57 protein-coding genes, 3 riboswitches and 1 other annotated feature (2 of these 61 cut by a window edge) are annotated in these 57,671 nt (G+C 29.9%); of the genes, 39 read left to right on the top strand and 18 right to left on the bottom strand.

Annotation, left to right across the window (positions count from 1 at the left end):
• Positions 1–379, bottom strand: partial view of an energy-coupled thiamine transporter ThiT gene (gene thiT, locus KPL54_RS04895; RefSeq protein WP_216105333.1) — the 5' portion only. Its footprint begins 266 nt before the window's first position; only the first 379 of its 645 coding nucleotides appear in the window; it begins with the start codon at positions 377–379; the stop codon falls past the left edge of the window.
• 87 nt (positions 380–466) lie between these two features.
• Positions 467–570: riboswitch (TPP riboswitch) on the bottom strand.
• A 372-nt stretch (positions 571–942) separates the two neighbouring features.
• Between thiT and KPL54_RS04890 the strand changes: the two genes are divergently transcribed.
• The 3 genes from KPL54_RS04890 (at position 943) to KPL54_RS04880 (ending at position 3,449) form a co-directional block, all read left to right on the top strand.
• Positions 943–1,194, top strand: coding sequence for a TM1266 family iron-only hydrogenase system putative regulator (locus KPL54_RS04890; RefSeq protein ID WP_216105323.1), 252 nt, complete (start codon positions 943–945; stop codon positions 1,192–1,194).
• 44 nt (positions 1,195–1,238) lie between these two features.
• Positions 1,239–2,657 (top strand): [FeFe] hydrogenase H-cluster radical SAM maturase HydG, encoded by a 1,419-nt coding sequence (gene hydG / locus KPL54_RS04885; protein ID WP_216105321.1) that lies wholly within the window; start codon positions 1,239–1,241, stop codon positions 2,655–2,657.
• A 177-nt stretch (positions 2,658–2,834) separates the two neighbouring features.
• Positions 2,835–3,449, top strand: a complete 615-nt coding sequence (locus KPL54_RS04880; RefSeq protein WP_216105320.1) for a nitroreductase family protein — start codon at positions 2,835–2,837, stop codon at positions 3,447–3,449.
• A 72-nt stretch (positions 3,450–3,521) separates the two neighbouring features.
• On the opposite strand, the gene metA is transcribed toward KPL54_RS04880, so the two are convergent.
• The 3 genes from metA to KPL54_RS04865 all read right to left on the bottom strand — a co-directional run bounded on the left by metA (position 3,522) and on the right by KPL54_RS04865 (position 6,594).
• Positions 3,522–4,439, bottom strand: coding sequence for a homoserine O-acetyltransferase MetA (gene metA / locus KPL54_RS04875; protein ID WP_216105318.1), 918 nt, complete (start codon positions 4,437–4,439; stop codon positions 3,522–3,524).
• Positions 4,440–4,507: 68 nt separating this feature from the next.
• On the bottom strand, positions 4,508–5,794 hold the full coding sequence (locus KPL54_RS04870; protein ID WP_216105316.1) for an O-acetylhomoserine aminocarboxypropyltransferase/cysteine synthase family protein: 1,287 nt from the start codon (positions 5,792–5,794) through the stop codon (positions 4,508–4,510).
• A 158-nt stretch (positions 5,795–5,952) separates the two neighbouring features.
• A riboswitch (SAM riboswitch) is annotated at positions 5,953–6,063 on the bottom strand.
• A gap of 72 nt (positions 6,064–6,135) precedes the next feature.
• Positions 6,136–6,594, bottom strand: coding sequence for a YbaK/EbsC family protein (locus KPL54_RS04865; RefSeq protein WP_216105314.1), 459 nt, complete (start codon positions 6,592–6,594; stop codon positions 6,136–6,138).
• A gap of 114 nt (positions 6,595–6,708) precedes the next feature.
• Positions 6,709–6,812, bottom strand: a riboswitch (SAM riboswitch).
• A 221-nt stretch (positions 6,813–7,033) separates the two neighbouring features.
• On the opposite strand from KPL54_RS04865, the gene KPL54_RS04860 reads away from it, so the two are divergent.
• The gene (locus KPL54_RS04860; protein ID WP_216105312.1) at positions 7,034–7,624 is read left to right on the top strand and encodes a hypothetical protein; all 591 of its coding nucleotides are present in this window, start codon (positions 7,034–7,036) and stop codon (positions 7,622–7,624) included.
• Positions 7,625–7,844: 220 nt separating this feature from the next.
• Positions 7,845–8,315, top strand: coding sequence for a Cys-tRNA(Pro) deacylase (ybaK, locus tag KPL54_RS04855; RefSeq protein WP_216105309.1), 471 nt, complete (start codon positions 7,845–7,847; stop codon positions 8,313–8,315).
• A gap of 57 nt (positions 8,316–8,372) precedes the next feature.
• Here the strand turns inward: ybaK and yjeM are convergent, their stop codons facing one another.
• Positions 8,373–9,881, bottom strand: a complete 1,509-nt coding sequence (gene yjeM / locus KPL54_RS04850) for a glutamate/gamma-aminobutyrate family transporter YjeM (RefSeq protein ID WP_216105307.1) — start codon at positions 9,879–9,881, stop codon at positions 8,373–8,375.
• Between the two features lie 316 nt (positions 9,882–10,197).
• On the opposite strand from yjeM, the gene KPL54_RS04845 reads away from it, so the two are divergent.
• Positions 10,198–11,550 (top strand): pyridoxal-phosphate dependent enzyme, encoded by a 1,353-nt coding sequence (locus KPL54_RS04845; protein ID WP_216105305.1) that lies wholly within the window; start codon positions 10,198–10,200, stop codon positions 11,548–11,550.
• Between the two features lie 204 nt (positions 11,551–11,754).
• Here the strand turns inward: KPL54_RS04845 and KPL54_RS04840 are convergent, their stop codons facing one another.
• Together KPL54_RS04840 and KPL54_RS04835 are read right to left on the bottom strand one after the other, a co-directional pair.
• On the bottom strand, positions 11,755–12,309 hold the full coding sequence (locus tag KPL54_RS04840; RefSeq protein ID WP_216105303.1) for a sugar O-acetyltransferase: 555 nt from the start codon (positions 12,307–12,309) through the stop codon (positions 11,755–11,757).
• 24 nt (positions 12,310–12,333) lie between these two features.
• The gene (locus tag KPL54_RS04835) at positions 12,334–12,843 is read right to left on the bottom strand and encodes a DUF2179 domain-containing protein (RefSeq protein WP_216105301.1); all 510 of its coding nucleotides are present in this window, start codon (positions 12,841–12,843) and stop codon (positions 12,334–12,336) included.
• Between the two features lie 267 nt (positions 12,844–13,110).
• Here KPL54_RS04835 and KPL54_RS04830 point away from each other — a divergent pair, with 267 nt between their 5' ends.
• From KPL54_RS04830 to KPL54_RS04760, 15 genes are all read left to right on the top strand, one after another.
• Positions 13,111–13,551, top strand: coding sequence for a MarR family winged helix-turn-helix transcriptional regulator (locus KPL54_RS04830; protein WP_253203351.1), 441 nt, complete (start codon positions 13,111–13,113; stop codon positions 13,549–13,551).
• A gap of 13 nt (positions 13,552–13,564) precedes the next feature.
• Positions 13,565–15,004 carry an MFS transporter gene (locus KPL54_RS04825; RefSeq protein WP_216105299.1) on the top strand — a complete coding sequence of 480 codons (1,440 nt, stop codon included), beginning with the start codon at positions 13,565–13,567 and terminating at the stop codon, positions 15,002–15,004.
• Positions 15,005–15,051: 47 nt separating this feature from the next.
• On the top strand, positions 15,052–15,198 hold the full coding sequence (locus tag KPL54_RS04820; RefSeq protein WP_216105297.1) for a hypothetical protein: 147 nt from the start codon (positions 15,052–15,054) through the stop codon (positions 15,196–15,198).
• 233 nt (positions 15,199–15,431) lie between these two features.
• Positions 15,432–17,324, top strand: coding sequence for a ribosomal protection-like ABC-F family protein (abc-f, locus tag KPL54_RS04815; protein WP_216105295.1), 1,893 nt, complete (start codon positions 15,432–15,434; stop codon positions 17,322–17,324).
• 209 nt (positions 17,325–17,533) lie between these two features.
• Positions 17,534–18,763, top strand: coding sequence for an aminopeptidase (locus KPL54_RS04810; protein WP_216105293.1), 1,230 nt, complete (start codon positions 17,534–17,536; stop codon positions 18,761–18,763).
• Between the two features lie 334 nt (positions 18,764–19,097).
• The gene (locus KPL54_RS04805; protein ID WP_071611770.1) at positions 19,098–19,265 is read left to right on the top strand and encodes a zinc-ribbon domain-containing protein; all 168 of its coding nucleotides are present in this window, start codon (positions 19,098–19,100) and stop codon (positions 19,263–19,265) included.
• Positions 19,266–19,603: 338 nt separating this feature from the next.
• Positions 19,604–21,085 carry a spore germination protein gene (locus tag KPL54_RS04800; RefSeq protein ID WP_216105666.1) on the top strand — a complete coding sequence of 494 codons (1,482 nt, stop codon included), beginning with the start codon at positions 19,604–19,606 and terminating at the stop codon, positions 21,083–21,085.
• Positions 21,086–21,093: 8 nt separating this feature from the next.
• Positions 21,094–22,185, top strand: a complete 1,092-nt coding sequence (locus tag KPL54_RS04795; protein WP_216105291.1) for a GerAB/ArcD/ProY family transporter — start codon at positions 21,094–21,096, stop codon at positions 22,183–22,185.
• Positions 22,182–23,294, top strand: coding sequence for a Ger(x)C family spore germination protein (locus KPL54_RS04790; protein WP_216105289.1), 1,113 nt, complete (start codon positions 22,182–22,184; stop codon positions 23,292–23,294). The genes KPL54_RS04795 and KPL54_RS04790 overlap by 4 nt, the downstream gene beginning before the upstream one ends.
• A 2-nt stretch (positions 23,295–23,296) precedes the next feature.
• Entirely contained in the window at positions 23,297–24,385 is a 1,089-nt protein-coding gene (locus KPL54_RS04785; protein WP_216105287.1) for a GerAB/ArcD/ProY family transporter, read from the top strand.
• Positions 24,382–25,503 (top strand): Ger(x)C family spore germination protein, encoded by a 1,122-nt coding sequence (locus tag KPL54_RS04780; RefSeq protein WP_216105285.1) that lies wholly within the window; start codon positions 24,382–24,384, stop codon positions 25,501–25,503. Before KPL54_RS04785 ends, KPL54_RS04780 begins: the two co-directional genes overlap by 4 nt.
• Positions 25,504–25,538: 35 nt before the next feature.
• Positions 25,539–26,696 (top strand): Ger(x)C family spore germination C-terminal domain-containing protein, encoded by a 1,158-nt coding sequence (locus tag KPL54_RS04775; protein WP_216105283.1) that lies wholly within the window; start codon positions 25,539–25,541, stop codon positions 26,694–26,696.
• 21 nt (positions 26,697–26,717) lie between these two features.
• A complete protein-coding gene (locus tag KPL54_RS04770; protein WP_216105281.1) occupies positions 26,718–27,803 on the top strand; it encodes a GerAB/ArcD/ProY family transporter in 1,086 nt (361 codons plus the stop codon).
• 201 nt (positions 27,804–28,004) lie between these two features.
• A complete protein-coding gene (locus KPL54_RS04765; protein WP_152750881.1) occupies positions 28,005–28,730 on the top strand; it encodes a hypothetical protein in 726 nt (241 codons plus the stop codon).
• A gap of 26 nt (positions 28,731–28,756) precedes the next feature.
• Positions 28,757–29,176 carry an acyl-CoA thioesterase gene (locus KPL54_RS04760; protein ID WP_216105278.1) on the top strand — a complete coding sequence of 140 codons (420 nt, stop codon included), beginning with the start codon at positions 28,757–28,759 and terminating at the stop codon, positions 29,174–29,176.
• A gap of 32 nt (positions 29,177–29,208) precedes the next feature.
• On the opposite strand, the gene KPL54_RS04755 is transcribed toward KPL54_RS04760, so the two are convergent.
• The 4 genes from KPL54_RS04755 to KPL54_RS04740 form a co-directional block, all read right to left on the bottom strand.
• A complete protein-coding gene (locus KPL54_RS04755; protein ID WP_171297514.1) occupies positions 29,209–29,817 on the bottom strand; it encodes a 3'-5' exonuclease in 609 nt (202 codons plus the stop codon).
• Positions 29,818–30,035: 218 nt separating this feature from the next.
• Positions 30,036–30,215, bottom strand: coding sequence for an asparagine synthase (locus KPL54_RS04750; protein WP_216105276.1), 180 nt, complete (start codon positions 30,213–30,215; stop codon positions 30,036–30,038).
• Positions 30,216–30,329: 114 nt separating this feature from the next.
• Positions 30,330–31,268: an anti-sigma-I factor RsgI family protein gene (locus KPL54_RS04745; RefSeq protein WP_216105274.1), complete on the bottom strand. Its 939-nt coding sequence runs from the start codon at positions 31,266–31,268 to the stop codon at positions 30,330–30,332.
• A complete protein-coding gene (locus KPL54_RS04740) occupies positions 31,261–32,010 on the bottom strand; it encodes a sigma factor (RefSeq protein ID WP_216105272.1) in 750 nt (249 codons plus the stop codon). Before KPL54_RS04740 ends, KPL54_RS04745 begins: the two co-directional genes overlap by 8 nt.
• Positions 32,011–32,206: 196 nt before the next feature.
• Between KPL54_RS04740 and KPL54_RS04735 the strand changes: the two genes are divergently transcribed.
• Both KPL54_RS04735 and KPL54_RS04730 read left to right on the top strand, forming a co-directional pair.
• Positions 32,207–32,758 carry a DUF5667 domain-containing protein gene (locus KPL54_RS04735; RefSeq protein WP_216105270.1) on the top strand — a complete coding sequence of 184 codons (552 nt, stop codon included), beginning with the start codon at positions 32,207–32,209 and terminating at the stop codon, positions 32,756–32,758.
• Positions 32,759–32,838: 80 nt separating this feature from the next.
• The gene (locus tag KPL54_RS04730) at positions 32,839–33,000 is read left to right on the top strand and encodes a hypothetical protein (RefSeq protein WP_169829567.1); all 162 of its coding nucleotides are present in this window, start codon (positions 32,839–32,841) and stop codon (positions 32,998–33,000) included.
• A gap of 242 nt (positions 33,001–33,242) precedes the next feature.
• Here KPL54_RS04730 and KPL54_RS04725 read toward each other — a convergent pair whose 3' ends face one another.
• Both KPL54_RS04725 and KPL54_RS04720 read right to left on the bottom strand, forming a co-directional pair.
• Positions 33,243–33,656 carry a hypothetical protein gene (locus tag KPL54_RS04725; RefSeq protein WP_171297518.1) on the bottom strand — a complete coding sequence of 138 codons (414 nt, stop codon included), beginning with the start codon at positions 33,654–33,656 and terminating at the stop codon, positions 33,243–33,245.
• A gap of 168 nt (positions 33,657–33,824) precedes the next feature.
• Positions 33,825–34,379 carry a hemerythrin domain-containing protein gene (locus KPL54_RS04720; RefSeq protein WP_216105268.1) on the bottom strand — a complete coding sequence of 185 codons (555 nt, stop codon included), beginning with the start codon at positions 34,377–34,379 and terminating at the stop codon, positions 33,825–33,827.
• Between the two features lie 262 nt (positions 34,380–34,641).
• Between KPL54_RS04720 and proB the strand changes: the two genes are divergently transcribed.
• The 6 genes from proB to clpA all read left to right on the top strand — a co-directional run bounded on the left by proB (position 34,642) and on the right by clpA (position 41,339).
• Entirely contained in the window at positions 34,642–35,460 is an 819-nt protein-coding gene (proB, locus tag KPL54_RS04715; protein ID WP_216105266.1) for a glutamate 5-kinase, read from the top strand.
• A gap of 64 nt (positions 35,461–35,524) precedes the next feature.
• Positions 35,525–36,781 (top strand): glutamate-5-semialdehyde dehydrogenase, encoded by a 1,257-nt coding sequence (locus KPL54_RS04710; RefSeq protein WP_216105257.1) that lies wholly within the window; start codon positions 35,525–35,527, stop codon positions 36,779–36,781.
• A 94-nt stretch (positions 36,782–36,875) separates the two neighbouring features.
• On the top strand, positions 36,876–37,664 hold the full coding sequence (locus KPL54_RS04705; protein ID WP_216105248.1) for a YdcF family protein: 789 nt from the start codon (positions 36,876–36,878) through the stop codon (positions 37,662–37,664).
• Between the two features lie 266 nt (positions 37,665–37,930).
• Entirely contained in the window at positions 37,931–38,311 is a 381-nt protein-coding gene (locus tag KPL54_RS04700; protein ID WP_216105246.1) for a hypothetical protein, read from the top strand.
• Positions 38,312–38,661: 350 nt separating this feature from the next.
• Positions 38,662–38,997, top strand: a complete 336-nt coding sequence (locus KPL54_RS04695; protein WP_216105244.1) for an ATP-dependent Clp protease adaptor ClpS — start codon at positions 38,662–38,664, stop codon at positions 38,995–38,997.
• A 2-nt stretch (positions 38,998–38,999) separates the two neighbouring features.
• Positions 39,000–41,339, top strand: coding sequence for an ATP-dependent Clp protease ATP-binding subunit ClpA (gene clpA, locus KPL54_RS04690; protein WP_216105242.1), 2,340 nt, complete (start codon positions 39,000–39,002; stop codon positions 41,337–41,339).
• A gap of 39 nt (positions 41,340–41,378) precedes the next feature.
• Here clpA and KPL54_RS04685 read toward each other — a convergent pair whose 3' ends face one another.
• The 3 genes from KPL54_RS04685 to KPL54_RS04675 all read right to left on the bottom strand — a co-directional run bounded on the left by KPL54_RS04685 (position 41,379) and on the right by KPL54_RS04675 (position 43,553).
• The gene (locus KPL54_RS04685; protein ID WP_216105240.1) at positions 41,379–42,146 is read right to left on the bottom strand and encodes an OmpA/MotB family protein; all 768 of its coding nucleotides are present in this window, start codon (positions 42,144–42,146) and stop codon (positions 41,379–41,381) included.
• Positions 42,146–42,946, bottom strand: coding sequence for a flagellar motor protein (locus KPL54_RS04680; RefSeq protein WP_216105239.1), 801 nt, complete (start codon positions 42,944–42,946; stop codon positions 42,146–42,148). Before KPL54_RS04680 ends, KPL54_RS04685 begins: the two co-directional genes overlap by 1 nt.
• A 238-nt stretch (positions 42,947–43,184) precedes the next feature.
• Positions 43,185–43,553, bottom strand: coding sequence for a VOC family protein (locus KPL54_RS04675; protein WP_216105237.1), 369 nt, complete (start codon positions 43,551–43,553; stop codon positions 43,185–43,187).
• A gap of 257 nt (positions 43,554–43,810) precedes the next feature.
• On the opposite strand from KPL54_RS04675, the gene KPL54_RS04670 reads away from it, so the two are divergent.
• From KPL54_RS04670 to KPL54_RS04650, 5 genes are all read left to right on the top strand, one after another.
• Positions 43,811–44,530 carry an MBL fold metallo-hydrolase gene (locus KPL54_RS04670; protein ID WP_216105235.1) on the top strand — a complete coding sequence of 240 codons (720 nt, stop codon included), beginning with the start codon at positions 43,811–43,813 and terminating at the stop codon, positions 44,528–44,530.
• A gap of 51 nt (positions 44,531–44,581) precedes the next feature.
• Positions 44,582–45,445 (top strand): YitT family protein, encoded by an 864-nt coding sequence (locus tag KPL54_RS04665; protein ID WP_216105233.1) that lies wholly within the window; start codon positions 44,582–44,584, stop codon positions 45,443–45,445.
• A 129-nt stretch (positions 45,446–45,574) separates the two neighbouring features.
• Positions 45,575–45,829 (top strand): hypothetical protein, encoded by a 255-nt coding sequence (locus KPL54_RS04660; RefSeq protein ID WP_216105231.1) that lies wholly within the window; start codon positions 45,575–45,577, stop codon positions 45,827–45,829.
• A gap of 167 nt (positions 45,830–45,996) precedes the next feature.
• Positions 45,997–46,268 (top strand) — a binding site (T-box leader).
• Between the two features lie 66 nt (positions 46,269–46,334).
• Complete coding sequence (gene asnS, locus KPL54_RS04655) at positions 46,335–47,726, top strand: asparagine--tRNA ligase (protein WP_216105229.1); 1,392 nt, start codon at positions 46,335–46,337, stop codon at positions 47,724–47,726.
• Between the two features lie 165 nt (positions 47,727–47,891).
• Positions 47,892–48,743: a YitT family protein gene (locus tag KPL54_RS04650; protein ID WP_071611799.1), complete on the top strand. Its 852-nt coding sequence runs from the start codon at positions 47,892–47,894 to the stop codon at positions 48,741–48,743.
• A gap of 60 nt (positions 48,744–48,803) precedes the next feature.
• Here KPL54_RS04650 and KPL54_RS04645 read toward each other — a convergent pair whose 3' ends face one another.
• Both KPL54_RS04645 and KPL54_RS04640 read right to left on the bottom strand, forming a co-directional pair.
• Positions 48,804–48,974: a DUF362 domain-containing protein gene (locus KPL54_RS04645; protein WP_071611800.1), complete on the bottom strand. Its 171-nt coding sequence runs from the start codon at positions 48,972–48,974 to the stop codon at positions 48,804–48,806.
• Between the two features lie 533 nt (positions 48,975–49,507).
• The gene (locus tag KPL54_RS04640; protein WP_216105227.1) at positions 49,508–50,359 is read right to left on the bottom strand and encodes an AraC family transcriptional regulator; all 852 of its coding nucleotides are present in this window, start codon (positions 50,357–50,359) and stop codon (positions 49,508–49,510) included.
• A gap of 163 nt (positions 50,360–50,522) precedes the next feature.
• On the opposite strand from KPL54_RS04640, the gene KPL54_RS04635 reads away from it, so the two are divergent.
• From KPL54_RS04635 to KPL54_RS04615, 5 genes are all read left to right on the top strand, one after another.
• Positions 50,523–51,914: a family 4 glycosyl hydrolase gene (locus KPL54_RS04635; RefSeq protein ID WP_216105225.1), complete on the top strand. Its 1,392-nt coding sequence runs from the start codon at positions 50,523–50,525 to the stop codon at positions 51,912–51,914.
• A gap of 282 nt (positions 51,915–52,196) precedes the next feature.
• Entirely contained in the window at positions 52,197–53,966 is a 1,770-nt protein-coding gene (locus KPL54_RS26710; protein WP_216105223.1) for a cache domain-containing sensor histidine kinase, read from the top strand.
• Between the two features lie 4 nt (positions 53,967–53,970).
• Entirely contained in the window at positions 53,971–55,515 is a 1,545-nt protein-coding gene (locus tag KPL54_RS04625; RefSeq protein WP_216105221.1) for a response regulator transcription factor, read from the top strand.
• Between the two features lie 127 nt (positions 55,516–55,642).
• Positions 55,643–56,953 (top strand): ABC transporter substrate-binding protein, encoded by a 1,311-nt coding sequence (locus tag KPL54_RS04620; RefSeq protein ID WP_216105219.1) that lies wholly within the window; start codon positions 55,643–55,645, stop codon positions 56,951–56,953.
• Positions 56,954–57,036: 83 nt separating this feature from the next.
• Positions 57,037–57,671: the 5' portion of a carbohydrate ABC transporter permease gene (locus tag KPL54_RS04615; protein WP_216105217.1), read on the top strand. It continues 271 nt past the right edge of the window; the window shows 635 of its 906 coding nt (coding positions 1–635); the start codon lies at positions 57,037–57,039; its stop codon lies off the right edge, out of view.

Raw genomic sequence — 57,671 nt, 5'->3', positions numbered from 1 at the left:
TTCCAATGGCCATAAAAGGAAGAGGATAATCAAATAATACTTGGACTGGGTGGACTGCAAAAGGAGATAATATAAAATTTATTATTCCAAATAAAAATCCTGTTAGAAACCCAACTTCAGGACCATAAAATAATGCTATTAGTACTATTGGGACCATACTTCCAGCAGTTACGCTACCACCTTGTGGTAATTTCATAATAGTAATAAATTGTAATGAAGTAGCTAATGCAATAGATACACCAACTAAAGTTATCATTTGCGTAGTAAATTTAATTTTTCTAACTTTAAAAACAACATAAATTAATATTAAAACTCCGAGTAGTGCAAAAAGAGCAGTAGGGCTTTTGGTAATTTCAGCGATTCTTTCATTTAAAGACATTTATATAACCTCCATGTATTGTGCTACAGAAGTATTATGGTAAAAACAAAAAAACTATATTCACAAAAGGAATATAGTTAATGTATTTATACATCATTACCGCTTTCCTCCGCTGGTATTATCCAGATCAGGTATAAGGGTCAATGAATTAATATTCATATCTCAGCCATAAGGCACCCCTAGCACATATATTATTATTATTTAATTATAGAACAGTATATTACAATTTACAAGTAAATTTAAGTATTTAGTATAAGGGCCGCCTATGTAAGTAAACAAAAGGTAAGTTTGCAATTTAAAACACAGAGTGTTATTGTATAGGTGTTCTAGGTAAATTTTAAAATTAGGATAGGTTTTGTCTTGTTAAAAATTAAACAATGAATTATAATTACAAAGATATCGTTCTGAAGGTATGAGGGTTCGTCCCGAATGAGAAGGCGAGAGAATAGTTGTAATATTGTTAAGAACATACTTTTAATGGTGTGTCTTTAATTATAAGAAACTATCCCTATGCCTTTAGAGGTATAGGGATAGTTTAATTTATTAAGGAGATGATTTAATTAATGGAAACAAGAATTGCATTAATTGGAATTATAGTTGAAAATACAGATTCAGCTCCAAAACTTAACTCTATACTTCATGAATATGGTGAGTATATTGTAGGTAGAATGGGGGTTCCATATCATAAACGTGATATCTCAGTAATAAGTGTTGTTATTGACGCACCAAATGATGTTATCAGTGCTCTATCAGGTAAGCTAGGAATGATACCCGGTGTAAACACTAAAACAATTTATTCCAAGGTTACACCGTAAGCAGAGTAAATAAAAATTATTTTATATAAAAAGGAGATTATATTATGTATGATTCTATGTCAAAAAATGCAACAGAGTTTATTGATGATGATGAAATTTTATCTACCGTTGCGTATGCTAAGGAAAACAAGAGTAATCGTGAATTAATTGATAGTCTAATAAAACGTGCAAGTGAAGGCAAGGGGTTAACACATAGGGAAGCTGCTGTTCTACTTGAATGTGATTTGAAAGATGAAGAAGAAAAAATGTTCAAACTTGCAAAGGAACTTAAGCAAAAACTTTATGGTAATCGTATTGTTATATTTGCTCCTTTATATCTATCAAATCATTGCATAAATGGATGTGTGTATTGTCCTTATCATTCTAAAAACAAAACAATACATCGTAAAAAACTTTCACAAGAAGAAATAGTTAAAGAGGTTGTTGCGCTTCAGGATATGGGACACAAGAGATTGGCTTTAGAAGCAGGAGAAGATCCTATTAATAACCCAATTGAATATATTTTGGAGAGTATCAAGACAATCTATAGTATTAAACATAAAAATGGGGATATTAGACGTGTAAATGTTAATATTGCGGCTACTACTGTAGAGGAATATAAGATGCTCAAAGAAGCTGGAATTGGCACTTATATACTTTTCCAGGAAACCTATAATAAGAAAAGTTATGAAGAGCTCCACCCAACGGGACCAAAGCATAACTACGCATATCATACTGAGGCAATGGACCGTGCAATGGAAGGCGGTATTGATGACGTTGGAATTGGTGTATTGTTTGGTTTAAATATGTATCGTTATGACTTTGTAGGTTTACTTATGCATGCAGAGCATTTAGAAGCAGCTAAGGGTGTAGGCCCACATACTATAAGTGTTCCAAGAATTTGTCCTGCTGATGATATTGATCCGAATGCATTTTCAAATTCAATATCAGATGAGATGTTTGAAAAAATTGTAGCTGTTATTCGTATTGCTGTACCATATACAGGCATGATTGTTTCAACTCGTGAATCAAAATCAACTCGTGAGCGTGTGCTAGAACTTGGTATATCTCAGGTAAGTGGAGGATCATGTACAAGTGTCGGGGGATATTCGCAGCCAGAAGCAGAAGATGATAATTCAAAGCAATTTGAAGTAACAGACACTAGAAAATTAGATGAAATAGTAAATTGGCTTTTAGAACTTGGTTATATTCCAAGCTTTTGTACTGCCTGTTATAGAGAGGGACGTACAGGAGATAGATTTATGAAACTTGTAAAGTCAGGTCAGATTGGAAACTGCTGTCAGCCAAATGCACTAATGACACTTAAAGAATATTTGGAGGATTACGCATCCGAGGATACTAAGAAAAAGGGTGAGATCTTAATTCAAAATGAGATTCCAAATATAAAAAGTGAAAAAGTTCGAGAAATTGCAACGGAGTATTTGAAAGAACTTAAAGATGGAAAAAGAGATTTTCGTTTCTAAAATTACAAAAGAGGTAGAGCAGAAGTTGCTCTACCTCTTTTGCATTTTTCATATAATCAAGTAATTTTATCATTTACTTGACATATTGAAGATATAGTAATACTATGATAATATAAAGTATATAATAATTATTACTAATAGATAATATAATCAGCAAAAGAAATCGGGGGAATTTAAATGAATTTAAAAGAAGTTTATGAAGGTAGAAGAGCTATTAATTTTTTTGATACTAATAAAGGTGTGGAGGCTGAATTACTTAAAGATATAATTAACATTGCGGTACTCGCACCATCAGCATTTAATCTTCAACCTTGGGAAATTATAGCAGTAAAATCTAAAGAGGGTAAAGAAAGATTGCATAAATTTGCAGCTCAACCTAAGATATTAGAAGCTCCAGTTACTTTAATTATAGTAGGTAACAAAACAGGATATGAAGCATCAAACCCTACTTGGAATGATATGTTAAAGTTAATGGGTGGAGATAAAGAAAAATTAGCAGGTACACAAGGAATGGCAGCTGGTTTATATGGTACATCAAATGAAAATAAATTAAAGTTTGCTGAAAGCAACGCAGGATTACTCGCAATGTCTATAATGTATGCAGCTAAGAGTCTTGGAGTTGATTCTCATGCAATGAGCGGAATGGATTTTGAAGGTGTACGAAAAGAATTTGAACTTGATGAGAATAAGACTGTTGTTATGCTAATTTCACTTGGTCACTTAGATGAGAGTAATACACTTTACCCAAGAGCATATAGAAGAGGGTACGATGAGATAGTGAAAGAAGTTTAAAATATTTTAAATTATAATTTAATAGATTTTAATAATAAAAGCGGCGCCATAAATTATGGGCCGCTTTTGTTATTATTCTAAATACACCAGATTATATGGAGTTTCTTGGTAAACATAATAATTTAACCAATTTGAAAAGAGCAAACTTGAATGACCTCTCCATTTTACAATAGGTGTTTTAGTTGGATCATCTTGTGGATAATAATTTTTTGGTACATCTATATTTAAACCATTTGCGATATCTCTATCATATTCTGTTTTGAGCGTTAATGGATCATATTCTGAATGTCCTGTTATAAAAATCTGACGTCCTTTTTTCGCTGATACAATGTAAATTCCTGATTCTTCTGATTCTGATATAATTCTAAGTGCATCTACTTTATCAATATCAACTTTCTTTATTTCAGAATGCCTTGAATGTGGAACATAAAACTCATCGTCAAATCCAGTCAAAAGCCTGACATTCTTCTGCGTTGCCGTATGTTTAAATACTCCAAACAGTTTTTTATCGAGTTTATGTTTTTGAACTCCATAATGATAATAAAGCCCAGCTTGCGCACCCCAACAAATATGCAGGGTGGAGAATACATTGCGCACACTCCAGTCCATGATTTTTTTTAGCTCATCCCAGTAATCTACTTCTTCAAAAGGAACATTTTCAATAGGTGCTCCTGTTATTATCATTCCATCAAATTTAGAATCTTTTATTTCATCAAAAGTATTGTAAAATTTAATTAAATGTTCAGGTGATATATTTTTGCTGTCATGACTTTCTGGGTGAAGAAGTACTATATCAATCTGAAGTGGTGAGTTACCAAGAAGTCTTAGAAGTTGCGTTTCTGTATCAATTTTTGTAGGCATTAGGTTTAAAATTATAATTTTTAATGGCCTAATATCCTGATGAAATGCGCAGTCTTCTGTAATAGTAAAAATATTTTCTTTATTTAGAGTCTTATATGCTGGAAGATTGTCTGGTATTTTTATTGGCATCTAAATCCTCCTTATGGTAATGCATCTTGCGTATTATAATATGTCAGATACATAAGTTATTTTTGTTACTATTTAACTGCTTTTTCTAGGGCTTGATTTAAATCGTATATAATGTCATCGATACCTTCTACACCAATTGAAAGTCTTATTAAATCTGTAGTAACTCCAGCAGCCTTTTGTTCTTCCTCATTGAGCTCTGCGTGAGTTGTGCTTGAAGGATGAATTACAAGTGATTTTGCATCAGCAACATTTGCAAGTAGTGAGAATAACTGGACACTGTTAATAAATTTCTTTCCTGCCTCAAGTCCGCCTTTTATTCCAAAAGTAAATATTGAACCTGCGCCTTTTGGTAGATATTTTTTAGATAAATCTCTGTATTTACTTTCTTCGAGTTCTGGGTAATTTATCCATGAAACACTTGGATGCTTACTTAAGAATTCAACTACTTTCCTAGCGTTTGAAACGTGCCTCTCAACTCTTAAAGACAATGATTCAAGTCCCTGAAGAAATAAAAATGCACTTTGAGGACTAAGGGTAGCTCCAGTATTTCGTAGAAGCTGAACTCTAGCTTTTAAAGCAAATGCTGGTGCACCGAGGTCTGCATATACGAGTCCATTGTAGCTTTTATCAGGCGTTGTAAAATCAGGAAACTTACCGCTTGCCCTCCAATCAAACTTACCACCATCAACTATAATTCCACCAATAGTAGTTCCATGTCCACCAATAAACTTTGTTGCGGAGTGGATAACTACATCAGCACCAAATTCAATTGGACGGCATAGGAAAGGAGTTGCAAATGTACTGTCAATAATAAGTGGTATTTTATTTTCGTGTGCAATTTTTGCTACTGCTTCTATATCTAAAATATTTATTTTTGGATTCCCTATTGTTTCACCGTAAAGTGCTTTTGTCTTGTTTGTTATTGCTTTTCTAAAGTTTTCAGGATCATCTGGGTCAACAAATATTACGTTAATTCCAAGTTTCCTAAGTGTAACATTAAATAATTCATAAGTACCACCATAGAGTGTACTTGCAGTTACGATTTCATCGCCACAGCTAGCTACATTAAGTATTGCATAGAATATTGCAGCTAGTCCAGAAGCGGTAGCAAGTCCAGCAACACCACCTTCAAGAGCAGCCACTCTCTTCTCAAAAACATCAGTAGTGGGGTTCATTATCCTTGCATATACATTACCTGGCTCTTTTAATTGAAACAAATTTGCTGCATGATCTGCATTTTTAAAGACAAAAGATGATGTTTGATAAATTGGAACTGCTCTTGAACCAGTAGTAGGGTCTGGAACTTGTCCTGCATGTACCTGTAATGTTTCGAAACTTAATTTTCTCTCACTCATATTAATTCTCCTCTTTAATATTATTTTTTAATTATACTGTAAATATATATTTGTTTTTTATACGTAAAGGTTTATAAAAAAAAAGCAACTCTCCTATAAGGAAAGCAGCATGATTAACTTTAATAAACAATAAAATTGTATAATAAAATTTGCTATCTTCCTTATCTTTCAGATTTTACAATCTGATGGAATTGACACCATTGCATTTCGCTATAAATGCTGGTTGTCGGGTATCATCGGGCCAGTCCCTCTACCTCTCTTGATAAGTTGTTAGTGATTAGTATATGATTCATAAAAGTAAATGTCAATCGTTTTTTTATTTTAATTTCAATTGATGCACTTTATTTGCAAACATCAATAAATTCAGCTTGAGTTAAATCTTGCATATCTGACGGTCTTATTTTAAGGGCTGTAAATGATGAACCAGCTGCTGGGTAAACATACTCATAGTCTTTTAGTGATACATCTATGTATACTCCTATAGGACTTGCGAGTCCGAATGGACAAACTCCACCTACAGGATGACCTGTTATTTGTGCAACTTCATCGTGGTCTAGCATTTTGGCCTTGGTTTTGAAAAAATCTTTATATTTTCTATTATCTATTCGTGCGTCACCTTTAGTAACAATTAAAATATCTCTGTCCTTAAGACGAAAGGATAATGTTTTTGCAATAAACTTTGGTTCAATTCCTAAAGTTTTAGCTGCAAGGTCAACTGTAGCGCCGCATTCTTCAAGTTTAAATACTGGATCTACAAGCCCATGTTCAGTGAAAAATTTTTTTACACTTTCAACGCTCAAGTTATTGCCTTCTCTCAATGATTATTTTAGTAAATTAAAACATAACTATGTTTTGATAAAAAAATACCCTCTTCTATAGAAAGAAGAGGGTTAATTTATATTTCAAATATAGCCATCTTATCTTTCAAGAATAAATTTGCTGAAATTGGCACAGTATTCTAAAAGAACCCGCTGCCGAGGCTTCATTGGGTCAGTCCCTCTACCTCTCTTGATAAGTATTTCCGTATTAAGTTGTTAAAGACATGATAAAGCTTTTATTGAATATTGTCAATAGTCTAAAAATAATTTTACAGACTATTATGTACAGAAATAAAATGAATTGTCGATTATAAACTAGATAAAAGGCAAATGTAATATTATAACAAATAAGTATTCCTCACGGTAACAAAACAATGAAAATAGAATAATATAAAGTATAAATATTATTTTGGAGGTACTTATGTACGATTATCGTTGTAAAAATTGTGAAAATCTTGGACAGTGTATGTCTATGATGAATATGCCCATGATGAATATGCCTATGATGAATATGCCTATGGGTGATATGCCAATGGAGAATATGCCAATGGAGGATATGCCAATGGGGAATATGCCAATGGGAAATATGCCAATGGGTAATATGCCTATGGGAAATATGCCTATGATGAATATGCCTATGATGAATATGCCCATGATGAATATGCCTATGTGTGAGGAAGATGATGAGGAGTTAAAAAGCATGTACCCTAAGGTTTACCATAGGATGCATCCGATGGTAAAGCATCATTGCGATATGATGGTTGCAAGACATGGAAAGATGTATTGTCCTAGCAAGGAGGAAATGGATCATGTCTGTAAAGAAATAGCTGACAAGTACAAAGAACACCATAAGGATGATTATGATGAGGATGATTGCAGAGATGATGGTGATGATGGTGATGATATGATGAGGAGAAGACGTCGCTTCAGCGGTGCTGGACTTCAAGATATAGCTAGGATATTAATTATCGGAACTTTACTTGGAGGCAGAGGCTATAATTACGGATATTAAAAGTTGGATTAAATTTTATTAAGTATTACAAGTTAAGTTATTATTATATTCTAAAAAACTGCTGAAGTATGTTGGCAGTTTTTTTATGTAAAGTATACATACTTAGGAGTATTAAGCATGATATTTATGGTATTAGTGCAGAAGGGACAGAAAGAGGATATAATGAAGAGAACCACGAAATAATTTCTGGTGTAAATAAATTTAAACAAAGGGGATAACAATGATAAAAACAAATGTTATGCGTATTTTAGATAAAATGAATATAGAATATAATGTTATGACCTATGAGGTTAAGGATGATAAAGTAGATGGGATATCTGTGGCAAAGAAGATAGGTAGAGATGAAAAATATCTCTATAAAACCATAGTTACACATGCAAATTCTAAAGAAATTTATGTTATTGTAATTCCTGTTAGACAAGAAATAGATTTTAAAAAAGTAGCTAGAGTAACTAATGAAAAGAACATAGAAATGTTAGATCTTAGAGATCTACAAAAGTGTACAGGATATATTAGAGGTGGGTGTTCTCCCATAGGTATGAAAAAAAAGTATAAAACATTTATTGACAAAGGAGCACTTGAAATAGATAAGATAATTGTAAGTGCTGGGAAAATAGGATTTCAAATAGAGATAAATCCGAATTTATTAAAGGATATCGTAGATGGTGAATTTGCTGATTTAATAAAGTAAACCTAAAAACACAAAAAAAGATGGTTTCTAATTAATGTAGAAACCATCTTTTGTGTTTTATAGGTTTTTTAGATATTTTCTTTCATAGTTCCAATATATTATAAATGCAACTACAGCAAAAAATATCGGGCCACCCACACTCCAAAGGGTTGTTGGTAAGTCGCCTTCGAGTGCTGGTTGTATTATTGAAAAGAAATTTGCAAATCCAACAGTGAACATAACTACTATTGTCCATATTAAAGCACTTGTATTAGTTTTAAATATTTCAAAAGGTTTAACAATAGCCTTGTTTTTCTTAAAGGGTGCAAAAGAAAACGCTATAAACATGTATGGAAGAGTCATAGCTACATTAGTCATTGAAACTAATATTTCAATGAACTTTTTCATAGAATCTCCACCAACAACAGAAACAAGGAAAATCATAACACAAACTATTATAGCTTGAATCCACATTGCATTTTGAGGCATTCCGTTTTTCATTTCTGCCATTTTACCAGGCCATAATTTAGGTGGCGTACCTTCAATTAATTGTTTTAATGGTGAGAACATTAGTGTAAAGAAAGCACCAGATAAAGCTAAGAACATTGAAAGTCCAACGAATCTAGCTACACCATGTCCAATTGCTATTGAAGTAGCTTGGGTTGCACCGTATGCATTACCAAGAGAATATCCTAGGTTGTTCATTACTACATAACCAGCATTAGCTAAGTTAACATTATCGCCAGTCATAACAGTAGACCAGTTAGTAAATATACCAACAAGGAATATTCCAAGTGAGTAGCCAATTGAGATAATAATTGCTGAAATAACAACACCTTTAGGAAAGTTTTTTTCAGCATTTTCTGTTTCATCAACTAGTCCTCCAACAACTTCAATACCACCATAAGCAAATATAGCAAATACTACGAATGCAAATGATTGAAGTATATTCCCAACAAATTTAGGATTTGGTGAATCTATGAATGAACTAATTCCAGTTATTGGCTGAGCTAAATGACCATGATTTCCTACAAGGACTAGCATAGCTCCAATAAATAAAACTATATTTAATAATGCTACTGCAGTACCTCCAAGTGAAGTTACTTTTTTTATTTTATCTAATCCCTTAGTTGATATAATTGTAACAAATATTATCCAACATATTCCGAGTATTCCTAGAAATCTTGGGCCCGTTAATCCAAATAAACCCCAAGCTTTTGTTGTATCTGTACCAAATATAGCATTTGATATTGGAACCCAAACTGTTGACGCAACATTAACCATCCAGATTACATAAGATGCATACCACATAAATGTTCCCATAAAAGCAAATTTAGCTCCTACGGACTTTGCCATCCATGAATAAATTCCACCCTTTTCATCCTTAAAAGCTGCACCGAACTCAGCCATCATGAAAGCAAAAGGTATAAAAAATGTTATTCCTGATAAGATGTACCAAGGAATAGCAGCATAACCCATTTTATAAAATGATCTTGGAATGTTATTAAATCCGTAAACCGAAGTAAAAATCATTAATACCAATGGTACCAATGTTAAATGCTTAATATTTTTTGATTTTTCTGACATGTTTTTTCCCCCTAACGATGTTGCAATTAAATTTAATCTACTAATATTATTATATATAAAACGACAAAAAAATCAATCTTTTTGTAAGTTTCGAATGAGTTATCATTATACATTAATGGAAATTTTAACTGTATTTTAAAAATTGTTAATATAATATTAGCGAAGATGATGATTTACCTTGTATTTGCTGATTTAAGCTTAAAATGGTATAATATAAATAATTATAGCTTAATAAAATGGGCACGCTAACTATAAAGGTTTGAAAAGTTGGAGTGTTTTTTGAATTTAATCACAATTAAGTGTTGAAGGAGAGATTATGCGAAAAAGTGGAAGAACACCGTTAATGAGAGCAAAAAAATTAGAGAAGGCATTAGGTATTTCAGAAATATATTTAAAACTTGAAGGAGCTAATCCATCAGGTCATAAATATGATCGTATATCAGAAGTTCTAGTTAAGGATGCTATTGCTAATGGATTTAAAAAAATATTAGTTGATGGGTCTGAATGTTATATACAATCAGTCCAGTTATTTGCGAAGTTAAATGAACTTGAGATTAAGGTTCCTTTATTCAAGCAAGAGAAATGGAAGATTTCTAGAATAGATAAATCTATTTTATTTGATATGCGTGATAAAAAAGATACTATTACACGTTCTAATCTAAGAGAGATAGCAGAAAAAAACAACATGTATTTGATGTGCGAATGGAATCTAAATAATATTATTAGCCATCTTGTGCTAGAGGATATGACAAGAGAGTGCTTAGAACGTATGGATTTTAAGGCTGATACAATTACAATACAATTAGGTCTTGGATATACACTTTCAAGTGTATATAGTGGATTAATTAAGAGTTGGGTACATGAAGAATTAGGTAAGTTACCTGAATTAATATGTGGTTCAAATCCGTCGTGGAAAGATTCAATGGACGAGTATGTTAGGAAGATGCAAATCGGTGGGATTAAAAGCAAGGAAAAAGATACTGTAAAATCTAATTTATACATGGAAGATGATTATACAGGTATAGTTGCAACAGTTGAGAAAATAATTATGGATACACGTGCGGAAATGATTGAGATTGAAGAAAATGATTTAAAAAATGCAGCTAACATGTTAAGAGACCTTGAAGGTGTTATGGTGTCAAGGAAGGAATCATATGCAATGGCAGCATTTATTAAAAAGGCAAATCAAGGGAAACTAAGTAATGGAAAACATTTAATTATTTTAAATGATGCAAGAAGTGAAATTGAAGTGTGTGAGATTAAAAGCTTTAATGATAAAAACAAAGAAGAGCTGCTTGAGATGACGCGTGATTGGTTATCTACTTATAATGATTCAGTGGGAGAGACCGTGGATGCTATAGAAAAAGCTATGAAGGAAGGCTTTTTATTAATAGCGAAACGAAATGGTGAAGAACAGGGTATCTGTATTGTAGTAAATATGGGGTTTGAACGATTTATTCCAACTTACCACCTTGCGTATATTGGTGTTAAGCCAGGTAATAAAGGGCGAGGTGTGGCGTCGGAACTAATAGGACGTGCAATTGAGCTAACAGATGGTAATCTGTCCCTTCATGTAGATCTTGATAATAAAAGGGCTAAAAATCTTTATCGTAAAATGGGCTTTAACCATGTATACGACAGGATGATATATAATCATCCAAATGAGTAAGTTAAATCATCTCCTGCGGAGCTGAAATATTAACAACTTTGGAAGCAGATTTAGACTGCCACCAAAGCAATTTTCATAGGCTAGACAATTGCCACTTATAGAAGATGGCAGACTTGAAGCTTCCAAAATGTTGTTAAAATTAAAAAAGGAGGTCAAACTACTGAAATTTATTTCAGTAGTTTGACCTCCTTCTTTTTTAGAAAACTAATCAATTTTTTTTAGTATTTTACAAGGGTTTCCTACAGCGACAACATTAGCTGGGATATCCTTTGTAACAATGCTACCAGAACCTATTACACTATTATCACCAATAGTTATACCTGGATTTATTATACATCCACCGCCAATCCATACATTGTTTCCTATAGTTACAGCTTTTGTATAATCGGCATTTTTAGGCCTCAACTTAGGATCAAGAAGGTGAGTTGCAGTAAATATACTTACATTAGGAGCAATTAATACATTGTCTCCTATTGTTACAAGTCCGTCATCTAAAACTAAAAAATTAAAATTGGCATAGAAGGTTTCTCCAATGTGAATATTAGTTCCGTAATCACAATTAAAAGGAGGTTCTATTTCAAAATTATCACCTATTTTCCCAAATAGTTTTTTTAGAATATTTATTCTATCAGTAACATCTTCTGGTTCAGTATTATTATATAATTTTGTAAGATGCCTTGCTTTATTTCTTAAAAGGACTAAATCTTTATCATATGCGTTATAGATTTCACCATTTAGCATCTTTTGTTTTTCACACATTTTATACACCCCTTAGTTAGATAGTTATTTTCTAATACCATATCCACCATATATGGTTTTAGTATCCATTAGAGAAATTACAGCATTTATATGGGAATCTGATATTAATTTTATTAATTCACATTTTCTTTTCCTTTTAACATGTAATATAAGCATCTTTTTTTCTTCTGTTAACCCTTCGGCATTAACAATAGTAACACCTACATTTTCTTTTCTAAGTAGCTCAGCTAATATATACCCATCTTTAACAGATACTATTGCATTTATAGTAATTAAGCCTAATGCTAGTTTTTCTTCTAAAATACAACCTATGTAATTTCCACAAGCAAAGCCTGAGGCATAAGTGATCATTTTAAGTGGTGCTTCATTTATTCCAACAAGCATTGTACCAATTATATATAACCATATAATTACTTCGAAAAAACCAATAATAGAACCATAGAATTTTTCACCACGAGTTATGAGAACTATTCTAATCGTAGTTAATGAAACCTCAACTATCTTAGCAAAAAAAATAATAATAAAACCTAACATATGTAATCCCTCCAACATAATATATCTTTTGTACATTTTTTATTACATAATACAATATGCCCTATTTAGAAGAGGTTTGCAAGAACTATTATCAAAAGTTTATATATTTAAGTTAATTAAATATAAATATACTTAAACATTTTAAGTATAACATTATAATGCAAGAGTAGCTAAGTGGTTGACAAGTCAACAGAATTCCAATATAATAAGGTTGACTTGTCAACTAAAATAAAAAATAATAATATACTTATACAAGGGGTGTAATATTTGAAAGAAGACATAATGCATTTGCTAAAACTTAATAATCAAATTTTAAGAAGTACACAAGTTCATTTGGATAAGATGCTAAAAGAATATGATTTAAGCAGTGGTTCATATCCTTATTTACTTATGTTAAGGGGAAATGAAGGTATTAGCCAAAATAAAATAAGCGAAGAAATAGGTTGTGATAAGGCAATGTCAGCTAGAACCATAACAAAACTAATTGATCTTGGATACATAGTTAGAAATAAAGATGAAGATGATTCTAGAGCCTATAAGTTATATTTAACGCAGAAAGCTAAGGTTATAATTCCAAAAGTACTTTGTAAAATACATAAGTTGGTAGAATTAATAACAAAAGATTTAAATGAGGAGGAGAAGAGAACTACCATAAACTCATTGAGTAAGGTTCTAAATAGTGTAAAAAAAATGAAAATACAAGGATAAGAGGAGAATATAAATGGATTCAGCGAATGATAGTAATTATAAAAACAGATGGGCAATTTTATTTATAGTTGTAATGGTAACTTTTATGTGCACTTTAGATAGTAGTATTGTAAACGTAGCTTTACCTGTAATGGCTAAAGCTCTTCATGTAACATCAGCAGGTATTCAATTGGTAGTAACAAGTTACTTAATTGTTATCTCAGCAGCTATATTAGTTTTTGGTAGATTAGGTGATATGCTTGGTAAAACAAAGGTATTTAAGTTTGGAATAGCTTTATTTACTATGGGGTCTTTATTTTGTGGAATAACAAGTTCTCTTACGGTTTTGGTTTTAGCAAGAGTTGTTCAGGCGATAGGGGCTGCAGCTACAATGGCAAACAGTCAAGGAATTATAACAGGAGTATTTCCTGCAAATGAGAGAGGCAGGGCACTTGGAATTACAGGAACCTTTGTGGCACTGGGGGCAATGGTTGGACCTGGACTCGGAGGATTTATAGTCGATGCTACTAGTTGGGAATATATATTTTTAATTAACATACCAATAGGCATAATAACTTTGTTTTATGGATTAAAAATACTTCCTAAAGCAAACAAAACAGAAAAAGGTAAATTGGATGGATATGGAGCATTACTATTTGCATTTACTATAATTCCTCTATTTATAGCTCTGGGTAAGGGTCAAGAAATTGGGTTTACACATCCTATAATTTTAGTAGGTTTTTTAATATCAATTGTTTCATTCATACTATTTATATTTGTGGAAAAGAAACGTAAAAACCCTTTACTGGAGCTAAAAATATTTGAGAATAAATTATTTTCACTTTCTATATTTTGTGGATTTATATCTTTTATGGCAATGTTTTGTTCAGTTATTATTCAACCATTTTATCTTCAGGATGTACTTAATTACTCACCTGCATTTACCGGATTAGTACTTATGGTATCCCCTTTAGTTTTGTCTGTTGTTGCACCAATAAGTGGGCATTTATCAGATAAAATAGGATCCGAGATTCTAACTTTTATAGGACTTTTGGTAAATAGTGTGGGTCTACTTTTAATGTCAACTTTAAATGAGCAAACTAGTCTAATGAGTATGGTGTTTTATATAGTCGTTATGACCATTGGTAATGGTCTATTTCAATCGCCTAATAATTCTTTAATAATGTCCACAGTACCAAAGGATAAGTTAGGTATTGCAGGAAGCATTAATGGACTTGTAAGAAATCTTGGAATGGTATGTGGAATAGCTTTATCAACTGCACTTTTATATAATAGAATGAGTTTTAAAATTGGACATCGTGTAACTAATTATGTAGTAGGACGAAATGATGCATTTATATATGGCATGAAAATTGTATATATAACTGCAGCAATTATTTGTTTCATTGGGGCTGTGTTAACTTTTTCAAGGTTACGTAGCAGTAAAAAAAATTCCAGTATTGATATACAATAGGAATTATGGTAAAATTAACATAATAATTTTAAAAAAGGAGTAAAACAATGGCTAAATTCTTTTCAGAGAATACAATTTTAGATAGATTACCAATGTCATTATCTGGAATAAGCTTTGCTGATTTCAATTTTACGGGAGAAATCTACCCAAAATTGAATATATTGCTAAAAAGAAGAAAGTTATCTTTACCTTAAATACATTATAATTATGTTATTTGAAACCTAGGTAATGACTCTCTTGCCTAGGTTTTTTGATTCGAATATGAATAGGTTAGAATAACTAATCTATATTAAAATCAAACATAAAAACTTCGGCAAGTGTTTCTTGCTGGGGTTTTATTTATTTTTTAAGTTTATTCCTAAAAACATAAATACGAGATTAAATTAACTTGAAATAAAAAGAAATGTAAAATACGGAGGAATTAATAATGATAGAAATAGAATTAAAGGAAGTAGAAAAATATTTTGGAGGTAATAGAATCCTTAGTAATATTAGCTTTGAAGTTCATAACAATGAAAGAGTTGGACTAATTGGGAAAAATGGATCGGGTAAAACTACAATTTTTAAAATTATTGCTGGTATGGAAAATAAAGATAATGGTAGCATATCTATAAGAAAAAATTCGACAATAGGATATTTAGAGCAAATACCAGATTATCCAAAACATTTTAAAGTGATAGATGTTCTAAAAACTGCTTTTCAAATTCAATATGAAATAAATAAAGAATTAAAAATAATAGAAGAGAAAATGGGTAGCCTAAATGGAAATGAATTAGAACGTGCTTTAAGAAAATATGGTGAACTTAATGAACTTTATCAAGCAAAAGGTGGGTATGAAATAGAAGAAAAAATGAGTAAGGTTTGCATTGGATTAAAGTTTGAAGAAGAGACTCTAGATAGGAAATTTATGACTTTAAGTGGTGGAGAGAAAACCATTGTTATGTTAGGTAAAATACTACTTGAGAATCCTGAGATACTACTTCTCGATGAGCCTTCAAATCATTTAGATGTAACATCAATAGAGTGGCTTGAAAATTATCTTAAATCATATAAAGGAACAGTAGTAATCATTTCACATGATAGATATTTCTTGGATAGAGTTGTAACAAAAATAGTTGAAATTGAGGAGGGTGAAACCTCTTTGTATAATGGTAATTATTCATATTATGTTATAGAAAAGCAAAGAAGGATATTTGAAGAGTTTGAAGCATATAAAGATCAACAAAAGAAAATAAAGGCAATGGAAAAAGCCATAAAAAGATTAAGAGAATGGGCGACTCAAGGTGATAACGAAAAATTCTTTAAAAGAGCTGAAAGTATGCAAAAAAGGTTAGATAAGGTAGAAAGGGTTGATAAGCCCTTAATAAATGGAGCTAAAATAAAACTTGATTTTGCGAAAACTGATAGATCTGGCACGGATGTTGTGAGACTTAAAGGTATGTGTAAAAAGTTTGAGGATAAAAAGGTATTAGAAGATTTATATTTATATGTTAGAAATAGTGAATCTACAGCTTTGCTAGGAAGTAATGGTAGTGGCAAATCAACCATTATTAAAATCATTTTAGGTCAAGTTATACCAGATAAGGGTGAGGTAAAGTTAGGTTCTAATATTAAAATAGGATATTTACCACAGAATATAACATTTCACAATGAGGAGTTAACTGTACTTGATGTTTTTAGAGATGGAATCACTGTTTCTGAGGGTGAAGCTCGAGGAATCCTTGCGAAGTTTTTATTTTATGGGGAGAGAGTTTTTAAAAAGGTTAAAAATCTTTCAGGTGGAGAAAAAAGTAGACTTAAACTTTGTATTCTAATTCAAAATGATATAAATTTATTGATACTTGATGAGCCAACAAACCATCTTGACATTGATTCAAGGGAAATGCTAGAAGAATCATTATTAATATTTGTAGGAACTATATTATTTATATCTCATGATAGATTTTTTATAAATAAGCTTGCAAAAAGAATATTAGAAATAGAAGATAAAAAAATTATTAGTTATGATGGTGACTATGAATATTATAGAGAAAAGAAAAGTGAATTTAAACGAAATGGAGTAGAAAATCCCAAAGAAGATAAAACAAATAAGCAGCGAGGTAGCGAAAATCATAATAAGATAGTAAGCAATAACAAATTAAAGGAGATAGAAACTTTAGAAGAAACAATTCAGAAATTAGAAAAAAAAATTAGGGATATAGATGTTGAAATGAATAATAGTGGTAGAGATTATGAGAAATTGGTGGAGCTCGGAAAGGAAAAGGAAAAAATTCAAAGGGAGCTAGATGTAAATATTGAAAAATGGATGGAAATGGAATAAAAAATCAAAATAATAGGTTAGTATTTTTAACAGCCCGGTTTATGGTATAATTTTCTTAAGGGTTATAGATAATATATTAGAATAGTGCTACGTAGTCTATGAATAAACTTGGCCATGACAAGGGGCTTATACCTTGTACATAAAATATATAAAGGAAGTGAGTATTTAGTGGATTTGGGTATTGTGTACTAATCCGCTAAAGGTATATTATGGATAATAAATTATTAGAGAAATATGCTCTTTTATTGGTAAAGACAGGAATTAATATTCAAAAAGATCAAACGCTTGTAATTAATTCACCTATTGAGTGTGCTGCATTTACTAGAATTGTCTCGAGAATAGCATACTTAGAAGGTGCTAGGGAAGTTGTAGTAACATGGAGGGATGAATTATCTACAAAAATTAAATTCACGTTTGCTCCGGAAGAGATATTTTCAGAATACCCAGATTGGCAAAGAGATTTTTATGTTTCAAGTGCGCGAAAGGGAGCTGCTTTTTTAAGTATTTCAGCCTCTGACCCAGAACTTATGAAGGATGTTAATCCTGAAAGATTGTCAAAATCAAATAAAGCTGCGAGTACTGCAATAAAAGAATACAGAGATAGAATGATGAGTAACAAAAATGTTTGGTGTGTTGCCTCTATTCCAACACAAGCTTGGGCAAATAAAGTTTTCCCGGAAATCTCAGAGGATGAGGCAATGGAAAAACTTTGGAATGCTATATTTAAAACAGTGAGAGTGGATACTAAGGATCCTGTTGCTTCATGGGAAACTCATAAATCAAATCTAAAGAAAAGCATGGATTATTTAAATTTGAATAATTTTAAATACCTACAATACAAGAATTCATTGGGTACGGATCTAAAAATTGAACTTCCAGAAAATCATTTATGGATGGGAGGATCAGATTATACACCAGCTGGAGTAGAGTTCATAGCAAATATGCCTACTGAAGAGGTATTTACGTTACCTAAAAAAACAGGAGTTAATGGTACTGTAGTAAGCTCTAAACCTTTAAATTATAATGGAAATTTAATTGAAAATTTCTCGCTTACTTTTGAGAAGGGAAAAGTAGTAGATTTCAAAGCAGAAACTGGTTACGATATTTTAAAGAGTATTATTGAAACTGATGAAGGATCATGTTATCTTGGTGAAGTAGCATTAGTGCCATATGATTCTCCAATATCAAACTCTAATATATTATTTTATAACACACTTTTTGATGAAAATGCCTCATGTCATTTGGCTCTAGGAAAAGCATATCCAGTATGTATAAAAAATGGTGAGAATTTAAGCAATGAGGAACTTTCCGGATTAGAAGTTAATGATTCATTTGTGCATGAAGATTTTATGGTTGGTACAGAAGACTTACAAATAATTGGTATCACAGCAGATGGAAAAGAAGTAGCTGTGTTTGAAAAAGGAAACTTTGCATTTTAACGACATTTCAGAAGGAATGTTTTCATCGATACTATTGGGTTTATATGAACCTTCTTCTGAAGTCGTTAATGTTGCAGCTTCGAAGAAGATGATTTAACAGCTTCGAAGAAGATGATTTAATAGTATGTCATAAAACGTATAAAAAAAGTTTGTTGAATGGTTAAAATTATATTGTACATGCTTTTTAAATATGTTAATATAAGTATGTAATAGTAATTTAAAGTTACTATTTAAGAGAATCTAATCTGATAAACAACATATCCCCTTTTATTTAGGAAATTATTGTTAATCAAATTTAGATCTTAATTTTCAAATAAAAGGAGGAATATTTAAAATGGAAGACAAAAACTTAATTTGTAAAGACTGTGGAAAAGAATTCGTATTCACTGAGGGCGAACAAGCTTTCTACAAAGAAAAAGGATTCGAAAATGAACCACAAAGATGTGTTGATTGCAGAAGAGCAAGAAAACAACAAAATAATAACTCATCTTTCGGAAGATAGTTAAGTAAGTATACCCTATAAAACTTTTGTTTTATAGGGCTTTTTTTATATAAAGATACCTGTCTAATGATTAAAATTTATACTAAATAAGGGCACTAGATCTTTACTGTATAACAGTAAGGGGCTAGTGCTCTTATATTTTAAGTTGTGAAGCTTATTTACTACATAACTGATATATCTATTATCGGAATAGCCGTACATTTAAAATTAGAATAGAAAAAATAAAGCGGATATTTTAGATTAAATAAGAGAAACTATGTAATATAAAAATCATAATTGAGGTATCAATTTATAATTCACAATCTGTCTATTTATGAGAAAAGGTCATGGTGATTACAATGAAAAATGGAGATTTAAATGTAAATATAGATTTAATTAGGAATGGGTTAGGCAAGCAAAGTCCTATAGTGGTAAAGCATTTTTATATTGGAACTGATCAGCCTTTAGAAGCTGCGATTATTTATGTAAATGGAATTGCGAACAAGGATATTATTGATAGAGATATATTAAACCCTCTGATGATTCATATAGGAGAAAATTTAAATGGGAGAGCCAATATAGGGGATTATCTTTGTAAAAGATATATTTCTATGAGCAATACATTGGTAGAATCAGATTTAAATGGAGTAGTTGATCATCTCAAAAGAGGAAAAACTGCAGTCTTAATAAATGGCGCTTTGGAAGTGATAATAGCTGACACTACAGGCGGAGTACAACGTGCTATTATGGAGCCTATGAATGAAACAGCAGCAAAAGGTCCAAGAGATGGTTTCGTAGAGAATTTAGAAGTAAATATCAGCCTTATTCGAAGAAAAGTCAAGGATAAGAATCTCACCATTGAGTTATTTAATGTAGGAAGTCGATTGCAGAGTGATTTGGCAATGGTTTATATAGATGATATAGTGGATAAAAATGTATTGAAAGAATTAAAAAAGAGAATAGAAGCTATTGATTTAGATGCCGTACTTTCAGCGGGAAAGCTTGAGCAATATATTGAAGACTATGCCTATACGGTTTTTCCACAAGCCTATAGTACAGAAAGACCAGATAGAGCTATTGGAAATATGCTAGAAGGGAGAATAGTTCTTATTATAGAAGGAACGCCAATGGTGCTTATATATCCAGCAATATTCATGCAATTTTTTCAGGCTGTTGAGGATTATACTGAAAGAACAATTGTAGCATCGTTTGTAAGACTTCTAAGGATTTTGGCAGCAATTGTTATTATTACCCTACCCTCTATTTACTTAACACTTATAAAGTTTAATGTAGAACTTATACCCATAAAATTTGTCACTCCAATTGTTCAGTCAAGGGTTGGAATAGCCCTAACTCCATTTTTAGAGATTATAGCTATGGAACTAGTTGTTGAGTTTTTACGAGAGGGTGGCTTAAGGCTACCTACTAAAATTGCTCAAACATTAAGTTTAGTAGGAGGTATTATTATAGGTGATACGGCAATTCAATCTAAAATGGTTAGTCCGACTACTTTACTTATAGTTGGAATTACTGTAATTACTACCTTCTTAATTCCTAATTATGATATGTCTCTTTCTATTCGAATGTTACGATTTCCAATGCTGGTACTAGCAAATATTATGGGCATATTTGGAATTGCAGTGGGGTGGTTTTTAATTTTAGTTCATCTTTCATCTTTAGATAGTCTAGGTGTACCATATTTTGAGTTTCATAAAAGTGACATGAAGGATACATTTATTAGAGCACCGCTTTGGAAGATGAACAAGCGGCCAGAGGGAATTCCGAATAGTGACCCAATAAGGCAGATGGATTTTAGAAATAAGTTTAAGAAAAAAAGGTAGTGAATAAAATGGAGAGAAGCTCTGATAAAAAACAAAGCTTAACTGTAAGTCAGTTTGCCCTTATTATCTTTGGTAGCATCGTTGGAGTGGGTGTTTTATCACTTCCCAATGGTGTAGTAAAAGCTGCTCATCAGGATGGATGGATTTGCACTTTAATTGGCGGAATATATCCATTATATGTTGTAAGTATAGCCAACTATATAAGTAAAAAATTTCCTAATGACAACATACTAATTTTGAGTAAAAAGTATTTTGGTAAAATTCTTGGGAGTATCTTTAATTTAATCTTTGCTACTTATTTTATTTTTATAACATCGATGATTGCTTGTTATTATAGTAATTTAATGCGAAGTTATATGATGGGATTTTTAACTTCATTTAAACTTATAGCTATACTAGTTATCTGCATTATTTATGCGGCTTCAAGAGGGTTAAAAGTAATAGGAAGAATAAGTGAGATTTCTTTTTACGTTACAATCATTCTTCTTTTATCACCTATAATAGCTTTACGATTTCCGAATATGACAAATATTTATCCTGTATTTGGGTCTGGGTTTAGTTCAATAGCAAAGGGAGCTGTAAAATCAAGTTTTGCTTATGGAGGAGCGGAAATAATCCTACTTATTTATCCTTTTCTAAAAGAGAAAAAGAAAATTCTTAAATCTTCTCTTATAAGTGTGACTATAGCTATTACTCTTTATGTTTGGTGCGTTTTTATAACTATATATTATTTAGGCCCAGATATTGTAAACAAAAATTTTTGGTCATTTTTGGTGGTAACAGAAACTATAACCGTATCAGTAATCAATAATTATAGATACATTTTTATGACATTTTGGAGTTTAGTTGCATTTAAAAGTATGAGTATTAACTGTTATGCAAGTATATATATTTTAAAAGAGTTTGTACATAAAATAGAGACTAAAAATATTTATTTTTTAATTTATCCACTACTTGTATATTTAGCTCTAAAGTTTGGTAATGAAATAAGTAGGCAAAATATTAACGATATTATTTTACCATGGTTTATCATATTTAATTTATTATATATGACATCTATTTCTATATTTATATCTTTTAAGGGAGGAGGTAGAGCTTGAATAAAAAAAAATACTTTATCATAATAATTGGTATTTTTATTTATGTATTTATTATGCGTGACCAAGGCCGGGTACCTATTGAGGAGATAGTGACTATTAATGGCATTGGCTATGATATAGAAAGAAAAAGTGAAAATAACATTGAATATAGTATACCAATTAATACAAATGTTTATAAGGCAAGTGGTAAACAAGCGAATTTGTTATTTAATGAGCAAGGTCAAAATTTAGGAGAAGTAACTCAGAAAAGGCAAGAAAAGATGGATAAAAAGTTTGTACAAGGTCAGGAAAAAGTAATTTTTGTAAGTCAAGATTATGCAAGGTATGGTTTAAAAACTTTGATAGATGATAGATTTAGAAATCCACAAACGAACAGTATGGCTTATATGGTAGTATGCAAAGGGAAAGCAGAGGATTATTTAAAGTACAAAAAAAAAGGTTATAGTAACTCTTCAGAATATATAAGGGGGCTTGTAGAATCTTATGGCAATTATAGTTTTTTTTCTAACAACTACAAGTTAATAGATGCGTATGTGAGGATTGGAGCTGAGGGTATAAGTCTGGTGCTTCCATATATAGAAATAACTGAAGAAGGAATAGAAATCACTGGTGTGGCTATTTTCAATGGAGATAAAATGGTAGAAGTCGTGGATATACAAAAGGGTAAAATACTTAATTTGTTAAAAAATGATGATGTATATGGGATACTAACTTTACAAAAAAGCCCTAAAGAGTTTATTGATTTTGATGCAAAAACTGGTAAAAGAAAAGTGAAATGTTATAAGCAAGGAGATAAATACAGTTTCATTATTGATTTAACATTCACAGGTACAATTACTAATAATGAAATGTACGCTGATATGTTAAAGGATATAAACAAAAAAAAAGAATTTGAAAAAGATATGGAAAAAGATATTGAAAAGCAATGTGTTGATTTTATAAAAATAATGAAAAGTGATTATAAGATGGATTGTATTACTCTTGGAAGAGAAGCAGCTGCAAAGTATGGAAGGCACAAAAATATTAATTGGAATAAAGTAGTTTCAAATGCAGATATTAAAGTAAATGTAGTGGTTAATGCAGATTTACAGGGTAGAGGAGATTATTAGTAATGCAGATAGAAAAGAAAAATCTACTAACTCCAAATGAAGTAACTTTTATATTAATAGGAATTATGCTTGATGTAACGGCTACAAGTTTACCTAATGGGGGAATAGATATTGCAAAACAGGATGAGTGGATTTCTGTAATAATAGGGGCTTTATATCCCTTATATGTAGCTATTTTAGCTATATATGTAAGTGGGAAATACCCTAAAGATAATATTTTAGTGCTTAGTAAAAGATACTTAGGCAAGCCATTTGGGAGCATATTAAATGTTCTTTTTTTACTAAGTTTTTTTAGCTTTTTTCCACCATTAATTACAACAATCACGTTAATTGTAAGAACGGAAGCATCACCTATTTTAACTCCTATTAAAATTCATATAGTTTTATTTTTTATAGGAGTATACGCTGCTGGCCTTGGAATTAAAGTGCTAGGAAGGACATGTGCTATCACCTTTTGGATGGTGCTAGGGGTCATTATCCCTACCGTTTCTATTTTAAAACAAGGAAGTTATTTAAATATAAGTCCTGTATTTGGGGCAGGAATTATAAATATTTTAAAAGGGAGCGTGTACTCTGCTTATGATTACTCATTAATGGAGCTTATATTTTTAATTTATCCCCTTATAAACGATAGTCGCAAGATAAAGAGTTCTGTTTTAAAGGCAGTAGGATTTACTGCTATTATATATACATGGATTACGTTTATAACTATATATTATATGGGCAAAGATATTATTCATAAAACAATATGGAGTTTTTTTACAGTGACATCGGCAGTAAAGGTTGAAGTAATAAATAATTTTAAATATATTTTCGTGTTTTTTTGGATAATTATAGCAATTAAATCTGTCGCTATTTTTAATTACGTGTGTTTGTTTTTCTTAAATGATTTTAAGAAAATAAAAAATAAAAAATTAATATATGTTGTTATAGCTGTTTTGGTTATTATCATTACAAACACATATTATCCAGATAAGTTAGCAATGGAGGAAATTATAAAATATACCCTTCCAATCAGCGTTATTTACAATTTAATATATATAACCCTAATCGCCAGTTTAATATGGATAAAAAAAGGATGGGTAAAATGAAAAAATATATGAATATAATATTTATTGTTTTTTTATGTAGTACTTTAATTATGGTTGTTTTCGGAGGTAAAAAAACCAAAACACAGAGTGTGGAGGATTTAGGTATTTCTGTGGGTGTAGGAATGGGAATAAACAAAAATGGTGAAGGGAATATAATATATAGGGTCTCTACCACTGCTAATGAATATAAAGAAGACGGCACTGTTGAAACATTATTAGGTACTGGAATAGGTAACACTATTGGGAAAACAAGAGAGAATAGACAAAAAAAAATAGGAAAAGAATTTTTTTTAGGACTATCAAAGATTTATATAGTAGATGAGGAATATGCTAAATATGGAATAAGAGACTTAATAGATGTTAATTTTAAGAATCCTGTTGTTAATGACAATGCATTTTTAGTTGTATGCAAAGGTAGGCATGAAGATTATCTTAATTATACTTCTCCAGGTTATGATAATTCAGCAGAGTATATAAGCGATATGATTAAAAACTCGGTAAATTATAATTTTTTTAAGGAAGACTACATGTTTAAAGATGCATTTTTATCAATAGATGCAGAGGGCAAAAATATAGTTAGTCCCTATATTGAAATAATGGAAGATGGAATTAAAATAAAAGGTATGGCAGTTTTTAAAAAGGATAAGCTAGCTGTTATTTTGGATATGAAGGATACAAAAACAATGAATATGCTTAGGGAAAACAAGGTAAACGGAATATTGACAATACAAAAGAATTCAAAAGAATATGTGAATTATCAAGGGTCATCTAAAAGAAAAATTACATGTAAAAAAACAGGGGGAAAATATACTTTTATTATTGACTTGGATTTGAAAGGAGAAATTGTTAACAATGTATTATATAAAGGTATGGCAACAAACTTAGGGGTAACCAAAAGGTTTGAAGATGACATGGCAAAACAAGTGGAAGAAATGTGCAATGGATTTTTGGGGAGGATGAAGAACAAATATAAGGTAGATCTACTTCAGCTAGGATGGGTGGCTACTGCAAAATATGGAAGAGACACAGGAGTAGACTGGAATGAGGTTGTCTCTAACTCTGACATTAAAGTAAATGTAAAGGTACACGTTGATAAAGTAGGAAGAGGACAGTATTAAATATAGGTAAGTAAGAAAAAATAGAAGGTGACACTTTGAAAAAGAAAAAAATAATAATTGTGTTGTTAGTTGTAATTATAGTTTCTATTTATGCAGAAAAATTGCAAGTAAGCCCTATGGAGGAATTAAATATAACAGCAGGTGTTGGGTATGATATTAACAAAGGTCTAAATGGTGATGTGGAATATAGAGTTCCTATTACTATATACGATTTTAAAACTAAGGGAAAAGAGGGGGCAGGCAGTTCTATTAAAAATTCAACTAGAATTATAAAAGGTAGTGATATAAGTAGTAGTATTATAAAAACAAAGGCAAACAGCATTGCAGAAATAAGGCAACAAAGACAATTAAATGCAAGCAAACCTTTTACAATTGGAACTCCAAAAATAACTATAATAGGTGAAGAACAGGCATTTTATGGGATAACAAACATTGTAAATATACTATTTTTTAATGCAAAGGTTAATGATAAAGTTATATTTACAGTTGGTAAAGGGAAGGCGGAAGATATATTAAGGGTTAAGGTAGCTGGGTATCCTAGTGCTGCAGATTACATGGAAGGTATTATTAGACATGGAACAAACTACAATTTTTTTAACTCTGAATATAATTTATTGAATATATATGTTACATTGGATTCAGAAGGCAAAAATTTAGTACTGCCATATCTAGAGATAAAGGATAAAAATATTGCGATTACTGGCATGGCATTATTTAAAGGAGATAAAATGGCTTATGTAATACCTATGGGCGAGGGCAAAATTATGAATATGCTTAGAGAGAAAAAAGGGAAGGGAATATTAAGTTTGCAGGAGGGTCCAGATAAGTATATAAATTATGATGCAACGGTTAAAAGGAAGGTAAAATGTAATAAAATAAAAGGCAAGTATGAATTCATCATTGACTTAGAATTTCAGGGTGACATTATAGAGAATACATTATATAAATCTATGAAGAAAGAAAGTGAAAAAGAATTTGAAGAACTCATATCAAAAAAAATAGAAATAAAATGTTATGATTTTTTATGTAAAATGAAAAATAGTTATAAAATAGATTGCTTAAATTTAGGAATGTATGCTGCGGCCAAATATGGCAGAGAATCTGGTGTAGATTGGAATAAAGAGGTAAGCAATTCAGATATTAAAGTAAATGTAGTGGTGAACATTGATAAGATTGGAATAGGTCAGTATTAAAGTACATGGGGAGTAAATAAGATGGATAAAGCAAAAAAAAACTTATTAGAGGAGAGCGAAACTACAGCAATTTTAGTAGGCTTTATAATTGGAATAAATATTTTAGCATTACCAAATGGGGTAGTACAGGACGCAAAGCAGGCTGGTTGGATATCGGTGATAGTTGGTGGGCTGTATCCGCTATATATAGCTTTATTATCAATTTATTATGCCAAAAAACATCCCAATCAGAATATATTGACCTTAAGTAATATGTATTTAGGTAGGATGCTCGGAACTATTTGTAATATTTTATTTATGGCTGAATTTAGTCTATTTACAATAGTTACTATTGTTGGCTTAGCTAATATTTTTAGAGTGCATGCAACAGCTTTTTTAACACCCATAAAAATTTTTATTCCTACCATACTATTAGCTATTTATTTAAGTAGTAAAGGGATAAAAGTATTAGTAAGAATCAATAAAATTTCGCTATATATTATAGTGACATTAACAATGTTATTAGTAATATCACTGAAAAGTGGAGATTATTTAAATTTTTTTCCTATATTCGGACCAGGAATTAAAAATATTTTTAGTGGTAGCATTCAATCAGTTTTTGCCTATGGCGGAATAGAAGCAATATTTTTATTTTATCCAGTTTTGAAAGAAAAAAATAAAATGAAAAAGATAACTTTGAAGGCGTTATTTATTACTATGTCAATTTATGTTTGGATTACATTTATCTGTATATATTCTTTAGGATATAAGGTTACGTCTATTGCTTTATGGCCAGTTTTATTAGTAGCAGGAGGAATAGACATACCAATACTAATTAACTTTAGATTTTTATTTTTATTTTTATGGAGTATCGTGATGTTTATGATTATAGCAAATGAGAACTATGCGTTTACTTATATTCTAAGTTATATTTGTAAAATAAAAGATAAAAAGAAAATATATTGGTTTATATTTCCGGTTACTCTCTATTTATGCACCATTATTAAAAATGAAGTGCAAAGAAGAGCTTTCATTGGGTATATTGTTCCTAAAATAGTTTTATTTAATATAACGTACATATCTATTATTGCCATATTGATATTTATAAAAGACAAAGCTCGAAAGTGAATTGTTTCTAGTTAAAATTTATTTGTGAATATCTTTATTATAAAAAAAACACTAGAAAATTTTCAACATTTTCTATAACAAAGCAAAATAATATTTTACCAAATCTATATGTATGAATTTTGGTTAGATGTATAATATTAATATTGAGTATTTTATTTATTTTTATGATTGAAAAAATAGTTTTGGAGGAAGTGACGTAATATGCCTTTTAATGTATACAGTAAAAACGGAAAATATTTAGGATTCATTCAATCTGCATATCCGCAATATACTAATGTATTTATGGTTGCGAGTACAGATATAAAACTTACGGAGAAGGACTTTAATATAAATAAAATAAAATCTGAGTTAGCAAGTTTTCTGGGATGTAAAAGTATTTTAGGGAAAATTAATGAGCAGAGATTAAGTAAAAGCATAGAGAATATAATAATTAAAGAATTTAAAAAATTCAAGGATAATACCTATGAAGAATTATTAAAACTAGTATATCTTAGAATAATACGTTCTGAAGAAAACTTTAATTATAAAAAAGTAGATTTAACACAAATAAATGCATATTTCTTAGTGGATATTAATAATGCTATAATTGAAAATGATTCAATTATTATAGATGAAGAGATAGATTATATTTGTAATAAAAAAATAGAAAATCTAATTCCTATTGTTGCAAAAATAACTGATTATCCGGTAATACAAATTGATAGTCTAATGTCAGGTCAAGGGTTGTTATTAGGGGCAGACCTTGCTGATTTGGTAGGAAGAAGCCATATACATAGGACAAAATTAAAAATAAAATCAGGGAATTTTGCATATGAACTTAATTTACCTGTAGAGTTATATATAAAAATAGGCGATGTAATTGAGATGTATGTAAGTAACAGAGTTGTTAAAAGAATATTTTGTGATGGCATAATATATGAGTTTTAATGAAAATTTCGATCGGAGATATGAATATGTATATTAATGAAACAAAACTAAAAGTAAGATATGTAGAGACAGATCAAATGGGAATCGTTCATCATTCAAATTATTACGCTTATTTTGAAGTGGGTAGAACAGAATTTATAACAGCAATAGGAATGACATATAAAGAAATGGAAAAAGATAATATTATGTTACCAGTTGTGGAAAGCTCATGTAAGCACATAGAAGGGGCAAAATACGAGGATATAATTATTATCCAAACATTTATGAAAGAACTAAATGGTGTCAAGATAATATTTAATTATAATGTAGTTAGGGCAGAGGATGGAAAAATTTTGGCTAAGGGTAGTACAACACATGCTTTTGTTAATGAAAAATTTAGAGTCGTAAATCTTAAAAAAGTTAATATTGATATGTGGAGTAAACTTAAAAAACTATTTGAAGAATAGAAATTCTATTGTTCAAATAGTTTTCACGTTAATTATTTAGCAAGATTCGTGAAATAATGTTTTGGTATGAAACCTTTTTTAATACCTTCTGTAACTAGTAAATATGTTGCAGTAGTATCAAATCTAGCATCATGAAAATTTGCAGCGTCTCCAAAATACTTGTTGCTTTTTAAATTTATTTGATCTTCATTTAAGTCAAGAAATTTAATGGCTTCTGCTAATTTGGGGTTTTTGTATCCTCCACGTGAAGTGAAAAGTTTACATATGTCTTTATAATACTTCATGGTACAAAATGTATGTTTAGGGTTTAAAGTATGTCCACAATTCTCAAGTTCGTGAGTTAAAAATTTTATATCAAAATTAACATTGTGGCCTATAAGAATATCTGCATTTATAAAATCTTCAATAAAACCTTCATAAGAATCTTCGAAAGTTTTGCCTTCGCTTAGTGCAAATAAAGTATCTACACTAAAACCATGTACATCCTCTGCAGATGGTTCTACATAATCTACAGTAAAAAATATATTTTTACCTATTGTTTTTGTAGGTTTATAGTCAGTATCAACAAGTATATAGCTAAGCTGACATATATTACCTGGCCTTATGCCAGTAGTTTCTGTATCAAAAAAAATCATTCTCATTAAATGAGCCCTCCCATATTTCTCTGTGGAATATAATAATAATGTTATATTAATTATAACATAGTTTTTACATCTTTATATATTGTAGAATATTGTATATACTAATTATAGGATATTGTTTAGGGAAATGTACATTTAGGTGAAATAACAAAAGGACTGATTAAAGTTAACTTTAATCAGTCCTTTTGTTTTAGATTATAGTGTTTGAAATCTTACTATTATTTTTTGTGTTCAACAAGATCAATTGCTCCAAGTACTATGTGAGCAAGTCCAAAGCCTACAACACCAGCTTCTATCATGGGAAGCATAGTTTTCTTCTTCATGTTATTCTTTGAAAATGATGCACCAGCAACGCTTACAACTGTACCTAAAATCGTAGGAATTAATCCTTCACGCATATTAAAAAACCTCCTTTTAATAACATATTAATATCTTTCACAAAAAAGAGAATGTTAATACTGTGAAATATATAGAATGTAATCTATATATTGTTATTTATGTATTCATTTGTTTTAGTTGCTATTTCTATTTTGTATTTTATTGGTATGTTTTTGTACCTTAGTATTACTAGGCAAATTAGCATTTTTAATGTTTTTATTTTTAGACGTATGCGCATTGTTTCTGATTTTATTTGAATTTTGATGTTTTGTACTGGATGATGAATTATTAGTTGAATTTTTGCTTTCAATTTTCATATCGTTGTTAATTTTATTATATTTTTTTGTTGTAGATTTGGTGTTATCTTTCAACGTATCTTTAATTTTAGATGATTTATTTTCGCTTATATTTATATTTGATTGGTTATTTGTAATTTTTCTTTTGTAACTATTGTTATTTAAGGTTGAAGTATTTATTTTTTTATTATTAATTATAATATCAATGTTCTTAGTGTTGCCCGGAGATAGATTAATTTTAACATTTAAATTATTACTACCTATAGTATTTTCAAAGTTAGAAATATCTATAGAGATGGGTTTGGTACTTTTAATGTCAAGATTAATAACTTTTTTATTACTTATATATTTTTCGTTTATAAAGTTTTCAGTTTTAGCTTCTTTAACTAAAAGGCCAAGACCAACGTCAATAGATTTATTTTTTAACTTAATATTATTAAGTATTAGGGCACCATCAGAATTCAGTGGCTTAGACTTAATAATTTTATTCCATTTATTAGCGTCAATAGAAATAGAAGGGTTAATCCTAAGAATTATAGTTGAAACAGGGGTATAGTAGGAATGCGCATAGGCGCTAGAAACAATCATAAACATCAGTGATGCAACGCTTATAACATATTTATAAATAAATAAATTTTTATTGTATAATTTTCCTGTATAAATTCCACCTATATTGGGTAATACTTTGCTAATTTTTATATATAAAAATTCTCCACTGGAAGTCATAATGCCAGCTTTTTTATTAATGATATTTATTACAATACCTGTTTTATTCATTTATGTCACCCTCTTTTATATCAAGATAGGATTTTAAATACACATATTCTGGATTAGAAATTATTAGTATTAAAGAAATTATATATATACGCCATTTTTCTATTAACTTTCTGTTGGAGGCAGTTAGTATTATTATTTCCTTGGTTGGTAGTCTTTTCTTTGTCCTTAAATGTATTAATATTGATTCTTCCCTAGATGATAAAAATGCAACATTTAATAAATTATTTCTCGTATCTTTGTGAGAGGGAGATAAGTTAATTAGTGAATCAAAATTAATTTTATATTTTAATAATTCCTTAGAAAATAAGTTTATTTCATCAACTCTAAATGCATTCTCTATTTGAGTTTCAAAATTACTAATTGAATTTTTTTCATCTATATAATCTATATTAAATTCATTATTAGAAAACATTAGACTGGGGCATGTTACGTTTTTTCTAAAAAAATCTATTAAGGAATTTCTAATAATAATTTTACAAAAACCATAAAAATTTCCTTTTGTTTTATCATACTTGTCACAAGCTACATTAAAGGAGGTAAGTGCAATACTAAGTTCTTCATCATTTTCCCAGCTTAAATGTCTTTTGCATATCTTACTTGTAGTTGAATAAATAAAACCTTTGTTTTTTTCAATAAAATCATTACGATTTTCAATAAATAAATCATCTATATTAAAACTTTGTTCTTCATCTAACCCCAGGACTGTTTTTTTGTTTTTATGAAAAAGAAGTTTTAAGTTCATTTGTGCACCCCTTATACTTTCTATACGTAAATATTATTAATTTTAAGAGGGGAAAGAAAAATAAACTGCAATTTAAGTAAAATAGAAAAACCCTCTAATAAATCATATCATGTAACGTATATAAAGTGAAATTTAAAATATGGGATAACAATTAATGACTATTATTTATATAAGAACAATATGAGGAGGAATTAACATGAAGAGAGTAGGTATTTTAGTTGCAGCTATAGTATTTACAATAAGCATAAATACACAGGTGTTTGCAATAGGTGTTGAAAATTCTAATAGTACAAGTAATGAAATAAATATAAATGAGGTTGTAAATAAGGAAACAAAAATCATAACAGATAGCATTTTCTATTTTATTAACAAGGGATTGGATAATCTAAAATTATTTTTAAACCCGGAGGATGTTAAGAAAACAGAAATAATTTTACAAATTGAAAATGAAAGATTAGCGGAATGTGATGATATGACAGATAAAGAAAAATATGAATTGGCAAAAGATATGATTAAAGAATTAGAAAAGGGAAATAAGTTAAACGCCACAAGACAAGAATATCAATTAGTGAAAGTTAGTTTAGAGCAAGCGAAGAAATCTGGTGATGAGGTAGCCATAAAAGTGGCTGAAGAATTGCTAAAAGAAAAACAAAGTTTATATAAAGTTGCTATAGAAGAAGAGAAAAATGTTAATTTAACAAATAAGGTAGAAGGTAAAACTGCTAGTGTTCCAAACAAAGTAGAATAAAAATTATCTTCTAGGTAAAAATAAAGTATTGTAATAAAACGTTACAATGCTTTATTTTAATTTTAGAGGAGGAGATATTTATGAAGAAAACAAAATTACCAAAAGGACAACATGAAGAGCAAGTTGAATTAGTAAAAAATATGCTTGAGAGTGGAAGTGGTATTATTGAAGTTATGACATCAACAAGTCTAAATGAAGAGGAAGTTTTAAAAATTAATAATGACTTTAGAGGAGAAAAATAGTAAATAAGTTTTTTAAATAAAATAATATGTAATGAGGATAATAAATAAATTTAAGGAGGAAATATTATGGCTAAAAAGGGAATGAGTAGACCTATGTCACCAGAGGTTCAAAGTAAAGGCGATAAAAACAAAAAAATGAAGAGAAATGATGCGAAAAATGTTCCGGTAGTAGGTAAATAAAAAAAAGAAATTAAGTAAACACCAAGCCTTGCATTACCAAGGTTTGGTGTTTAATACTAAGTTTATTCGTATAATCCAAATCCGGTAATAACCAAAAGATCCCAATCGGTTTCTTCATTTTTAACCCATTTGTATTCAATACAAAGTTCTTTTAACCAGGCATTTAGGCCATTACTTTTTTTTGATACATTTGGAGATTGTCTTCCAAAATTTTGTTTTATAACTTCAAGTAATTCTTGTTGCTCCTCTTGTCCCAGTTCCTTATCAAGTTGTTCTTCTATAAAGTCACAACACAGCTCATAACATTTCTTATCATCAACATACAAATCATCAGCGATTAACTGTCTTTTTTTATTCATGGTATTTTGAACAGCGTTAATTTCTTCTGAATTTGTTAAGTATTTCTTAGCTATGTTCATAGCAGAAATTTCATTATCTATCTTAATTATTGCTCTTTCCAATTTTGCATTTCTCATTTTAATCTTCTCACTTTACAGTTTTTATTTAGTCATTATTTATATCATCTTAAAATTTTGTTAATAAAAATTAAATCTATTCCTTAGGATGACTACATCCCCGTTTCTAGGGATGACTACTGACAATAAATTAATTATATCATAAATTGACTATGTTCGGAAAGAACGTTAACCAATTTTAGATTCTAATTCTTTTAATAAGGTAATATAGGTATCTTGAAGATTATTTTTTTTAGCTTCTTTTTCTACCTCAAGGCAGGCAAAGTCAATTTCGCTTAGTTGTTCTTTGTTTAACTTTCTTTGTGCAAAGGTATAAATGGTGGTATCTTCTTTTTCTATATGCCTATAAAGAAGGTCAGTGTATCCTATAGCATTTGCAATTATATCTACTCTAGAATCATTATCTCCACCCTTAAATTTAATTAAAGCTGTTTCTAGATTTCCTATAAAAAGTCTGCCTAAATCATGTTCAACAAGCATACCCATAATGGGACCATTAGCTATTCGCTCTCCTAAAACGTCACCCATTTTTTTAAAGAGAATAACCTCTTCTTTATTATGATGATGTTTATCTGCAAAATTACGTACAAAATCAATAACTTTATTAAAATCATTATAATCAACGTCTTCATTGTTAAGCACCTTAATAGAGATTTTCCTTGTTACCGCGAGCATCCTCTTTATAAGTTTATGTTCTTCAATCATTAAATCTATAGCATTCATATTTAGTCCCTCCTAGAGAATTTATTTTATGGATTATTTAAGTATTTATACTTTATCTTAAACAAAATGGGCCATTATATACATATTTACAAATTGGAAATTCTTATTAATTAAAATATATCATATGAAAATGTCTAGGTAAACTACAATTGTTACGGAATATATAAATGGAAATTTATCTTTATATGGTGTAAAATTAGATTATTATAGCAAATTCATAGAAAAAAAAGTAAGGTTTTAGTATGAGGTGAGGAGTGTCTGTATGAACATTAGAAAAGAATATTTAGAAAATGTAAAAAGAATTGTGGTGAAGGTAGGAACTTCAACATTAACTCATTCTACTGGATTATTAAATTACAAACATATTGAAAGTCTTATAAGACAACTCGCGGATGTTCATAATAAAGGAATTGAAGTAGTTCTTGTAACTTCGGGTGCCATAGGAGCTGGTATGGGAAAACTAGGTCTTGCAAAAAGACCGGAAACAATACCAGAAAAGCAGGCAGCAGCAGCTGTTGGTCAAGGTATATTAATACACATGTATGAAAAGTTTTTTTCAGAGTATGGAAAAACCACTGCACAAATTCTTTTGACAAAAGAGGATTTTGGTGATAAAGCGAGACATATAAATGCTCATAATACATTTTTGATGTTATTATCACAAGGGGTAATTCCCGTGGTAAATGAAAATGATGCTGTAATCGTTGATGAAATAATGGTTGGAGATAATGATACCTTGTCGGCTATGGTTACAAATCTAATAGGGGCAGAATTACTTATAATACTTTCTGATATTGATGGATTATATGATTCAAACCCTAGGGGAAATCCTGATGCGAAAATAATATATAATGTACAAAATATTACTGATGAAATTAAGGAATCAGCGCAGGGAGCAGGAACGGAGCTTGGAACTGGTGGTATGGCAACTAAGATTAATGCAGCAGAAATTGTAGTAGATGCAAATGCTGCTATGATTATAGCAGAAGGTTCGACGCCTAATGTTATTACTGACATTTTAGAAGGAATTGAAATAGGTACATTATTTAAAGGAAATGATAGGAATAAAAATACCAAGTAAAACGAATTAATAAATTAAAGTTAGTAACTGTTATTAGCTATACAAGGACAAAAGGAGGGTATGAATGGATTTTGATAACTACATTATAAATATAGGTAGAAATGCAAAAGCGGCGTCTAGGATTATGGTTACCGTTAGTACTACTATGAAAAACAATGCACTTTTGCATATGGCTGAAGCTTTAATGGATAACAAAAAAACTATAATTGAAGCTAATAATAAGGATATGGAATCTGGAAAGAAAAGTAATTTATCTACTGCGATGCTTGATAGATTAATGATTAATCAGGAGAGAATTGAAAAGATGGCTGAAGGACTTAGAAATGTATCGACTCTGCCAGATCCAATAGGCGAGGGGATAAAAAGATGGAAACGACCAAATGATTTAGATATTTCAATGGTGAGGGTTCCACTTGGTGTTATAGGTATGATTTATGAGTCAAGACCAAATGTTACTGTAGATGCAGCAGCTTTATGTATAAAAGCAGGAAATTCAATAATACTAAGAGGCGGGTCAGAAGCTATAAATACTAATATGGCTTTAGCTAAGGTTATTATTAAAGCAGCCACGACCGTAGGACTTCCATATGGATGTATTCAACTTATTGAGATGGTGGATAGAGAATTAGTTAATAAATTAGTAAAACTTAATGATTATGTAGATGTAATTATTCCAAGAGGTGGAAAGGGACTTAAAAAGGCTATTATAGCAAATGCAACAGTACCAGTGATTGAAACGGGATCAGGTATATGTCATATATATGTAGATGCAGATGCTGATTTAAAAATGGCGGAGGAGATAATAGTTAATGCTAAAACTCAAAGACCAGGGGTATGTAATGCAGTAGAGACAGTACTAGTTCATAAAGATATTGCAAGCGAGTTTTTACCAAAACTATCACAAAGACTTTATGGATTAGGTGTAGAAATAAGAATGTGCGAAAAGGGCCTGGAAATTATAGAAGATGCAAAAGTTGCAGTGGAGGAAGATTGGGCTACTGAATATTTAGATTTAATACTTTCAATTAAGGTTGTTTCAACAATAGAAGAGGCAATAGATCATATTTTTAAATATGGAACAAAACATTCAGAGGCTATAATAACTAATAATTATACGAACTCTCAGAAATTTCTAAGGGAAGTTGATGCTTCGTGTGTTTATGTGAATGCTTCTACAAGATTTACAGATGGTGCAGAATTTGGATTTGGAGCAGAGATAGGAATTAGCAATCAAAAACTTCATGCTAGAGGACCAATGGGACTTGAGCAACTTACAACTACAAAGTATCTTATATATGGAGATGGTCAAGTTAGAAAATAAGGTTATAAGATAAGTATAGATAATTATTTATGCTTATCTTATTTTGAGTGTTTTATAAATTATGGTTTGAAAATTTTAAGAAGGAGCTGGTATTATGTCTATAGGAAGACTAGGAAGATTAATAAAAACTAAAGGTTATATATATATAATTTTAGGTTTATTATGTGAAATATATTATATAGGGACAATAATATTTGGTGGGATAGTAACTTTTGCATGGTTTTATCTAGGCGCTGGAATAGTATTAATAACACTCGGATTAAAAGAGAAAAAAAATAAGAAAGAATATATGTTAATAAGACCAGGCAAGATTAAAAACATGGTGAAAACATGTTTTTTACTTGTCTTAGTTTCTGTTGTAATTATAGAAGGTTTAATAATTCAATCAGCTGTATCAAAACATAAGGGGAAAAGTGACTATCTTATGATTTTAGGTGCAGGTATTAGAGGCGAAGTTCCATCGACGGCTCTTTATCAAAGACTTTATGCTAGTCTTAAATATATTGAAATTAATCCTAATGTTAAAATAGTAGTTTCAGGTGGTAGAGGTTCCGGAGAGAGCATTACTGAAGCGGAAGCTATGAAAAGATTTTTAATAAAAAATGGAATTTCAAAAAATAATATTATAAAAGAAGAAAGGTCAACCAATACTTTTGAAAATATGAAGTTCACAACGCAGATCTTGAAAAAATTAGATAAAAAAGAAAATATAGAAGTAACTGTTGTAACAAATAACTTTCATATGTTTAGAGCTAAATTTTTAGCGAAAAGACAAGGATTAAAGGTATATGGTTATCCAGCACCGCTTCATCCAATGTTAGTTCCTACTTGCTTTGCAAGAGAATATTTAGCAGTGATAAATTCATTTATATTTGATAAATGATAATATCTTAGAATAGAGAAGATACGTTCTTATAGAATTTGATAAAGAAAACAATATACGTATATATGTATATTTATGCAGTGGAATATACACAAAAATAAATTTGTTAACTAATATTTTTCGTATATACCTATGTAAGCAGCTTAATATAAAGATTTAAAACTTTAATAAATTATTACAGTAGTCTATTGACATATGCATTAAAATACAATACAATGTATATATACAGTAAATGGTTTATTCTATTAATTCAGGAGGTAATATAAATGTCAAACATGCAATTATTTCAATCAAAAACAGAATTAGTAGGTTTTATATCAGAATATCTCATCAAACATGATGATACTATAGCGATAATAAAAAAAGACTTAAGAAAAGATGTAATTAAATCATTATTAATAAGTGAGGATTTTAATACATTTAAAGACCTTTCCGGAATAGACGAAAATGTATTATTTCTAATTAAGACTGGTAATAAAAAAGGTAAAAATTTAAGCATTAAGATTTGTGATGCACATAATCAACAAACCAAAGCTTTTAAAATGATAGACATAGATAATATATTACTTGTAGATGGTTTAATTACTGATGATGAGGCTGGAAGTATTACTTATTATAAAGAAATTACTAAAATGAGATTACAATAAAAAAGTTTATGTATGCTTAAATATATAAATGATATAGTAGAAAACATTAAAATGGTAAAAATCCTAGGATAATCTTGGGGTTGGTACTATTTTATTTTTTTGGAGAATATTTTTTATTAAAAACTATAATTCTTTATTTATAGACGAAGTGTAACAATTAATAATTCCACATATGAACGATAAAAGTGAACAATAGTTGAAAAAATATACGTAAATGCAGTAATATATAATTAAGTAGGATATAATAGTCTTATACCAATATTCATAAAAAAGGTAGACTAGCATTCTGGCTAGTTGTTTTCTAAATATTCAAAAAATAAATTTAAAGGTAAACAGTGGGGTTGTTAAATATGTCAGAAAAAAGGATTTTTAATGAGGAAATTGAAACTAAAGAGAAAATTGGAACTAAAGAAAAAATAGAAACTAAAATTAGGAAACCTAGTAACTATATGGTGATTATTCACAATGATGATTATACAAGTATGGAATTTGTTGTGCAGGTTTTAGTTGGAGTTTTTAAAAAACAGGTTGTGGAAGCCACAAGGATTATGTTTGATGTCCATAAGAAAGGTAGTGGCGTCGCTGGAATATATAGCCATGATGTAGGCTTAACAAAAATTGATCAAACTATGGAAATGTGTGAAGAAAGTGGATTTCCACTGAAATTAACATTAGAAGAGGAGTAATTATGCAATTAGATGATATAGTAAATGAAATTATTACCGCAGCTTTTAATGAAGCTCAAATGTCAAATCATGAGTACTTTACCCCTGAACATATTCTTTATGCTTCTTTGTTTTTCGAAGAGGGTATAGAAATAATAGAAAATAGTGGTGGTAATGTTAAAAGGCTCAAGAATCAAATTAAAAAATTTTTAAAGGAAAATATAGAGGTTGTAGAAGACACAGAACCTATACAAACCATTGGAATACAAACAATTTTATCAAGCGCTGCAGATCATGTTATGTTATCTGGCAAAGAGTTAGTAAAGATAGGTGATGTTATTGTTGCTATGTATGATGATGAGGAAAGTTTTGCTTCTTATTTTTTAAGACAACAGCAAATGAAAAGGCGAGATCTGCTTAATTATATAGCGCATGGTATATCTGTAGTGGATACGCTTGATTTTTCATCTAGTATAGATAGTGAAAGAGAAGATCAAGTGAGTTTCACCGAAGACGAAGAAGATATAGAATATACTTATGACGAGGATATGGATAATCCAAATCTAAAAGGAGATTTTCTAAGTAATTTTACGGAAGAGTTAACGGAAAAAGCAAAAAAAGGAGAAATGGATCCGCTTATTGGGAGACAAGATATTCTTTTAAGAACACTTCAGGTATTATGTAGAAGGCTTAAAAACAATCCAGTTCATGTAGGGGAACCTGGAGTAGGTAAAACTGCTATAACACAAGGACTTGCACAATTAATTGTTGAAAATAAAGTACCTAAGGTATTACAAGGAAGTAAAATATATTATTTGGATATGGGAGCTCTAATTGCAGGTACAAAGTATAGAGGGGATTTTGAGGAACGTATTAAAAAAGTTCTAAACGAAATTAGTAAAGAAGAAAAACCTATAGTATATATTGATGAAATCCATACTATAGTTGGTGCGGGTGCAGTTTCTGGAGGGTCTATGGATGCTTCAAATATTTTAAAACCATTTCTTGCAGATGGTAAGGTAAGGTTCATTGGGTCAACTACCTATGATGAGTATAAAAAGCATTTTGAAAAGGATAGTGCATTAGCTAGAAGATTTCAAAAGATTGAAGTTCCAGAACCATCAATTAAGGATACTGTAAGTATTCTTATGGGACTTAAAGATAAATACGAAGCTTATCATAATGTTACATACAAAGATGAGGCTTTAAAAACAGCAGTAGAATTATCTAGTAAATATATTAAGGAGAGATTTCTACCAGATAAAGCTATAGATATTATGGATGAGGCAGGTGCTTATGCAAGGCTTTATGCTGGTGATAATGATGAAAATATTGTTATAACAGTAGGTGCAGTGGAGAAAATAGTAGCTACTATTGCAAAAATTCCAGAGCAAAGTGTATCCAGTAATGAAGTAGATACATTGAAAAATTTGGATCTTAATTTGAAGAAACAGGTTTTTGGACAAAGCGATGCTATTGACACTTTAGTAAAGGCTATAAAGAGATCTAGAGCAGGTTTTAATGAAGAAGATAAACCAATAGCATCTCTTCTTTTTGTAGGTCCTACAGGCGTTGGAAAGACAGAAATAAGTAAACAATTATCTAAGAGTTTAGATATACCACTTATTAGATTTGATATGAGTGAATATCAAGAAAAGCATACTGTAGCAAGGCTTATTGGTTCGCCACCAGGGTATGTAGGTTATGAAGAGGGTGGGATGTTAATTGAGGCCATTAAAAAGAAGCCTTATTGCGTTCTACTTTTAGATGAGATTGAAAAAGCTCACCCTGATATATTTAATGTGCTTTTGCAAGTTATGGATTATGCAACACTTACAGATAATACTGGTAAAAAGGCAGATTTCAGAAATGTAATTTTAATAATGACTTCAAATGCAGGAGCTAGAGAATCTAGTAAACATATAGTTGGATTTGGAGAAAGAGTGGGAGCTGGCGGGGCAATTATTAAAGAGGTTCAGCGAGTATTTTCTCCGGAGTTTAGGAATAGATTGGACAATATAATTGAATTTAATAAAATAGATAAAGTTATGGCTCTTCAAATTGCAAAGAAGGCAATGAAGTTGTTTGAAGAAAAACTTTTAACTAAAAATATAAAGTTAAAGGTAACAGATGCCTTATACGCTTGGTTAAGCAAAAAGGGTTTTTCAGAGGATTATGGTGCAAGAGAAATTAACAGAGTTGTTCAACAAGAAATTAAAACTTATTTCGTTGATGAGGTGCTATTTGGAGAACTTAGTACAGGTGGTAGTGCGATAGTCGATATTGTGGATGATAAACTCACAATAACAAAAGATAATTCCAATAAGATAAGTAAAAAAAGACAAGTAAAAAAAGATAAATAAAAAATAAAAAGATGTTGCTAATAAAACGGCAACATCTTTTTATTTGATTTTCTCTGCTTTTGAAAATTGATTACTTAATATAATAATATCTACGGTTCTATTTTTAGCTTTTCCAGCTGTAGTTGTATTAGTTGCTACTGGTCTATTTTCGCCATAGGCTACTGCAGATATCTTTTTAGGAGAAATTCCTGCTTTCGAAATAAGTAGCTCAGTAACATTAGTTGCACGAAATGCAGAAAGTTGCCAGTTAGACTTAAATTCATTATTGCTCATTGGAGTACTGTCTGTGTGTCCCTCTATTCTTACGTAATTGTTAACATGATTTAGTATTTTACCTATGCTAATTAGCTTTTTAGCCGAAGCTTCTTTAACGTCTGCTGTACCAACATCAAAGAGTAATGAAGTATTAAGACTTACTTCAAGCCCTCTCTCATCGATTTTAGTAGAAACGCTACTCGCTAAGCCATTCTGTTTCAAATATGTATCAACATTTTTTTTTATATTTTCAATTTTATTTTCTTCTGCTGCCTTACTATTTGCAGCTGTTGTAGTGGTTTCTGCCGTAACGGGATCAACTACAGTGACTGTTGAATTTGTAACACTTGTAGCAGTATCACTACCAATAATAGAAGCACCCCCACCACTAATAGCTACATTAAGTGATTTGGCTAGTTGTTTGTATTTAGTAGTGTCGGCATTGCTTGATGCATACAGAACAACAAAGAATATCATAAGTAATGTTATTAAGTCTAAATAAGTTAACATCCACCTTTCAGCATTGGGTTCCTTTTCTTCCCGCTTTTTCATTATGCTGCGCCTCCATTATTCTTTTCATTATCTTTATCATTAAATTGTTTTATTTGTTTTTTATCTAGGAATCCCTTTAATTTTTCTGCTAATATATTAGGGTTTGCACCTTCTTGCATTAAAAGAACAGCTTCTATTATTAATTGTTTTTCTTTAATTTCTTCATTATTTAAATCTTTTAGTTTTGCACCCATAGGAAGCCACAATAAGTTTGCAGAACCAACACCATACAGTGTAGCTATGAATGCTGCGGCAATTTTTTCGCCGAGTACTGCAGGGTCAGCAAGATTACTTAAAACCATAACTAGTCCCATTACTGTACCTATAATACCCATAGTTGGTGCAAATCCACCTGCAGCTTCAAAAATAGCAGCACCATCTTTATGTCTATCATAAGTTGATTCAAGTTCGAATTCTAATATAGTCTTTACCATCTGAGGGTCTACTCCATCTACTACTAGTTGCAAACCTTTTTTTATAAATGGATCCAAATCATCAGTTATTTCACCTTCTATGCTAAGTAGACCCTCTTTTCTTGTTTTAAAAGATAATTGTTTGAAATAGCTTACTATTTCTACCAAGTCCTTATCTTTGGCTGTAAATATTAGTTTTATCATTGCTGGAACATTCTTTAATTTTTTAAAAGAAAATCCAAGTCCTACAGCACCAATGGTACCGCCCAGTACTATTATAGCAGAACTTGTACTTGCAAGCATACTAGGAGTACCACCTTCCAGCATGAAGCCAATTAGCATGGAGCCAAAACCTATTACTATAAATATAATTGTAAAAATATTCATAAAATCCTCCTATTTTGCAGTTCGCACCATAATATATTTATTATAGTAAGATGTAAACACAGTTTAATATTTTAAAAATAAAATAATACCATATAATAATCTTCGAACAAAGTTATCATTTATTTAGTCTTTTAAACAAAAAACTTCAAAAGGAATATAAAGCTCCTTCTGAAGTCGATTGCAATGTAAATATTTAGGACGCATATCTAAAACTTGATTTGGTTTATTTTTGTTAGTCTTATTTTTTTGGAATAACTTCTGTCCAGTAGCCATCTGGGTCCATAATAAAATATATTCCCATAGGTTTATTTTCATAACATATGCAACCCATTTTTTTATGATATGCGTAAGCTTCATCATAATTATCAGCAACTACAGCAAGATGAAACTCATTTTCACCTAAGTTATATGGCTCTGTTCTATCTTTCATACAAGTAAGTTCTAGTTTATGGTCAGTTGTTTCATCACCAAGAAATACAAGGGTAAAACTATCATCTGATGGATGATGGCGCCTAGTTTCTACAAATCCTAAAGCCTCTTTATAAAATTCTACACTTTTTTCTAAATCCAAAACATTTATATTATTATGGTCAAAAGAAAACTTCATTTAATATAACCACCTTTTTAATAAAATTTAATATATCATATATACCATATCTTTATTATAAACTTACTTTTAATTTTATTCATAAAATTTTAAAATAATAAAATATTTTTATTTACTTGAAACCTACGTTTGTATATAATTTTAGTATAATATTATAACTTAGACGGTAGTATATAAAGGAAATCTAAGGTTCGATATTTAAATTATGTACAATTATAATTCAACTAAAATATTGATAATGTAGGGAGCGATAATTTATGAAAAAAGCAAAAATATACTATATATACCATAGTGGGTTTGTTGTTAAGACTGAAAATCATTTTCTGATATTTGATTATTATAAAGAACCTATAGAAAATCAGCACAAATCGTTGCTATCTTCTGAAAATATTAAAGAAATGGAAAATGTTTATGTGTTTTCATCTCATAGTCATGCAGATCATTATAATCCTAAAATTTTAGAGTGGGAAAAATATAATGATAAGATACAATATATACTTAGTAGTGATATAAAAACTGATAAAGATAAGTCAAATTATAATTTTATGGGGGAAGGAGACGAAAAAGTATTTCAAGATATTTATGTAAAAGCTTATGGTTCAACGGATATTGGAATATCTTTTTTAGTAAAAGTAGATGGATTAACTATTTTTCATGCTGGAGATCTAAATTGGTGGCACTGGAAAGAGGATAGTTTAGACGAACAAATACTTGCTGAGTCATTATTTAAGGCTCATATAGAGAAAATAAAAGAAGAAAAACCTATAGATATAGCTTTCTTCCCAGTAGATCCTAGACTTTGCGAGGATTATTATATAGGGGGAGAATATTTTGCGAAAAATATTCAGCCAGGGTTAATTATACCAATGCATTTCGGAGATGATGTGGATATTACTAAGCAATTTACAAATATAATGGATAAGATAAATATAAAAACTGCTCTAATAAATTATCCAGGTCAGGAGATAATATATTAAAAGAATTTATGTATTTGGATAGAGTATAAATTGGAAAGTAGGATAATGAGTATGAGAAGAGAAACTAAAAATGAAAATATTTTAAATTATGTATATATTGTGGTTGGAGCCACCATACTTGCAGCAGGTATAAATATGTTTTTTGCAAATTTAAAATTAGTAACTGGTGGGGTATCTGGTCTTGCTATTGTTATAGAGTATTTATCTATTAAGAATTATGGAGTAGACATTCCTTTATGGTTTACTAATATTGTGGTAAATATACCGTTACTTGCTATTGCTATAAAACTTAAGGGAAGAGCATTTGTTGGTAAATCTATGTTTGCTGCGGCATATTTGTCTTTTGCATTGTTTTATACAAGCTTTATTCCAGTACCAAAGGTTGATCTGTTGATAGCTAGTATATTTGGTGGTGTATTTGTTGGTACAGGCTTAGGCTTTGTATTAAGAGCATCAGCAAGTACTGGCGGAACAGATCTTGCTGCCAATATTATAAAGGTTTATTTGAAAAACGTTCCAATTGCCAAAATCATATTAGTAATTGATTCTACTATAATATTATTAGGTGCTTTTGTATTTGGAATTGAAAAGGCTATGTATGCATTAATATCAACATATATAGTGTCTAAAGTAATAGACAGTATACTTGAAGGAATAAATTTTTCGAAAGCAGTATTTATTATTTCGGATTATTCAAATGAAATAGCAGAAATATTAATGAAAGATTTAAATAGAGGTGTTACAGGAATACATGCTAAAGGTATGTATTCAAAGGGAGAAAAGCAGGTATTGTTTGTAGTAGTTGGTAAAGATGAAATAGTGCCTCTTCAAAAAATGGTTAAGGAAATTGATACCAAAGCATTTATTACTGTTGCAGATGTGAGAGAAGTTCTAGGAGAAGGATTTACGGAGTAAGAGGTAATAAATTATCATTATATTCATACTGTTTTTAAAATGTTTTAAAGTTGAAAATTAGGTAACATTTCCAAAGTATATTTCGAAGTCTTCATGCACAGACTAGATTTAGAAAGGAAGTGTATATATATGAACGATAGATTAAATAGTAAACCAATTACATTTGATCACCCAGAGAAACTTACAGAGGGAGTTTCTTTAGTAGAAGGAGATGTTACAGCAAAAAGCTTTATTAGCGAAGTTGATGGACACGTAACATCCAACATTGTTATTGAAAATAAAGCTACTGGAGAAATAGCTAAGAGAGATGCAGTTATTGGTGAAATAGTTGAAGATGAGGATGAAGAAGTAGATTCAGGCGAAATTGAAAGAGACGATATATAGTATTAAAGTTTAAGCCTTATCCTATAAAGTAGACGATGTAAGTTTACTTTATAGGATATTTATATTAAGCAGTTATAATAAGGATTTGACATTTATTATTAAAAACATTATAATTTAATTGTATATACAAAGTAATTAATGCATATAATAGTGTTTATAAGTTAAATGTAAAGACTAAGACGAGAAGAGTAGATATAAAAGGTAGTTTTAGCGATTTGGTGATGGTGAGAGACCAATACGAAATTTATATTGAAAAACATCTTTGAGTTTCTAACCGAAATCATTAGAGAGTAGGCTTAGACGGGTCCAATCCGTTAATAGTTGGGTAGTATCAAATTATAATTCGAAACATTGAATACATAATTTTGTACTAATTAGAGTGGTCATATTTTATGACAAATTGGGTGGTATCGCGAAATTATAGTTTTTCGTCCCTTTATTATTATGGGAAGAAAGGCTTTTTTTATTGTGTACAAAAGCATTAAATTATAAGGAGGGCAATTTTATGGAAAAATTGTTAGTGAAACAAATTTACAGAGGTAGTGAAAAATATTCAGATCAAGTAGTATCTATCTCAGGGTGGATAAGAACTTTAAGATCTTCTAAAGCATTTGGGTTTATAGAAGTAAATGATGGAAGTTTCTTTAAGAATATTCAAGTAGTCTTTGAAGAAAAGTTAGATAATTTTGTAGAGATATCTAAATTACCTATAAGTTCATCACTTACTATTGAAGGAACATTAGTTGTAACGCCAGATGCTAAACAACCATTTGAGCTTAAAGCTACTAAAATAATAGTTGAGGGAATGTCAGATACCGATTATCCACTTCAAAAGAAAAGACATTCTTTTGAGTATTTAAGAACTATTGCGCATTTAAGACCAAGAAGTAATGCGTTTTCTGCAGTGTTCAGAGTACGTTCATTAACTGCTTTTGCTATTCATGAGTTTTTTCAAAAGAGAGGGTTTGTATATACTCATACACCAATAATTACTGGTAGTGATTGTGAGGGTGCAGGTGAGATGTTTAGAATTTCTACCCTTGATTTTAGTGATATTCCAATGGATAAAAACAAAAAGGTTGACTATTCACAAGACTTTTTTGGAAAAGAGACTAGCTTAACTGTAAGTGGGCAGTTAGCAGCAGAGGCTTTTGCTTTAGCTTTTAGAAGTGTTTATACTTTTGGACCAACATTTAGAGCTGAGAATTCTAACACAGGAAGACATGCAGCTGAGTTTTGGATGATAGAGCCTGAAATAGCTTTTGCAGATTTATCTGATGACATGAAACTTGCAGAAGATATGATGAAATACATAATAAAATATGTTATGGAAAATGCACCAGAGGAAATGGAATTTTTCAACAGTTTCGTAGATAAAGGTTTAATTGAAAGATTAAATAGTGTTGTAAACTCAGAATTTGGACAGGTGACATACACTAAAGCTGTAGATATTTTAATGAAATCAGGGAAAGAGTTTCAGTATCCAGTAACTTGGGGCTGTGATCTTCAAACTGAGCATGAAAGATATTTAACAGAAGAGGTATACAAAAAACCACTATTTGTAACTGATTATCCAAAAGAAATAAAATCTTTTTATATGAGAGTAAATGAGGATGGTAAGACTGTAGCCGCAATGGACTTACTTGTACCAGGGATAGGTGAAATTATAGGTGGAAGCCAAAGAGAAGAAAGACAAGATATTCTAGAAGCTAGAATGGAAGAATGTGGTCTTAATAAAGAAGATTACTGGTGGTATCTAGAACTAAGAAAATACGGCGGAACTAAGCATGCTGGATTTGGACTAGGATTTGAAAGAGCTATTATGTATATTACGGGTATGAGTAACATAAGAGATGTTATTCCATTCCCAAGAACAACTGGGTCTGCTGAATTTTAATCTAAGAAATAACATAATAAAATATATATTAATATAAGTACAAAATTAATCTCTTAGCCTTTAAGCTGAGAGATTTTTTTTAAAATGTGTTATTATTAATTATTGCACTAAATATAACTGTATTTGATATCCAAATATTAAAATTTAAATGAGGGGGGAATAAGCATGAAAACAATTATTAAAGAATATATACTGATAACTATCGGAATAGCACTCGTAGCCTTAGGGCTTTACTTTTTCTTAATACCAAATGATTTAGCAGTAGGGGGTGTTAGTGGCCTTGCTATGGTTATAAATCAGTATATGCCAGGTCTTACTATTGGGGCTTTAATGTTTGTATTAAATGTTGTCTTATTTGTTGTAGGATTTATGTTCATAGGGTCAAGTTTTGGAGTAAGGACAATGTATGCTAGTTTCGGATTATCTGGTATGATATGGGTATTAGAAAAACTTTTTCCTATGAGTGGTAGTATAACAAATGACATATTTCTAGAATTAATATTTGGTATATTAATTGGAGCCGTAGGGATGGGTATGGTGTTTAATCAAAATTCATCCACAGGAGGAACTGACATAATAGCTAAAATGCTTAATAAGTATTTTCACTTAGAGATAGGTAAATCTCTGCTTATAGCAGACCTTTTCATAACAATACTAGCAGGTGTAGCATTTGGTCCTAGAATAGGAATGTATGCCTTACTAGGAGTTATTATCAATGGATATACCGTTGATGCAGTTATTGCTGGAATTAATAATTGTAAAAAGGTAGAAGTGGTTAGTTCAAAAGGGGAAGAGATAAAAAGGTTTATAATTGAAGATTTAAATAGAGGGGCAACACTTTACATGGCTAAGGGAGCTTATACTAATGATGAAAAAGAAATTATAACTACTGTTTTAGGTAAAAAGCAGTTTATAAAATTAAAAAATCATATAAAAGAAATTGATAAAATGGCTTTTATAATCACATATAATGTACATGAAACGGTTGGAGAAGGTTTTAAAGATATAGATGAATGAAAAAATGAAAAAAACAATCTATTGACGAAAGCCAATAGATTGTTTTTAAATATGTTCTAATTAAGCTTCAACTGGTGCTCCTGTAGGACAAACACCTGCACAAGCTCCACAATCGATGCAAGTATCAGCATCAATAACAAATTGTGAGTCTCCTTGGCTTATAGCGTTAACTGGACATTCAGGTTCACAAGCTCCACAGCTTACACATGCGTCAGTAATTTTATATGACATAATAACGACCTCCTTTTTTTACTAATTTACTACATAGTATCATAATTGGACTAATAAATAAAGCATTTTTTTAAAATAGAGAACATTGTTAAAAAATTAACAAATAATATACAGTTTAGTGACTTTATATGACACAAGTATTTTTACTATAATTACCAATTAATAAAAATATATAGTCGATTTTAAGTTTAAGTAGTGTACATAAAAATAAAAACCATAGAGTTTAATCTATGGTAAATTAGTGATGACGATTGTTTATCATATAAATTTAAAGGGGAAAGTGTTAAATGAACTGAATTAAATAATAGTTACAGCTAAAAACTAAATTTAACACAGTTCATTTAACACTTATGGTAGTTAGTAACTTTTAGCTGTATCTATATTAATGATGAGCTCATCCATGTAGCTGTGAGTTAATAACTATTAATAATATTATGTGTAAGATTTCACCTAAGTATTCAATATAAAATAAAAAAAATTACAAATTGTTTTGTAACTAAACATTGCACGTGTTATTGAATATGGGATTAATATTAAGAAAGTATTTTCTTGTATTTTAAGGGGGAGACACCTGTTATTGATTTAAATGCTCTTCCAAAGTTGGTGATGCTACGATAACCAACTTTTTCGGATATATTGGTAATATTTAGCTCTGTGGAGAACAATAATTTTTGGGCTGCTTTTATTCGAATGGTGTTAACATACTGGTTTAAATTTAAGCCCGTAACCTTTTTAAAAGTTCTGCTTAAATAGTAGGTGCTAATAAAGAAACGCTTTGATAAAAAATCTAAAGTTAAATCTTCTACATAATTTTTATTAATGTATGTAATGATTTCAGATATTCTTTTATGAGTAAGATTTGTTGTTTCAATGTGATAACTAGGTGCATTTTTTAATAATCTTTCAACTAAAATTAAAAATTCTGTAAGCATGATTTTTAAATAAATTGAAGAACTATCAATTTGATTTGTATCTTCGTAAAGCATTCTAGATAATAAACTTTCCATATATTTCTGTTCATCAATTTTTAGCCTTAAGACATTAGTATTTCCATGAAAACATGAAAGTAGATCGTAATTTTTTGCTTCAACTAATATATTATTTAAATATGACTTTTTAAATGTTATTAAAATCCTTTGATGATAGGGAGCACCGGCATCAAAAGTTTTATGAATCTCATTTTTTTCAACAAATACTAGATCTCCTTTTTTTATATCATAGACCTTATCTTTTATAAAATAATGTCGCTTCCCATCTAATAAATAATAGATCTCATAGTCATCATGGTAGTGATTCGTTTTCATACTTACATTTCCAACTTGTTTTATTTTGGTTATTTCAAAGGCTTTTTCAATTTTATCATGATCTTTAATATTTTTGTTCATAACATCACCCAATAAAATTATAGTGCTTACTAATTATTATTACAACAAGATTTGTAGAAAATTAATTTTTAGAGCAAGTTTTGTGCTGAAAACTATCAATTGTTGCTCTATAATGCAATTATAAAGACATTAAAAAGAGAATAGTTATAGGGAGGAATTACTTATGATTTTAAATGAAAATAAAGTTAAAAATGTTAATGTAGCTTATATTGGGGGTGGTTCTAGAGGTTGGGCATGGGGTCTTATGAGTGATTTGGCTTCACAAGAAGAACTTTCAGGTACAGTATATTTATACGATATTGATTATGAAGCAGCTAAGTGTAATGAAAGTATCGGTAATTCGATTAAAGGTCAAAATTATTCTAAAAGTAATTGGAATTATAAAGTAGTTAAATCATTAAAAGAAGTTTTGAAAGATGTTGATTTCGTTATTATATCTATTCTACCAGGAACTTTCGATGAGATGGAATCAGATGTACATGCTCCTGAAAAATATGGCATATATCAATCAGTAGGGGATAGTGTTGGACCTGGTGGTCAATTTAGGGCCCATAGGACAATACCGATGTATGTTGAAATTGCAGAGAATTTAAAAAAGTTTTGTCCTGATGCATGGGTGATCAATTATACTAATCCTATGTCGTTATGTGTTAGAACTTTATATGAGATATTTCCTGAAATCAAAGCATTTGGGTGTTGTCATGAGGTATTTTCAACTCAGAACCTTTTAATCAATGCATTAAGTGATATAATGGGCGTTAAAGAAGCAAAAAGGTCAGAAATTAAAATTAATGTGCTTGGTATAAATCATTTTACATGGATTAATGAAGCTTATTACAAAGATATAAACTTATTTGAGGTTTATTCAAAATTTGTTAGTAAAAATTATGAAAACGGTTTTGTTGGAAATGAGGGTGGCCATTGGATGAATGATACATTTAAATCAGCTGAAAGAGTTAAATTTGATCTATTTTTAAGATATGGAATTATTGCTGCAGCTGGTGATAGACATCTTGCTGAGTTCCTTCCAGGAAATTGGTATTTAAAGGACCCAAAGACTGTTGAAAATTGGAAATTTGGATTAACAACTGTAAAATTTAGAAAAAGCCAACTCAAAGAGAGATTAGAAAGAAGTGAAAGACTAGTTTCTGGCTCTGAAAAATTTGAGTTAAAGGAAACAGGGGAAGAAGGTGTTAATATAATGAAGGCACTTCTTGGGGTCAGGGACCTTGTAACTAATGTTAACATGCCAAACTATGGTCAAGTAATTGGATTACCAATAGGAGCTATTGTAGAAACAAATGCTGTTTTTACAAAAGACAGTATTAAACCTGTAATGGCAGGAAAATTACCAAGTAATGTGTTAGGGCTTGTGCATAGAGTGGTTATGAACCAAGAAACAATACTCACAGCGACTTTAGCTAAAAATAAGAAATTAGCTTTTACTGCCTTTGTAAATGATCCTCTTTTAGCTAATATCTCATTAAAAGATGCGCAGGTTCTTTTTAATGAAATGTTTGATAATACAAAACAATATCTTAAGGGATGGAATTAAGGATATTGAAAATGTTATATTAGTTTAATAATTAATAGTTGACCTGAGTTAGTGATAAATACTAACTCAGGTTATTTAATTTTATTAAGAACTATTTTCCAGTAAGGATTGTTTATGATTTATAATACTTTTGTGGTAGACTAATAAATGTAAATATAATATAAGTTTTTTGTATTATTGAAGTAATAAACTTTTAAAATAGGTCCGAAAGTATATTTTTACAGGTATCATGATAACGGTTTCTGGAAAAGCCTATTTTAATATTTACTAAGGAGGGAAACTGTGGTAATAAAAAATTATTTAAATAATTTTAAAAAATATATTATTAATTTTTATAAAATAATGACTATTAAAAGAAAGGTTTTTATTATATTAGCAACATTAGTGTTAATAATTAGCATGTTATCGTTTTTGTTATTACAGGTAACTTTTAAAGTATATGATAGGCAGTTAATTAATAATTCATCAGAGATTCTAAATATATATTCTACTAATATTGAAAATGAACTTAGAAAGGTTGAAAGTCTAAGTTTTGGTGTTATAACTTCAAATCAAACTCAGGAATATTTAAGTACAATTAATAATAAAAAATCATCTTATGAAAGATATGATGCTATTTCAAGAATGGAGGATATTTTGCGAAATCAATCTCAAACTGAAGGTTATATATCATCTATTAGTCTTGTTGATACAAATGGCAGTATGTACACAGTTGGAAATAGTACAATTACAATTGCAAATACAATCCAAAATGAAGTTATGAAAAGATTAGATAAAAAATCTGGAGGGCTTGTGTGGATAGAACCTAAAGAGGATAATAAAAATTTTATTTTAGCTAGGAAGATAAGATCTATTAGCAATTTTAAGGTAATAGGCACACTTATAATAAGAATTGATGCTGATAATCTAGTGAATTCGGTTTCAAATATGTCTCCACAATATAAAGCAAATTTAATAATATTGTCCGAAAATAAAAATATGATATACAAAGATAAAAAAATCACTTCAGCGAAGGCAATAGATATTGGATTAAATAATGTGTCAAATGAAATATATAATATTGACGGAAAAAAATTTTTACTAAATCGTGAAGTGTCAAACTATTCTAATTGGACATATGTTAATTTTTTGTCCTATGAAAATATTTTTCAAAATATAAAATTAATGAGAACTATTATGTTATGTTGCTTTTTAATGATTTTTATTTTAGCAGTTTCTATGGGGCTAGGTTTTGCGGGTAGTATAACAAAACCAATAATTACATTAAGTAAAAAAATGAAAAAAGTTGAAAATGGTAATTTTCAAATAATGGAAATAGATAAAATTTCTGATGACAAATGTGACGAAGTGGGACAGTTAAACAATGATTTTATTGTCATGGTTAACAAAATAAATGAGTTAATAAAAGAAAACTATATTAAACAAATATTAGTTAAGGAAACAGAATTAAAGGCCTTACAATCTCAAATAAATCCTCATTTTTTATACAATACCCTTGATTCAATTAATTGGATTGCTAAAGCTAATAAACAAGATAAGATATCATTAATGGTTAAATCGCTTTCAAATTTATTCAGGGCTTCAATAGCTAGCAATGACAGTATTATCAAAATTGAGGATGAACTAAAGTTATTAAATGATTATATAACTATACAAAAAATAAGATATGAGGAAAGACTAGATTTTAATGATTTCGTAGAAGAGGATATAAAGGCGTGTTATATTCTTAAAATGACATTGCAGCCATTGGTTGAAAATTCTATTAAATATGGACTGGAGCAATTAACTGGTGTATGTAAAATTACAATAAAGTCTCAAAAGCAAAAAGATTTTCTTGAGATAATAGTTAGTGATAATGGAATTGGTATGACTAAAGAATTTCTTCACGAGTTAGAAATTGGTGAGAATAAATCAAGAAGTACTGGTATAGGTATAAAAAATATAGATGCACGAATAAAGTTGTTTTTTGGTGAAGAATTTGGAGTATCAGTAAAAAGTCAATTAAGTGAGGGAACCACAGTTATAGTTAGGATTCCATACAAAGTGAGGTGATAGAATGTATAAAGTTTTGATTGTTGATGATGAGAGAATAATAAGAGAAGGTATTGCGAATTCTATTGAGTGGAACAAATATGGTTTTTCACTTTGCGGAATGGCTCAAAATGGAATAGATGCTTATGAAATTATTAAGCAAGTTGTTCCGGATGTGGTTATAACGGATATTAAAATGCCTGGAATGGGGGGATTAGAATTAATTGCTAGGATATATAAGGAATATCCTCAAATTATTTTTATAATTTTGTCTGGATATGGAGAATTTGAATTTGCAAATAAAGCGATGAAATACGGCGTTAAATACTATTTATTAAAACCATGTGATGAGGATGAAATAATTAAAATTTTAAAAAAAATAGCAATAGAAAAAAAAGATAAAGAAAAAAAGGATAAATTTCTTACAGATATAAATGATAATTTAAAAAAAGTTTTACCACAAGTCGGAGAACAGTTTTTAAGAGATTTTATAATTGGTGTGACCTATAGTAAGGTAGAATGTGAATATTTTTTAAGACTCTTTGATATAAAAGAAACTAAGTTTAAGCTTGTCGTATTTAAACTAGATAATGGAGTTGATTTACTAGAGAAGTTTGCTTTAAAGAATATAGCATATGATATATTGAATCAAAATGTTGTTTACTTAAGCACTATATTGGATAATAACATTTTATTGCTAATTAAGTCTATTGATTTATATATACTGACAGATTTATTATCCCAAATTAAAGATATTTTTAATAAGTATTTTAAATGTGACATTTGTATAGGGGTAAGCAATGAGAATAGTTTTGAAAGTATACAAAAAATGTATCTAGAGGTTAAGGAATGTTTAAAATGTGAATTTTATCTTGGTGATAACAAAATAATAACAGAGAAAATTATTGAGTTTAATAAGTCGGAAGATAATTTAAATGATTCAACTTACAATGAAATGATTGCAGTTTCTGTTAAAACAGGTAATATAGAAAGATTAAACTTGCAATTGGACAGCTTTTTTAATATGATATATCAAGAAAAAGTAGAAATAGAAATGGCTAAAAATTATTGTATTGAAATATTTTTGATTATACTAAGGCAAGGTGATCATAAAGAAGTTAGCAGCTATGCAAAAGGTTTATATGAAATCCAAGATAAAAGTACTTTAAGACAAATTAGTGTATATATAAAATATATAGCTAATGAAATAGCTAAAAAAAATTATGATAATAATACAGAAAAGTATGGAGCTATTATAAGTACAGTTATAAATTGCGTTGATAATAACATACAAAATTATGAGTTATCACTAAATTGGATAGCAAAAAAAGTATTATTTATAAATGAAAATTATTTAGGTAAGCTTTTTTACAAACACACTAATGAAAAATTTTCTAGATATGTTGTTAGGATCAGGATGGAAAAGGCTAAAGAACTTATTAGGAGTAAAAAAGACTATAAATTTTATGAAATAACAGAGCAAATAGGACTTGGTGATAACACTCAATACTTTAGCCAAGTATTTAAAAAATATACGGGCTATACTCCATCTGAATATAGAAAACTGTAACGGTTTACAAAAAACGCTGATTTTTAAACAAAAGCAGCGTTTTTTTTGACTCTTTTTTTCAAAAAACAATTGTATAATAAAATTATAAATACAAAAGTTAGTAAAAACATTAAGGGGGCAAATATTAATGAAAAAATCTATGTCTATACTTTTAGCGGCTGTTTTAACTGGTTCGTTGGCACTAGGTGGTTGTGGCAAAAGCGATACTGCATCCTCAAAAAAAGAAGTTGATGCTAATGCGCCAGTTAAACTATCAATAACTTGGTGGGGTTCACAGTCAAGGCATGACTATACTAATAAATTATTATCAATGTATACAGCCAAATATCCAAATGTCACATTTCAGGCAACACCTTCTGGATGGGATGGTTATTTTGATAAAATTTCAGCTCAGGCGGCAGGTGATACCATGCCAGACATAATGCAAATGGATTATTCGTTTATATCAACATATTCTAACAATGATACCTTAGCGGATTTAACACCTTATGTAACCGATAAGACGATTGATTTAACAAAAGCTGACCAAAATCTGGTGAATACAGGTAAGGTAAGTGGGAAGCTAACAGGAGTTGTCTTAGCTTCTACAGGACTTGCAATAACTTACAATCCAGAGGTATTTAAAAAAGCGGGACTTGCAATGCCAACATCAGCATGGACTTGGGCTGACTTTGAAAAAGATATGATAACAATCCATAAAAAGACGGGGTCTTATGGCCAAAGTAAAATAGATAATATAAGCACTTTTCCATATTGGGTAAGACAATATGGTAAAACAATGTATTCGGCAGATGGTACAAAATTAGGATATGATAATGATAGTGTTTTCATAGATTATGCTAATATGCTTAAAAGACTTCAAGATGCAAAAGCATTGCCTAATCCTGATCAATGGGCACAAATTAGTGCAAAAGGAAAGGAAGCTGAGCCAGTTGTTACGGGCACAGCTGGAGCTACTATGGATTGGTCTAATTATGGTGTCATAGTTTCAAAATCAAACCCTAATTTAAAGCTTGTAACACCTCCTTATAGTAGTACAGGAATTAAAGCTTTATGGAATAAACCATCTATGTTTTTTTCAGTAGCTAAATCATCAAAAAATCAGAAAGAAGCTGCTAAATTTATTAATTGGTTTTTAAATGATCCAGAAGCAAACAAAGTTATAAATGCTGAACGCGGAATACCAGTATCCTCAACAGTAAGAGACACAATAAAACCTACATTAACAGCTCAACAAAAGGATATGTTTGATTATGCGGATATTATTGTTAAAAATTCAACAAAGGCAGATCCAGCAGATCCAGCAGGAGTAGCTGAGGTTACTAAAACATTGACAGATACAGTAAATTCATTTTTATATGGTAAAACTACGGCTGCACAGTCAGCAGCTAGTTTCAGAACTAAATCCAATGAAATACTTGGAAGAAATTCTAAATAATAATTATCAATGCTTTACGGCTGGAATAATATTCAGTCTGTAAAGCATTATTAAAAATTACATCGCGAAGGTTGTGAATTTATATGAGTAAAAAAAAGAAAACATTAAAATTTGGAAATAATAATGTAACTGGTTATATCCTTATTGCGCCGTGGTTGATAGGATTTTTGATTATGTATGCAATACCAATGGTTATATCCTTATATTTTTCTTTCACAAAATATAATTTACTTAGTACACCTAAGTTCATTGGTATAGATAATTTCAAAAGAATGTTTTTCAATGATCCAAGTTTTTGGAAGTCATTAGGTGTAACATTTTATTATGTGTTTATGTTAGTTCCATTAAGGTTAATATTTGCGTTTATAGTAGCGATGTTACTTAATAGTAAAAGAAAGTTTTTAGGTTTATATAGAGCAGTGTATTATGTACCTTCAATTGTTGGAGGAAGTGTAGCTGTTTCAATAGTTTGGAAACAGATTTTTGGAAATGATGGAGTTGCAATGTCGCTTCTTTCTATTATTGGAATACATCAAAAAATATCTTTTATAGGTAATCCATCAACTGCTATATGGACAATAATATCCCTGGGAGTATGGCAATTTGGATCAGCGATGTTAATATTTCTAGCTGCTATAAAACAATTACCAAAAAGTATTTATGAATCCGCAAGTATTGATGGCGCCGGTTTTTTTAGACAGGTTTTTAAAATTACAAT

The sequence above is a fragment of the Clostridium estertheticum genome (genome assembly GCF_018861295.1).
In the GTDB taxonomy this organism is placed as follows: Bacteria; Bacillota; Clostridia; order Clostridiales; family Clostridiaceae; genus Clostridium_AD; species Clostridium_AD estertheticum_D.
This window is presented reverse-complemented; position numbering and strand designations above follow the sequence as displayed.

What these genes read in the sequence shown, in the direction of transcription:
- KPL54_RS04890 (WP_216105323.1), top strand. Translation starts at nt 943, where the DNA reads ATGGAAACAAGAATTGCATTAATTGGAATTATAGTTGAAAATACAGAT.
- hydG (WP_216105321.1), top strand. Translation starts at nt 1,239, where the DNA reads ATGTATGATTCTATGTCAAAAAATGCAACAGAGTTTATTGATGATGAT.
- KPL54_RS04880 (WP_216105320.1), top strand. Translation starts at nt 2,835, where the DNA reads ATGAATTTAAAAGAAGTTTATGAAGGTAGAAGAGCTATTAATTTTTTT.
- metA (WP_216105318.1), bottom strand. Translation starts at nt 4,439, where the DNA reads ATGCCAATAAAAATACCAGACAATCTTCCAGCATATAAGACTCTAAAT.
- KPL54_RS04870 (WP_216105316.1), bottom strand. Translation starts at nt 5,794, where the DNA reads ATGAGTGAGAGAAAATTAAGTTTCGAAACATTACAGGTACATGCAGGA.
- KPL54_RS04860 (WP_216105312.1), top strand. Translation starts at nt 7,034, where the DNA reads ATGTACGATTATCGTTGTAAAAATTGTGAAAATCTTGGACAGTGTATG.
- ybaK (WP_216105309.1), top strand. Translation starts at nt 7,845, where the DNA reads ATGATAAAAACAAATGTTATGCGTATTTTAGATAAAATGAATATAGAA.
- yjeM (WP_216105307.1), bottom strand. Translation starts at nt 9,881, where the DNA reads ATGTCAGAAAAATCAAAAAATATTAAGCATTTAACATTGGTACCATTG.
- KPL54_RS04845 (WP_216105305.1), top strand. Translation starts at nt 10,198, where the DNA reads ATGCGAAAAAGTGGAAGAACACCGTTAATGAGAGCAAAAAAATTAGAG.
- KPL54_RS04840 (WP_216105303.1), bottom strand. Translation starts at nt 12,309, where the DNA reads ATGTGTGAAAAACAAAAGATGCTAAATGGTGAAATCTATAACGCATAT.
- KPL54_RS04835 (WP_216105301.1), bottom strand. Translation starts at nt 12,843, where the DNA reads ATGTTAGGTTTTATTATTATTTTTTTTGCTAAGATAGTTGAGGTTTCA.
- KPL54_RS04825 (WP_216105299.1), top strand. Translation starts at nt 13,565, where the DNA reads ATGGATTCAGCGAATGATAGTAATTATAAAAACAGATGGGCAATTTTA.
- KPL54_RS04820 (WP_216105297.1), top strand. Translation starts at nt 15,052, where the DNA reads ATGGCTAAATTCTTTTCAGAGAATACAATTTTAGATAGATTACCAATG.
- abc-f (WP_216105295.1), top strand. Translation starts at nt 15,432, where the DNA reads ATGATAGAAATAGAATTAAAGGAAGTAGAAAAATATTTTGGAGGTAAT.
- KPL54_RS04810 (WP_216105293.1), top strand. Translation starts at nt 17,534, where the DNA reads ATGGATAATAAATTATTAGAGAAATATGCTCTTTTATTGGTAAAGACA.
- KPL54_RS04805 (WP_071611770.1), top strand. Translation starts at nt 19,098, where the DNA reads ATGGAAGACAAAAACTTAATTTGTAAAGACTGTGGAAAAGAATTCGTA.
- KPL54_RS04800 (WP_216105666.1), top strand. Translation starts at nt 19,604, where the DNA reads ATGAAAAATGGAGATTTAAATGTAAATATAGATTTAATTAGGAATGGG.
- KPL54_RS04795 (WP_216105291.1), top strand. Translation starts at nt 21,094, where the DNA reads ATGGAGAGAAGCTCTGATAAAAAACAAAGCTTAACTGTAAGTCAGTTT.
- KPL54_RS04785 (WP_216105287.1), top strand. Translation starts at nt 23,297, where the DNA reads ATGCAGATAGAAAAGAAAAATCTACTAACTCCAAATGAAGTAACTTTT.
- KPL54_RS04780 (WP_216105285.1), top strand. Translation starts at nt 24,382, where the DNA reads ATGAAAAAATATATGAATATAATATTTATTGTTTTTTTATGTAGTACT.
- KPL54_RS04770 (WP_216105281.1), top strand. Translation starts at nt 26,718, where the DNA reads ATGGATAAAGCAAAAAAAAACTTATTAGAGGAGAGCGAAACTACAGCA.
- KPL54_RS04765 (WP_152750881.1), top strand. Translation starts at nt 28,005, where the DNA reads ATGCCTTTTAATGTATACAGTAAAAACGGAAAATATTTAGGATTCATT.
- KPL54_RS04760 (WP_216105278.1), top strand. Translation starts at nt 28,757, where the DNA reads ATGTATATTAATGAAACAAAACTAAAAGTAAGATATGTAGAGACAGAT.
- KPL54_RS04755 (WP_171297514.1), bottom strand. Translation starts at nt 29,817, where the DNA reads ATGAGAATGATTTTTTTTGATACAGAAACTACTGGCATAAGGCCAGGT.
- KPL54_RS04750 (WP_216105276.1), bottom strand. Translation starts at nt 30,215, where the DNA reads ATGCGTGAAGGATTAATTCCTACGATTTTAGGTACAGTTGTAAGCGTT.
- KPL54_RS04745 (WP_216105274.1), bottom strand. Translation starts at nt 31,268, where the DNA reads ATGAATAAAACAGGTATTGTAATAAATATCATTAATAAAAAAGCTGGC.
- KPL54_RS04740 (WP_216105272.1), bottom strand. Translation starts at nt 32,010, where the DNA reads ATGAACTTAAAACTTCTTTTTCATAAAAACAAAAAAACAGTCCTGGGG.
- KPL54_RS04735 (WP_216105270.1), top strand. Translation starts at nt 32,207, where the DNA reads ATGAAGAGAGTAGGTATTTTAGTTGCAGCTATAGTATTTACAATAAGC.
- KPL54_RS04730 (WP_169829567.1), top strand. Translation starts at nt 32,839, where the DNA reads ATGAAGAAAACAAAATTACCAAAAGGACAACATGAAGAGCAAGTTGAA.
- KPL54_RS04725 (WP_171297518.1), bottom strand. Translation starts at nt 33,656, where the DNA reads ATGAGAAATGCAAAATTGGAAAGAGCAATAATTAAGATAGATAATGAA.
- KPL54_RS04720 (WP_216105268.1), bottom strand. Translation starts at nt 34,379, where the DNA reads ATGAATGCTATAGATTTAATGATTGAAGAACATAAACTTATAAAGAGG.
- proB (WP_216105266.1), top strand. Translation starts at nt 34,642, where the DNA reads ATGAACATTAGAAAAGAATATTTAGAAAATGTAAAAAGAATTGTGGTG.
- KPL54_RS04710 (WP_216105257.1), top strand. Translation starts at nt 35,525, where the DNA reads ATGGATTTTGATAACTACATTATAAATATAGGTAGAAATGCAAAAGCG.
- KPL54_RS04705 (WP_216105248.1), top strand. Translation starts at nt 36,876, where the DNA reads ATGTCTATAGGAAGACTAGGAAGATTAATAAAAACTAAAGGTTATATA.
- KPL54_RS04700 (WP_216105246.1), top strand. Translation starts at nt 37,931, where the DNA reads ATGTCAAACATGCAATTATTTCAATCAAAAACAGAATTAGTAGGTTTT.
- KPL54_RS04695 (WP_216105244.1), top strand. Translation starts at nt 38,662, where the DNA reads ATGTCAGAAAAAAGGATTTTTAATGAGGAAATTGAAACTAAAGAGAAA.
- clpA (WP_216105242.1), top strand. Translation starts at nt 39,000, where the DNA reads ATGCAATTAGATGATATAGTAAATGAAATTATTACCGCAGCTTTTAAT.
- KPL54_RS04685 (WP_216105240.1), bottom strand. Translation starts at nt 42,146, where the DNA reads ATGAAAAAGCGGGAAGAAAAGGAACCCAATGCTGAAAGGTGGATGTTA.
- KPL54_RS04680 (WP_216105239.1), bottom strand. Translation starts at nt 42,946, where the DNA reads ATGAATATTTTTACAATTATATTTATAGTAATAGGTTTTGGCTCCATG.
- KPL54_RS04675 (WP_216105237.1), bottom strand. Translation starts at nt 43,553, where the DNA reads ATGAAGTTTTCTTTTGACCATAATAATATAAATGTTTTGGATTTAGAA.
- KPL54_RS04670 (WP_216105235.1), top strand. Translation starts at nt 43,811, where the DNA reads ATGAAAAAAGCAAAAATATACTATATATACCATAGTGGGTTTGTTGTT.
- KPL54_RS04665 (WP_216105233.1), top strand. Translation starts at nt 44,582, where the DNA reads ATGAGAAGAGAAACTAAAAATGAAAATATTTTAAATTATGTATATATT.
- KPL54_RS04660 (WP_216105231.1), top strand. Translation starts at nt 45,575, where the DNA reads ATGAACGATAGATTAAATAGTAAACCAATTACATTTGATCACCCAGAG.
- asnS (WP_216105229.1), top strand. Translation starts at nt 46,335, where the DNA reads ATGGAAAAATTGTTAGTGAAACAAATTTACAGAGGTAGTGAAAAATAT.
- KPL54_RS04650 (WP_071611799.1), top strand. Translation starts at nt 47,892, where the DNA reads ATGAAAACAATTATTAAAGAATATATACTGATAACTATCGGAATAGCA.
- KPL54_RS04645 (WP_071611800.1), bottom strand. Translation starts at nt 48,974, where the DNA reads ATGTCATATAAAATTACTGACGCATGTGTAAGCTGTGGAGCTTGTGAA.
- KPL54_RS04640 (WP_216105227.1), bottom strand. Translation starts at nt 50,359, where the DNA reads ATGAACAAAAATATTAAAGATCATGATAAAATTGAAAAAGCCTTTGAA.
- KPL54_RS04635 (WP_216105225.1), top strand. Translation starts at nt 50,523, where the DNA reads ATGATTTTAAATGAAAATAAAGTTAAAAATGTTAATGTAGCTTATATT.
- KPL54_RS04625 (WP_216105221.1), top strand. Translation starts at nt 53,971, where the DNA reads ATGTATAAAGTTTTGATTGTTGATGATGAGAGAATAATAAGAGAAGGT.
- KPL54_RS04620 (WP_216105219.1), top strand. Translation starts at nt 55,643, where the DNA reads ATGAAAAAATCTATGTCTATACTTTTAGCGGCTGTTTTAACTGGTTCG.